This window comes from Acinetobacter sp. GXMZU3951 (assembly GCF_054457875.1).
In genome coordinates, this window is record NZ_JBTLFO010000014.1 from 1 (window position 1) to 43,112 (window position 43,112).

Sequence of the window (43,112 nt, forward strand, 5' to 3'; positions counted from 1 at the left end):
TTCACCACCTCGTCAGTGGCAAATATAACGCAATCAACTCAATAACTAGCACTTCGTGCTTCGTTCATCTCGCTGTATCGCGTCGGGATGCTGCGTATTCTATACAGTTTTATTTGTTGTGCAACCCCTGTTTTGGGTTATTTTGCACAGGTGTTGTTTTTTTCCACAAAATAACGCAAAAAAATGCTTTTTTACTCATTTTTTAAGCATTTTTATAAAGAAATCGCATATTTATTTTCATTTCCTTAGTTTTATATTGGGTCTGAGTCTTCTCCTTTGTGTTTAGCCATCTCTCCTAAATAAGAAAAGCACAACGCTACGTTGTGCTTTTTCTATTTAGCTGGGCTAGATTAAAAGGCGCTTTCGAGTTCTTCTAATTCCATCATCAAGCTCAACATCTCTTCTTCAATCTGTTCTAACTTCGCTTTGAGCTGATTCTGCTCATCCATCAATTTCAACAAATCCTGCTTGCGCTCAGCTTCATATAGGCTGCTATCTCCCAGCAAGGTTTCAATGTCTTGCAAACGTGGCTGTAATTTTTCCATCTGTGCTTCGCATTTTTCAATATTTTTACGAATCGGACGGGTTTGTTCACGGCGTCGGGCTGCTTCTTTACGCTGAGCTTCTTTATCCAGTTTAGAAATCGCGGGTTTGGCTTCGACTTGTGACTGAACTGGGGCAGCAGGTTGTTGCCCACTTTTCATCATTTCGATACGTGCTTGACGGAGCCATTCTGCATAAGCAGTTAAGTCACCGTCAAAGTCACGACAAGTGCCTTTGTGTACCAACAAGAGCTCGTCACAGACGCTAGCAATGAGTTGACGTTCGTGCGACACCAATACCACAGCCCCTTCAAAATCTTGTAGCGCCATGGTCAGGGCATGTCGCATATCCAAATCTAAATGGTTGGTCGGTTCATCTAGAATAAGAACATTCGGGCGTTGCCAGACAATCAATGCCAAGGCTAAACGGGCACGCTCTCCCCCAGAGAAGCTTTCACTCGGTGTATCCATACGCTCGCCACTAAAGCCAAAGCTACCCAAGAACGAACGTAAACTTGCTTCACTGATTTTAGGGTCTGCAATACGGGCCAATTGCAACATTGGGCTAGCATTCCCGTCTAGGGCATCCATCTGGTGCTGAGCGAAATAGCCAATATTCAATAATTCAGAGGCTTTTCGTTGCCCTGCCAATAAAGGCAGGTCACCCACCAAAGATTTAATGAGAGTCGATTTACCGGCACCATTCATGCCCAATAAACCAATTCGACTGGTGGGGGTAATTTGCAGGTTTACATTGGTCACAATCAGTTTGTCACCATAACCAATATCTGCACTTTCAAGTTCTAATAAAGGTGAACTCATTTTTGACGGTTCACGGAAACTAAAAGTAAACGGCGTATCCACATGTGCCGCAGAAAGTTCCTGCATACGTTCTAATTGTTTAATTCGACTTTGTGCTTGTTTGGCTTTGGTGGCTTGCGCTTTAAAGCGGTCGATATATTTTTGCAAATGCGCACGGGTTTCTAATTGCTTTTCATAGGCCTGTTGTTGTTGTGCTAAACGTTCGCTGCGGGTCCGTTCAAAAGTCGAGTAATTGCCTGTATATAAGGTGAGCTCTTGATTTTCAATATGTAAAATATGATCGGTGATAGCATCCAAGAAATCACGGTCATGTGAAATCAGCACCAAAGTGCCTTCATAAGCTTTAAGCCAATCTTCTAACCACAGAATCGCATCTAAATCTAAATGGTTGGTCGGTTCATCCAATAACAATAAATCTGAGCGGCTCATGAGAGTACGTGCCAGATTCAGACGCATCCGCCATCCACCAGAGAAACTTGACACATCGAGCTGGGATTGACGCTCAAAGAAACCTAGACCCGCCATAAGTTGCGACGCTTTAGCAGCTGCCGAATAGCCATGAATTTCATCGAAGCGGCCATATAAATGCGCCAGTTCATCATTGCTTAAGTTTTCAGGATGATCCAGTTTGTGCTGAATTTCCCAATATTCTTCATCACCTGATAAAACAAAATCAATGGCTTTCATATCTAAAGCTTTGATTTCTTGAGCCATATGGGCAACCGTCCACACCGCAGGACGGGTTAGACTCCCTTCATCTGCACCCAATTCCCCTAAAAATGCCGCGAATAAGGTCGACTTCCCGGCGCCATTCACGCCAGTAAGACCAATTTTCCAACCTGGATGTAATTGCATCGAGGCTTTTTGAAAGAGGACACGCCCTCCACGGCGAATGGAAAGTTGGTCTAATTGAATCATGACAAATACTGGCGGATAAAAAATTAACGCTATTCTAAAGGAAGTCGTTTAGAAATGAAAAAAGCAGCGTGAAATAACCGCATATTGAGCTACTGGTCGGAAATAGAGTAATAGCTCTATTTTATCCCCATAAATCATGTTTAGATGAAGCGCTTCCTAAAAAATGAAAATAATGAGGTGAAATAATGAAAAAAGCCTTTTTTATCTTATCCACGGCAACACTCTGTAATTTAACCACTTTGGCTCACGCCAATATTCATGTCTGTGTTTTTGATTTACTGGGCAAATCTGGAGAATCTTATAAATTTCTGGAAGAGTGGGCTTTAGCCAGTAAGAACTGGGGCGCAAATATAGACCTGACAGCTTATCAAGATGAAGCCAAGCTGGATCAAGACTTTAAGGCAGGAACCTGTGATGGTTTTTATATGACCTCCATGCGCGCCCGTAATTATAATAAATTTGCTGGTTCAATTGATGCCCTTGGTGGTGTGCCCAATCATGCGATTGCACAAAAAGCCATTATTTATGTCTTAGATAAAAGAAACAATAAACGTCTGCTCACCAAAATTGGCAATGAAAGTTATGAAGTCGCTGGAATCGGTCAAATTGGTCCCGCTTATTTATTTGTTCGAGATAAGTCTGTTAATAGTGTGGAAAAACTGCATGGGAAAAAAATTGCGGTCATGGAGTTTGATCAAGCCCAGAAAATTATGGTGAAACGCGTCAATGCTGTTCCCGTGATGTCAGAAATTTCCAATTTTGTGAAAAAATTTAATCAGAATGAAGTCGATGTCGTACCTGCTCCCGCATATGCATTTAAGCCTCTGGAAATTTACAAAGGCTTAGGTTCAAACGGCGCAATGCTGAATTTTCCGGTATTAAATGTTACCGCTGACCTCATTATCCGCCCCAGCAAGTTTCCACAAGGCTTTGCACCTCAATCCCGTCAATGGTTTATTCGTCAACTCCCTAAAAGCTTTGCCATGGTACAGCGCCTAGAAGCGACCATTCCAACTAAATATCGCTTGGAACTCGACCGGGATGATAAAGAAAAATATCAAAAACTGTTACGTGATGCTCGTATAGACCTGACCCAACAAGGGATCTATGACCCAACCATGATGACCGTGTTAAAAAAGGCGCGCTGTACCGTGGAGCGCACCAACTTTGAATGTTCTTTGGCTGGAGAATAACCCTGCATCTTTTTTAAGTGCGGTAACAGTGCTTAACCCAATGATTTTTATTTAAACGTTCCAGAGCATTGGACAATTTGACAGCATTTTGTTCAGTACACTGTCATTTTTTTATTTTGAAATGGAGTAAATACTCTATTTATACGTGCAAAACTTGCTTAATATGCTCTACGTGTAAGGACACTAAGAACAAGAATCAATCTGAACAGGATGAATACAATGAAAAAAGTCATGTTGGGTTTCGCTGCGATGACCGCTATCGGACTCTCTACCACGACTCAAGCAGCAAAAGTCGATGTCTGTGTGTTCGACTTACTCGGTAAGTCTGGTGAGTCGTATCAAATGGCACAAGAATGGGCACTGGCAGCCAAAAGCTGGGGAGCCGAAGTCAACCTGATTCCGCGACAAGATGAAGCCGTTGCAGATAATGATTTTAAAGCCGGTAAATGTGACGGCGTGTTTATGACAGCCATGCGGGCTCGTCAGTACAACAAATTTGCAGGCTCGATTGATGCCTTGGGGGGCGTACCCAGCAATGCCATTGCACAAAAAGCCATTAGCTTTGCCTTAGACCAACGGAATGCCAGCAAAATGGTCACGACCCTCGGTGGCAAAAAATATGAAGTTGCAGGCATTGCACCACTCGGCTCTGCCTTTATTTTCGTGCGTGATAAAAACATCAATTCAATCGAAAAAGCCGCAGGTAAAAAGTTCGCGGTTTTAGGCTATGACCAAGCACAGAAAATCATGGTGCAACGTGTCGGTGCACAAGCGGTCATTTCCGATGTTTCTAATTTTGTGGCTAAATTTAATAATGGTCAGGTCGACATGGTCGGTGCACCAGCCTACGCCTACAAACCTCTAGAAATTTACAAGGGTTTAGGCAACAGTGGTGCTATGTTTAATTTCCCTGTACTGCAAGTGACTGCCGACTTTGTGATTCGCCCCGATCAGTTCCCTGCAGGATTTGGACAAAAATCTCGTGATTGGTTCGTTAAAAACCTGCCAAAGAGTTTCTCCATGATTAATCGCCTAGAAGCAGCTATTCCAGCTAAATATCGTATGAACTTGAGTGCCGAAGATAGAGTCAAATACCAAAAAATGCTACGTGATGGTCGTATGGATCTGACCAAGCAAGGTATTTACGATGCCAGTATGATGAGTGTCCTGAAAAAGGCACGTTGTTCTGTTGATAAAGCCAACTTCGAATGTTCAATGGCTGGCGAATAACCCCTGTTCTCAAAAAGCCTAGACTGTTCTAGGCTTTTTTATGTCAGTTTTCCATTCAGGCATCATCCAGCCATCAATCTTTGTGCTTTTTTATTGCAGCTTAGATTCTAGGAAGATGTATACCATTGCCCTGACTGCTTACAACTCAATAAAAATAAAACGATAAGGAAATTCTATAGATGAAAAAATATTCCAGCATGACTCTGTTAGGACTGGGACTGTGCCTAGCAAGCAACTTTGCTCAAGCGAAACAAGTGGTGTGTGTATTTGACTTGGTCGGTAAAAGTGGCGATGTCTACGCGCTCATGAAAGACTATCAACTGGCTGCAAAAAATTGGGGCGCAGATATTGAGCTACGCGTTGCACAAAATGAAGCCGTGATTACCGAAGACTTCAAAGCTGGTAAATGCGATGGCATTAGTGTCACAGGCATGCGGGGACGCCAATTTAATGATTTTACCGGTTCATTAGATGCCATTGGTGCGATCCCGAATTTGAAATTGGCGGTCAAAGTCATGCAAGGTCTGGCAAGCCCAACCTTTAGCAAATATATGGTGAAAGGCAAATATGAAATTGCTGGAGTGATTCCTGTTGGCGATGCATTTCTGATGGTGAATGACCGCAATATCAATACCGTTGCCAAAGCGGCAGGTAAAAAAATTGCGGTACTCGATTATGATCAGGCACAAAAAATTATGGTGCAGCAAGTCGGTGCACAAGCCGTCAGTGCAGACGTCACCAATTTTGGCAGCAAATTTAATAATGGTCAGGTCGATATTATTGGTGCACCTGCGGCTGCATTTAAACCTTTGGAATTGCATAAAGGTTTAGGCAGTAAAGGGGCTATTGTGAACTATCCGATTTTACAGGTCACAGGCAATATTATTATTCGCCCAGAGCGCTTTCCTCACGGTTATGGTCAGCAATCCCGTGAATGGGTCAAATCACAATTGCCCCGTGCATTTGGCATTTTAGGGAAGATGAAAGCCGACATTCCGAGCAAATACTGGATGGACGTCCCTGCAACAGACAAGCCTGGCTATCAAAAAATGATGCGGGAAGCACGGATTAATTTGACTCAACAAGGCGTCTATGACAAGCGCATGATGAAACTGTTATGGCAGTTCCGCTGTAAGGAAGATGCCAAAAACTTCGAATGTGGTTTACAAGATGAAAACTACAAATAATCTTGATAAAATTACTCTGATTTGACTTTTAATCTTCGAATATTGACCATATATTGAGTATGCTATACTAGATATTGGTCTTTTTGATTTTTAAAAGACGCGAAACCGAACAGAGGAATCTATCATGACTGCTCCAGCGCTTGTGTTGACCGACAATGCTGCAAATAAAGTACGCCAATTGCGCGATAGTGAAGGCAACCAAGATTTAATGTTACGTGTCTATGTAACGGGCGGGGGTTGTTCAGGCTTTTCTTATGGCTTTAACTTTGCCGACAATATGAATGAAGATGATGCTGAATTCATTAATGGTGATGTGAAAATGCTGGTCGATTCACTGAGCTACCAATATTTGGTTGGTTCTATCGTGGATTATGTGGAAGGTTTGGAAGGTTCGCGTTTTATTGTACAAAATCCAAATGCGACCACCACTTGTGGCTGTGGCTCATCGTTTTCGATTTAAGTGGCATGCCAAGAAAAAACCTCCGCATAGCGGAGGTTTTTTTATATTTAAACCACAGTGATACTGCCTAAAATACGATAACCCTGTGCCCCTGTGACTGCGGGTAAGTTACCACTGAGCTGTTGCACAAAGCGCATGGCTAACCAAGCAAATGCAGTCGCCTCTACCCACGTTGGGCTTAAGCCTAAATCCGCAGTACTTTGTACAGTCCACTGATGCTTGCGTAAACGCCAGCGCAATTGTTCTAACAGTTGCGAATTATAAGCTCCACCACCACAGACATAGACCTCACCGGTATCCATACCAGAACGATAAATCGCTTTTTTAATCGCACGCGTCGTCAGTTTAAGCAAGGTTGCTTGCACATTCTCAGGCATATCTTCTAATTCATCATAGGCCAGCTCATCATTGCGCCAGTCCATGATCTGATCATCAAGCCAATCTAGATTAAAATCTTCACGCCCTGTACTTTTGGGCGGTTCTTTGCCAAAAAAATCATGGGCCTGTAACCGCTCTAATAAACTGCGAATCGGTTGACCATAAGCGGCCCAGTTGCCATTTTCATCATAGGGCTGCCCCGTATAGCGATGGCACCAGGCATCCATGAGGATATTGGCAGGACCTGTATCAAAACCTAAAACTTGCTCAGGTGCACCTGCAGGCAACAGACTGACATTGGCAATGCCACCCAAGTTCAGAATCACGCGATGAATACTGTCGTGTTGAAAAATATCTTGATGGAAGGCAGGCACTAAAGGTGCGCCCTGCCCACCTGCCGCCATATCACGGCGACGGAAATCCGAAACAACCGGAATTTGGGTAATTTCAGTAATGATATTCGGATCGCCAATCTGTAGGGTAAACCCATGTTCTGGACGATGACGAATGGTCTGCCCATGCGAACCAATCGCTTTAATTTGACTCCGGTCAAGCTGATGTTGCTCAATCAGCGTATTGATACCTTCTCCAATCATGTTTGCCAGAGCCACATCGGCCTTGCCCATACGATCAATTTCATTGTCATCCGGCAAAGTCAGTGCCATGAGTTGATCACGTAAATCAGGGTCAAAAGCTAAGGTGAGCGTGGCATGCAACTGCAATGGATCGAACGAAGCGGCCACAATATCTACCCCATCCATGCTGGTGCCGGTCATTACGCCAATATAGATTGCTGTCATGATTATTCTAAAGCCTGCAATGTGCTGAAAAAGTGTTAGTATATCGCACAAATTGAATAACTGATGTGTTTGGGTTTTGTGATGTCAAATTTCCTGCCAGCTGAAGAACAACTTGCCCTCATTCGACGAGGCACTCATGAAATTATTTCTGAAGAGGATCTGTTAAAGAAACTCAAAGAAAATCGTCCTCTAAAAATTAAAGCAGGTTTCGATCCTACTGCACCTGACTTGCACTTAGGTCATACGGTTTTAATCAATAAATTAAAAACGTTCCAAGACCTCGGTCATGAAGTGTTTTTCTTGATTGGTGACTACACCGCCATGATTGGTGACCCAACGGGGAAAAGCGCGACTCGCCCACCATTATCGCGTGAGCAAGTCTTAGAAAATGCCAAAACCTATCAAGAGCAAGTGTTTAAAATTCTTGATCCGAACAAAACCAAAGTGGTGTTTAACTCGGAATGGTTTGCAACCAAAACCGCGGCTGATTTAATTCAGTTAGCGTCACAGCAAACCGTTGCGCGTATGTTGGAGCGTGATGACTTCACCAAGCGTTATAACAACCAACAACCGATTGCGATTCATGAATTCTTGTATCCATTGGTACAGGGCTATGACTCGGTAGCCTTGCATGCCGATGTCGAGCTGGGCGGAACAGATCAAACCTTTAACTTGCTCATGGGGCGTACCTTACAAGGTCGTTATGATCAAGAAGCTCAAGTCTGCATTACCGTGCCTATTCTTGAAGGTTTAGACGGCGTCAACAAAATGTCTAAATCTTTGGGCAACTACATTGGTGTCTTTGATACCCCAGGGGCCATGTACCAAAAAGTGCTGTCTATGCCTGATGCTTTGATTGAGCGCTATTTTGATCTACTCAGCTTTAAATCGGTTGAAGACATCCAAGTATTACTGAAAGAAATTGAAGAAGGCCGCAACCCACAAGACGTGAAGAAAATTCTTGCACTGGAGTTGGTTGAACGTTTCCACGGTGCGGAAGCCGCTGCCAATGCCCACAAAGGTGCCGGTAACATCATTACCGAAGGTGAACTGCCAGAAGGGACACCTGAAGTGACTATTTCACGTGCTGAGTTTGGCGGTGAAATGTTTATTGCTTCGATTGTTCGTGCTGCAGGCTTAACCAAGAATGCAGCAGCAGCGAAGGATGCTGTTTCACGTGGAGCCGTTAAAGTGGACTGGAATGTGGTCGACGCGAGCTTCTCGGTAAAAGAGAACACCACCTTGATCGTACAGGCGGGTAAAAAAGCCATTGCCAAAGTGACGTTCACCGACTAATCCAAGATCAATCCAAAGCAGGTCTCAGGACCTGCTTTTTTTACGCCATTTTTTGTTCACTCAAAAACTGCAACAAACTTCTTTTTGCAAAAGCGTAATTCCATAATCTGCCAGCTCCCCGCATGATATTGCCAAGTTTCTTGAATGGTTTGAACGGGCCGTAGCAAATGCAGCACAATGCGGCATTGGGTCTGCTCGGGATTAAACTCAAATGCCTCAGTCTGAATCTCTAAGTGCTGTGGCTTCCAAACGCCATTCTGTACAGCATGTTGAATACTGCTATAGCGGCTGAAACTACTTTCAACTTTCCCTTGTGCCTCATAGACAACTTTAAATTCAGCATGCTCACATTGCATCAGAACCGCGACTTGTCCGGTATAAAATGCATTCAGCCAATGATCGCGTTGTTGTTCCAAACTTAAGTCCATGTTCTTCCCTCTCTATGGTTTTTGCTTAGCATGCCAAAACAATAAGACAGTTTGATAACCTTCACAAAAACCAAACAAAGCTGAGGCATAAAAAAAAGCAGCCCTCAGGCTGCTTTTAACATTAGACACGCTTATGCATCGATATCCGCATTTAAGGCATTCTCTTCAATAAAGGCACGACGTGGTTCCACATCATCCCCCATCAAGCAAGAGAACATACGATCAGCTTCAATCGCATCATCAATGGTGACTTGCAACATATTGCGGTTTTCAGGATCCATTGTGGTTTCCCAAAGCTGTTCCGCATTCATCTCACCCAAACCTTTGTAGCGCTGAATCATCATGCCGCGACGCGAGTCTTGTAAAATATGCTGCCATACTTGATGGAAACTATTGACCGTAATTTTACGCTCACCTTTTTGTAAATAAGCCCCAGCTTCGAGCAAACTGAACCAGCTCTTCGAATTCTTGAGTAAACGGACATATTCAGTCGAAGACAGTAAACCAGCATCAAGTACATAACTGTGCGGTAAATTATGCACATATAGAGTAATGCGCGGGAAATACACCACTTCCTTTTGACCATCCGCCAACTCTTTATCGAAGGCTTCCAAAGTCAATTCAGGACGTAAGCTTGGTTGTAACTTTTCAACCGTTGCACGTAACTGCTCACCCCAATGTTGCACATAAGCCAGATCTTGAGAATGATCAAACTTAAACGCGTCGAGGGAAATTAAACCATCCAATAAGCTTGCAGGATAACGCTGAGTTAAACGCTGCAAACTCTTCTGTGAGGTTTGATAATCTGCAATCACTTTCGCCAGTGCTTCACCCCGAATTGCTGGTGCTTCTGCACTGATATGCAAAGCAAGATCATCAATCGCATTCGAAATCAGGAAGGTTTCTAGTGCATCATTATCTTTAATGTATTGCTCATGCTTACCCTTCTTCAACTTATACAGCGGTGGTTGAGCAATATAGATATGCCCACGTTCCACCAACTCCGGCATTTGACGGAAGAAGAAAGTTAATAACAGGGTACGAATATGCGAACCATCGACGTCCGCATCGGTCATGATAATGATTTTGTGATAACGCAGCTTATCAGGATTGTATTCTTCACGCCCAATACCACAGCCTAATGCGGTGATTAGTGTGCCGACCTCCTGTGAAGAAATCATCTTGTCAAAACGCGCACGTTCCACGTTCAGGATTTTACCTTTTAGCGGTAAAATTGCCTGCATTTTACGGTTACGGCCTTGCTTGGCTGAACCACCCGCAGAGTCACCCTCGACCAGATACAATTCAGACATCGCAGGATCTTTTTCCTGACAGTCTGCCAACTTGCCAGGCAAGCCAGCAATATCTAAGGCACTTTTACGACGAGTCATTTCACGGGCTTTTCGCGCTGCATCACGGGCACGTGCTGCATCAATAATTTTGCCAGCAATCGATTTCGCTGCAGCAGGATTCTCTAGCAAGTATTCAGAGAATGCCTTGTTCATCGCCTGTTCGACCGCAGGTTTCACTTCACTTGAAACCAATTTTTCTTTGGTTTGCGAAGAGAACTTTGGATCAGGCACTTTCACAGAAATAATGGCGGTTAAACCTTCACGCGCATCATCCCCGGTCACAGCTACTTTTTCTTTTTTCAGCAGGCTTTCATTTTCCATATAGCTGTTTAAGCCACGGGTCAATGCTGCGCGGAAACCGGCCAAATGGGTTCCGCCGTCTTTTTGCGGAATGTTGTTGGTAAAGCAGCGGACATTTTCCTGATACGAGTCATTCCATTGCAATGCCACTTCAACCCCAATGCCATTTTCAGCTTGAGTAGTGAAGTGAAAAATATCATTCAGGTGGTTTTTGCCCTGATTGATATATCGAACGAACTCAGACAAACCACCTTCATAGTCATAGACATGTTCTAGGTTGATGCGTTCATCTCGAAGCACAATGCGTACACCCGCGTTTAAGAATGACAATTCACGTAAACGGCGTGCCAAAATATCGACATTAAAAATGGTTTGGCTAAAAGTTTCAGCACTTGGCCAGAAACGTACAATGGTTCCTGTTGTTTCAGTATTACCAATCTCTTTGAGTGGATACTGTGGATCACCATGACGATATTCTTGTTGATAAATATGCCCTGCACGATGAATGATTAATTCAAGTTTGCTCGATAAAGCATTTACAACAGAAACACCTACCCCGTGTAAACCACCTGAAACTTTATAGCTATTATCATCAAACTTACCGCCTGCATGCAGAATGGTCAAAATTACTTCTGCTGCAGAAACCCCTTCTTCTGGGTGAATATCGGTTGGAATACCACGCCCGTTATCGGAAACGCTGACTGACTCATCTTCATGAATCGTGACCAAGATTTCATCACAATGACCTGCTAAAGCTTCATCAATGGCGTTATCCACCACCTCGAACACCATGTGATGCAAACCTGTACCATCATCAGTATCGCCAATATACATACCTGGGCGCTTACGAACGGCATCCAAACCACGCAAAACTTTAATGCTGGAGGAATCATAAGCCTTTTCGTTGCTTTGTTCTGTTTGAGTGACAGATTGGTCTTCTGAACTCATGGTTACTCCCTAGTGAAAAATCGGTCTATCCAAAGATGGGAAATCATTGCACAACACATGCAACTCGGCCATTTTCCACGTGGAACAATTGGTGGGAAATAGACAAGTCATGTAAATGTTTTTGCACAGATTCATGCTCTAAAGTGGTAATAAAAACTTGACTACCAAGTTGGCTTAATCGCTCAATTAAACGTTGTTGTGCGGCTAAATCTAATTCTGCTGTCAGATCATCTAATAATACCACAGTTTCCTTATTACAGGCATGTAGCATTGCAATCTGAGAGAGTTTTAGTGCCATGATGAGGAGCTTTTTTTGGCCACGTGATAAAACCACATCCGCCTCTCCCATCGGGGTTTTGAGGCGTAAATCGGCACGGTGCGGACCATATTCGGTATAGCGTCGATCAAGGTCTTTTTGATGATGACTACACAGATCGTGCAGCAGCCCATGTTCAGTATGAAAGCCTGCAACATAATCCACCTCAATGGTTAAATTGGGCAATAACTGTTGCAAATCCTGCTGAAAAAATACGTTCCACTGTTCCACAATCGCTACCCGTTGCGAATGTAAAATTTCGCCATATTCGGCCAGCATTTTATTCCACGGTTCTAAGCTTTGCAGACTTAGATTTCGCTGCGACTTCAGCAAACTGTTACGCTGTTTCAAGGCTCGTGAATAATATTGCCAAGCATGATAAAACTCAGGTTCCACGTGAAACATGAGCCAATCGAGCAGTTGCCGCCGTGGCTTTGCGCCATGATCAATAATGTCGGTACTTTGTGGATCTATATGTTGTAAAGGCAATAATTTTGCCAATTGCCCTTGTGTGGCAATATGATCCCCATTGACTTTCATAACCTGCTCACCGCTCAGATGTTTTTGCATGCCAACTTTTTCACTGGCAGATTGCGCAAAAATCACCGCATTGGAGGCATCATGTTGAATGTAGTGTTTGGGAATGTGGGTTCGAAAAGAACGACCCGTAGCCAGCAAATGTACCGCTTCTAAAATTGAGGTTTTACCTGAACCATTCGCGCCATAAAAGACATTAAACGGCTGCAACTCAGTGAGTGCAACCGTTTCCAAATTACGAACACGTTCGATATTTAAACGCGTAATATGCATAATAAATCTAGATATTACACACGCATTGGCATTACGACATAAGTTTGATCGGTATGTGCTGGATCGTGAACCAATACTGACTGATTGGCTTCCGTCATGGTCATCGAAACATCATCCCCGTCCAAGACACTCAATACCTCCAATAAATATTGGGCATTAAATGACATTTCTAACGGGGCATCGTTATATTGAATGGCTAAATCTTCAATCGCTTCATCTTGTTCTGGGTTATTGGCACGTAACTGCAAAGTATCCGTACTAAAATTCAAAAATACCCCACGCAGTTTTTCATTACTCAAGATCGAAACACGTTGTAAAGATTGCTTGAACACATCATGTGCGATCAGGACATTTTTATCACCACCACGTGGAATCACACGGCGATAATCTGGGAACTTGCCATCAATCAGTTTGGTGGTAAAGCGAACCGTAATGGAACCCTGCTCTTTATCACGACTTGGGGTATTGATGGTGACATTCAATAATTCTCGACCAATCAATAACGACAACTGCTCATCTTCAATACTGAGTAGACGCTGTAATTCACCCACAGCTTTACGTGGCACAATTGCTTGAATCAATTGCTGCGCATTTGATGAAGCTAATGTCTCGCACAGTGCCAAACGATGACCATCCGTTGTTACTGCACGCAATTGATTTTCATCAATTTCTAACAAGGTACCAGTCAAGTAAAAACGAACGTCTTGAACCGCCATAGCAAAAGCAGTTTTTTCAAATAAACGCTTTAATTCACGTTGAGTTACAGCAACTTGTGTGCCCTGCGTGTTTTCAGTATTCAGCAATGGATAGTCTTCTGCAGGTAATGTCCCTAAAACAAAACGACTGTTGCCAGATTTAAGAATACAACGCTGGTCTTCGGTAATTTGAATATCGATTAATGCCGCACTTGGTAGAGACTTACAAATATCCATCAGTTTACGCGCAGGAACCGTAGTCTCACCAGCTTGTAAGCACGCACCTTCGCTTAAATTGGTGCTCGCCACCAATTCAACTTCTAAATCCGAACCTGTAATCGCCAAAGCATTTTGACTCACTTGTACTTTAACATTCGATAAAATGTTTAAGGTGTGGCGACGTTCCACCGCTCCTACCACATGTGAAAGAACATTAAGTAAACTTTCTTTGGCGATTTTTAAACGCACGATACATTCCTCGAAAAAACTGAAGATGAAAAATAAATGAATTAATTTTTTAGCAGTGTACTATGCGGCAGAATATACCGCATTGCAAGAATAGAATTTGATCAGTTTAGATTAACTTTGCAGCAAGCGTTGCAAGTTTTTGTAATCCTCATTAAAGATCGGATCACCTTCTCTTAGGCTTTGCACTTTTTCGCAGGCATGCATGACTGTACTATGATCACGACCACCAAATGCCATGCCAATTTCAGGAAAACTATCTCCCGTGAGTTCACGTGCCAGCCCCATCGCCAATTGACGTGGACGCGCATAAATTCGAGTTCGTTTTGGACCAATCAACTCTTTGAGCGGAATACGGAAATACTCACTCACTACACGCTGAATATTTTCTGTACTGATGGTCCGTGCACGAATCGCCAACACATCTTTTAACGATTCTCGTACCACATCCAAATCAATCGATGTTCCTTTGAAACGTGAAATCGCAACCACCTTATTCAAGGCACCTTCTAATTCACGCACATTGGCCACGACTTGTTGTGCAATAAACAAAGCACAGTTACGCGGTAAATCTACCCCACTGCTCTGCGCTTTCTTCAATAAAATTTCAATCCGAGTTTCAATATCGGGTGGTTCTACCCCAACCGATAATCCCCAAGAGAAGCGCGAAACTAAACGCGCGTCCAACTCGGTCAATTCTTTTGGATATCGGTCAGAAGTTAAAATAATCTGTTTAGATTCATCTAATAACGCATTAAAAGTATAGAAAAACTCCACCAAACTGGCTTCTTTGCCTGCCAGTAAGTGAATATCATCAACCAAGAGCAGATCTAATGAACGACAGTTTTTCTTAAACTCTTCCACTTTGCCTTGTTGTAAAGAGCTAACAAAATCCTGAACAAAACTCTCGGCGGTCATATACATCACACGTGCATTCGGTTTTGCCTGTAATAAGGCATTACCCACGGCTTGCATTAAGTGAGTTTTACCCAAACCGGTCGGACCATATAAAAACAATGGGTTATGTTGCGATGCACCCAATTGAGTTAATACTTTACGGCAAGTTTCGGCCGCCATTTGGTTGGAACGACCTTCAACAAATAAAGAAAAAGTAAATAACGGATTTAACAAGCGTTTTTTGTTCTTTAATGGTGAATCGTCTTTTTCTTTCTTCATTTTTGCCACAGGAGACGGCGGAGCCGATTCCAATGCAGCCGTTGTTGTCGCAGGTTGTTCATGTGGAGACAAAATCGCGCCTGGACGAGAATCGACCATAATCTCGACGTGACGAATGCGACCTTCAGACAACTGCTCTGCCAAAATCGTAATGAGTTCTAAATGATGTTCCTGGATATAGCGCGTCCAATACGGATTAGGCGCATATAGTCGCAAAGTGTCATCTAACTCTTCAGCAACTAAAGGGCGAATCCACATTGTAAAAACATTTCCAGAGAGCTCTTGTCGCAAGCGAGTTAAGCAGTCTGTCCAAAGCATGTGAAACCCCTATTCATCCATTTTTAAATTTAAAAACACCAGTGTCCGCCAAAGCGGGTCGCCATTCTAACCAAGTTATCCACATCTGTCATGAAGAATTCTGCAGAAATTGCTCAAAAAAGAAATAAACAATCTAAATTTAAATTCAAAACCTGGTGTGGATAAAAATACTCACAGACTGTGGATAAAAATAACACCCAAGTTATCCACAATTCGTTAAAATCTTAAAAACATAGATATCCACAATATTAACTCTTGTTTTTATAGGGTAAAAAGTGGTTTTCCACAGAAAAACAGCTCCCTAATAAGAATAAATTTAAATTTTAAAATTTGAATTTATTTATAAGGATTGCTTTTGATGTGGATAACTTCGATTGCGAATAAATTTAAATTTAAAACTGAATCTTGTTTATAGCTATGTGGATAAATTTGTGCATAATATTGTTTATAACTTATTTTCCATTATTTAACAAGTTATTATGGTGTGAATAAATAGAGACGGTCTAAAAACGTGAATAACATGCTTACCGTCTAGTTTTTATTTATTCAAAGTTTATTTGGTCTGAAACCGTGTTTTTGATTGACAGCTCAAGCAATGAACACTAAAATCGCGGACCTTTATAGAAAGATCAATTTTTGGAGTTTCGATATGAAACGTACATTCCAACCATCTGAATTAAAGCGTAAGCGCGTTCATGGTTTCCGTGCTCGTATGGCTACTAAAGCTGGTCGTCAAGTATTAGCTCGCCGTCGTGCAAAAGGTCGTCACAGCTTAACTGTTTAATCTGTTAATGCTTAAACGATTTTGGGTGTTATGACACTTTATGACTTCGGCGCAGAGCGGCGTCTTCGCTGTGCTGCCGATTATAAAGTCGTGTTTGATGGTGCGCTTTTTAAAGTGCACCAACCCCACTTCTTGTTTCTTGCAACACATTCCAAACAACCTCATAGTCGTTTGGGAATTGTTGTTGCCAAGAAAAAAGTGCGCCGTGCGCATGAAAGGAATCGAGTAAAACGACTTGCTCGCGAAAGTTTTCGCCTGCATCAAATGCATTTGGATGCCTTGGATATTGTTGTTATGCCTAAAGTAGGTATAGAAGCAGTGCCCAATTCTGAATTGCATCAGCAATTACAATTTGCTTGGCAAAAGCTGCAACGCATTGTCAAAAAGCATTCAAAAATAGCTCCCTCCCCACAGAAGTAGAGAAAGCCAATGGTACGTGTGCTGCATTGGTTCATTCGATTCTATCAGATCGCGATCAGTCCTTTATTGGGGCCGCGCTGTCGTTATATACCTACATGTTCTCAATATTCATTGGAAGCAATCCATACGCATGGAGCTGTACGGGGTGTGTGGTTGGCTGCAAATCGTATTTGTCGGTGTCATCCATGGGGAGGCTCGGGTTATGATCCTGTTCCCTTAAAAGCAATTCGTTTTATTTCATTTCAGCAAATCGATTCTCAAACGCATCACGTTGCTGTACCCTTTCGTAGATGTTTATGGAATCAAAATCACTCTAACTTTTTGGGGTAATAGATATGCAACAATGGGCCAGGATTGCAATTCTAGGAGCCATGTTTGTCGTCGCATATTTGCTTATTTTGGCATGGCAAAAGGATTACGGTCATCAGGAAACAGCACCGCAGCCACAAACTGCAGCAGTTGTTTCACATGAAGTTTCTGCCGACCTGCCAAATGGACATACAGCAGTAGCTGCTTCAGATGTGCCACAAGCAAATATTGCCGCTCAGCAAACGACAGAATCGACTGCGGCAGCAAGTCAACAGCTTATTTCAGTTCAAACTGACCTTTATCATCTTTGGATTAATCCTAAAGGTGGTGATATTGTTCGTGTTGAATTACTCAATCATGATAAAAACAAAGATAGCGATGAACCGTTTGTTATGCTGGAAAGCGATGCCAAACGTACGTATGTTGCTCAATCTGGTTTAATTGGTCTGAATGGACCTGACAGTGGTCGTAATGGTCGCCCTGTCTATGAAATTGAGAAATCTGCTTATACTTTGGCTGATGCAAAAGCAGCGAAAGATAAAGACGGCAAGTCAGTTCAAGTGCTTTCTGTTCCAATGGTCTTTAAAACGGCTGATGGCGTAGAAATCATTAAAACCTTTACCTTCACACAAGGTGAATACCCAGTTGTCGTGAACCACAAAGTGGTGAACCGCAGTGGTCAAAACTGGCAAGGCCAGATGTTTGGTCAATTAAAGCGTGACAATTCAGAAGATCCAGGTAAATCGGATCAAGGGATTTTCACCTTGGGTACCTTCTTGGGTGGCGCATGGGGAACACCTGAAGAGCACTACAATAAGCTTAAATTTGCCAACTTTAACGATGAAAAGTTAAGTGTTGAAGCAAAAGGTGGCTGGATTGCGATGGTGCAGCATTACTTTGTGAGCGCATGGATTCCTGGCGAGTTGAAGTTGACCCAAGCCAATGGTCAAACTTATAGCGCCAAATTGGAATCGCGTAAATCAAGTGATGATATGAACATCCTGAGTTTTACTTCTCCAACCATCAATGTGCCTGCGGGGACAGTGGCGGAAGTTGATGCGACGTTCTATTCAGGTCCTAAAATTCAGTCTGAATTGAAAGATTTGGCTGTAGGTCTGAATCAGACTGTGGACTATGGTTGGTTATGGCCAATCGCAAAATTATTGTTCTTAGGTCTTCAATTCTTCCATAACTTGGTGGGGAACTGGGGCTGGTCAATCATTTTGCTGACAGTATTGGTGAAACTGATCTTGTGGCCATTGTCGTCGAAGAGCTATCGCTCAATGGCGAAAATGCGTGTGATTGCACCAGAAATGCAGCGCATGAAAGAAGAGTTCGGTGAAGACCGTATGCGCTTCTCTCAAGAAATGATGGCATTGTACAAGCGTGAGCAAGTCAATCCACTTTCAGGCTGTTTACCATTATTACTGCAAATGCCGATCTTCTTGGCTTTGTATTGGGTCTTAATGGAAAGTGTGGAACTGCGCCACGCACCTTGGATTCTTTGGATTCAAGATCTGTCAGCCATGGATCCTTGGTTTATCTTGCCGTTGTTGATGGGTGTGACCATGTTCATTCAGCAAATGTTGAACCCGCAACCTGCCGATCCAATGCAGGCAAAAGTGTTCAAGATTATGCCAATCATGTTCACGGTATTTATGTTGTTCTTCCCAGCAGGCTTGGTACTGTACTGGATTGTGAACAACACGATTACCATTACACAACAATGGTTTATTAATAAATCGGTTGAAAAGGCACGTAGCTCGAAAGAAGGTGCATAAGCAGCTTCTCACAGCAACTAGCTGATTAAATCCGCTTAAGATGGTAATCTTAGGCGGATTTTTCTTTGGGTTCGATTCGGGCTAAACGTTAGGTGAATTTTATGCAACATCAAACCACTATTGCAGCGATTGCTACTCCGCCAGGTCGTGGTGGTGTGGGTGTAATTCGTCTTTCAGGCCCTCAAGCCTACGGAATTGCGGAAAAACTCACGCAAAAAAAATTACCGCAAGCGCGTATGGCTGGATTCCGTCAGTTTTGGGATGCCGCAGAAGAAGTTTTGGATGAAGGTTTAGTGATCTGCTTTCCAAATCCGCACTCGTTTACTGGCGAAGATGTGGTTGAGCTGCAGGGACATGGTGGACCTGTGATTCAAAATGCCCTGCTGTCACGTTGCTTGGAATTAGGTGCAACCGCAGCCAAAGCAGGTGAGTTTTCCATGCGTGCCTTTGAAAATGGCAAGCTGGATCTGGTGCAAGCAGAAGCGATTGCCGATTTAATTGATGCCACTTCGCAAGCGGCTGCACGTTCAGCTGTGCGCTCTTTGCAGGGGGCTTTTTCGCTTAAAGTCAACACAGTTCTGGAAAAGTTGATTCACTTGCGTTTGCATGTGGAAGCCGCGATTGATTTCCCTGAAGAAGAAATTGATTTTTTGGCGGATGGCAAGATTTTGGCGTTGTTGGAAGAGGTGCAGCACTCAGTTGCCGCAGTCCAGCAATCTGCACGCCAAGGACAATTGCTGCGTGAAGGTTTACAGGTAGTGATTGCGGGCAAACCGAATGCGGGTAAATCTTCCTTGTTAAATACTCTGGCGGGCATTGAGCGTGCCATTGTGACCGATATTGCCGGGACAACTCGTGATGTTTTGCATGAGAAGATCAGTCTGAATGGTTTGCCGATCACCCTGACAGATACTGCAGGCTTGCGTGAAACAGGTGATGTGGTTGAAAAAGAAGGGATTCGTCGCGCCATTAAAGAGATTGAACAGGCCGATTTATTGTTATTGGTGTATGACTTAAGCCAAGGTGAAGATCCGTTACAATTGGCCCGTGAATATTTTGAGCATCATTTGGAACCGAAACGTTTAATGTTGATTGGTAACAAATGTGATTTGACTGCAACAGCGGCACAAATTTCTGATTTTCAGGGTTTTAGACATATTACTGTCTCAGCGAAGCAAGAAACAGGCGTTCAGTCGCTCATAGATGCGATTACAGCGCATGCAGGCTTCCAGCCAGAAGAAGATACCTTTATTGCTCGAACACGTCATTTAGACGCAATGAAGCGTACACAGCACTATCTTGCAGAAGCGCACGAGCAGCTGGTGGTGTTTCATGCGGGTGAGCTGGTCGCAGAATCATTACGTCTGGCGCAAAATGCCTTGGGTGAAATCACTGGGGAATTCAGTGCGGATGATTTGCTTGGGAAAATCTTTGGTTCATTCTGTATTGGCAAGTAATGGGCTGCATATAACACGGTTGTTCTTTGAAGGCAGCATTAGAAAGGCTTTATTCCATGAGGAGTAAAGCCTTTTGTTGGCGATGCCAAAAAAACAAGCTGCCGCAGAGCAGCGCCATGCCTATGCCAAACCCCATGACGGCCAGATTTAAACCCCACACATCCGCACAGTAGCCTACGGCGACAATCGGTACAATGGTTCCTAAATATCCCATGAACAGATACGTGGAAATCACAGCCGCTCGATTCTGGCTATTGGTCATCTGATGAATCAGCCCAAAAGACCCCATAATGCCCAGACCATGCCCTAAACCTACCCCGATATCACTGATCACAAACAGCAGGCTCCACTGCGTATACATGCACAGCGCCAGCAACAGGCAGCTCACCAGCATGAAGATTAAGCCATAGTTTAAGCTGCGCACAGCAGAAAGCGATTTGGCGCTAAATTGCACCGCAGCAGAAATAAATAAAATACTGGAGATGGCGAGACCACTGACCAAGGGGCCATGCCAAGGAATCAGATCTTTGACAAAGGAGGCTGACAGTGAGGCAAATAAGCTAAAGGCACCAAAGGCGGAAAATGCGGTCAAACCCGCGATAAAAAAATGGGTATGTGCAGCCGCTACAGGCAATTCTAAATGCGGGGCAATTGAGAAAGGCTGTGCTTCAATCACTGGCGTTTTTAAATACAACAATGCCATGAAACACAAGATAGCACCGGCAATAATCGGTAGGTAGGGTGTCAGTAACGGCGCAGAAGAAAATTGAGCAATAGCCCCGCCAATAAATGGGCCAAGACTAAAACCTATGACCGTGATGATGGAGCTGAGCTGTGGAGCATGGGCTTTATGGCTGGCTGGAATGGTGTGCATTAAGCCCAACATGGCCGAGGTACTGATCAGTCCTGAAGCAATACCAATAATAAAACGCCCGACACCTAGCCATAAGGCATGACTGGCCAAGGCAGAGAGGAGCAAGCCTGCAGTTACAAAGATCAAACCCACTTGCAGGGTGCGTAAAAAACCGAAGCTATTGCTGGCGCGTCCCAAGAATAACAACGTGGCTAAACAGCCAAACATATAGGCGACAAAAATATAGGTAATTTGGCTCGGCAGCAAATGCCACAACTCTTGGTAGAGCGGATACAGTGGGCTCGCGAGTGCTGTGCCAATCGTACCCATGCATAAGGCCAAGCTGATGATGGCAAAAGGTCGCCACGCGTGTTGAACCATCATAAAGCATCACAAAAAGCGGTCAAAAATTAGACCTGTAGGAATGAAAGAATTTTGACAGCTTATGCTGAAAGTAGCGCTTTAACAATGATCAACCATAACGTTTTAATAATTTTAAAAATTCTGCAAGTTCAGCTTCATCCAGCTCACTATGCTGTTTCAATACATGGTGCCGCAGATGTGCTTCAACCAGCTCATTCATCAGGCCATTCACGGCCCCCCTCACCGCTGCAACTTGTTGCAGCACATCAATACATGAACTGTCAGGTTGCATCAGCGCCTGATCGACTGCCTGAATCTGTCCTTGCAGACGTTTGACTCGATTCTTAATTTTTTTATCTTCATATAAATGGCCCACACTTTCCTCCAAAAAATAAATATACTACTGGGGAGTATATTGGTGAGAACATTATGCAACATTCCGCAATGCCCAGACGCCATAGTCATCAATTTGATACTGGCAATCCTCTCGCACAAAAACGAATCTTAATCGCGACTATTTTAACGGCAGTGATGATGTTATTAGAAGTGATTGGCGGTTGGTTTTTTAACTCCATGGCATTACTGGCGGATGGCTGGCATATGAGTTCGCATATGTTGGCGCTGGGCTTGGCGTATTTTGCTTATCGGGCAGCGCGGCATTATGCACAGGATCAGCGCTTTAGTTTTGGGACGTGGAAAATTGAAATTTTAGCGGGTTATAGCAGTGCGATTTTACTGTTGGTGGTTGCTGTGTTTATGGCGGTGCATTCACTACAGCGTCTGATTAATCCTGTTGATATTCAATATAATCAGGCGATTCCAATTGCGATTTTAGGCTTGTTGGTGAACTTGATTTGTGCGTGGCTTTTGCATGATGGTCACCATCACCATCACCATCACCATCACCATCACCATCACCATCACCATCATGAGGCATCTACACATTCGTATGAGCAAGATCTCAATCAAAAAGCCGCATTTTTACATGTGCTGGCGGATGCGGTGACTTCAGTATTTGCCATTATGGCCTTGTTTGCAGGAAAATATATGGGGTGGTCATTTCTGGATGCGCTGTTAGGGATTGTCGGGGCAATCTTGGTGGCACGCTGGGCTGTAGCGCTGATGCAGGAAACGGCAAAAACTTTGTTGGATGCAGAGATGAACCATCCTGTAGTGAATGAGATTTGGGAAGTGGTTGCAGATTTGGGTGTTGCGGTGGAAGTGACCGATTTACATGTCTGGAAAGTGGCCAAAGGCAAATTTGCCTGCATATTGGCCCTGAGTAGTGATGCAACTTTAACGGCAGATCAAGTGCGCGAGGCCTTGGCTGTGCATGATGAAATTGTGCATATTTCAGTTGAGATTAATCCATTATCGGTTTGAGTTCTGCTGGTTCCACGTGAAACCTTTAGGTCTTTGCTTTACCAAATACCTGATAAAAACTTTCAATCAGCATAATAATTATGATTAAACTGAGGTACTTTGATAACTTACGTGAACGAGCCGAATTCATGTTGAAAAAAACCATGGTCGCTGTAGTGGCCGCTTTAGCATCTTGGTCGAGTTTTGCAGGTGTCGAGCAGGTCAAAACCAATCTTGCCAAACAACATCCAGAGTTGAAAATACAGAATATTCAAGCCACAGAAATGCCGGGCATTTACAGTGGGTCTATGGATGGTCAGGTGGTGTATTTAGGGGAAAATGCACAGCATATGCTGGTCGGGTCGATGATCCGACTCAAGGATCAGCAGAACTTGACCAAAGACTTGATCCTAAAACAAAATTCAGTTGATTGGAAAAAACTCCCGTTACAGGATGCGGTGAAAACTGTACGAGGTACTGGTAAACGTCAGTTGGCCATCTTTTCTGACCCAAATTGCCCGTATTGCAAACAACTTGAGGCTGAACTAAAGAAACTGGATAACGTGACCATTTATACTTTCATCTATCCAATTAAGCCGCAGTCTGTTGCACCTTCTAAAGCCGTCTATTGTGCAAAAGATCAGAGTTATGCATGGGAAAACTTGATTGCCAAAGGGATTGCTCCTGCGGGCAACAAGAGCTGTGCTAATCCAATCGAGCGGAATTTAAAGCTCGGACAAGCCTTAGGGGTGAAAGGTACACCAACCATTATTTTCTCAAATGGGTTTAAAACCTCAGGTGGCTTCCCTGCGGAGCAAATTGAGTTGATCTGGAAGGAATTCGGTTTGTAATTAACACAGGCAACAAAAAGCCTTTTCAGCTCAGGCTGAAAAGGCTTTTTTTATGCATTAAGCTGATGATTTTTTGCTGAACAGATTGTAGATAAACAAAATAATCATCGCACCAAGGACCGAAGCGAAGAATCCTGCTGCGGCATGATCGGCGTAAAGTCCGAGCATACGTCCGCCATAAGTTGCTAATAACGAACCCGCAATCCCCAATAAGGTGGTAAACAAAAAGCCAGCTTTGTCGTCACCGGGATGGATGGCACGCGCAATTAGACCCGCAATAAAACCGACAAAAATGGCAACTATCAGTGACCACATAGAGTTCTCCTTGTTGTTATCATTGCATGAAGCATTAAGTGATCTTTATGATTTTGAAGAATATGCTGGTGCGACCCAACAGTAAAAATGCAACCGAGTGTCGTGTTTTTGTGTGGTGGACATTTTAACTGCAGCAGAAAAAAAGCCTTTTAAACACGATGAATCACCGCTTTAAAAGGCTTTTAAGAATGGAACGGGTCTAAGACTTAGAGACCAATTTCACCAATAAATGGAATGTGGCGATATTTTTGATCGTAGTCGAGACCATAGCCCACAATAAACTTATCTTCGACTTCAAAACCGAGGAATTTGACATCTAAATCAATTTCACGACGTGACGGTTTGCTAACTAAAGTACACAGCTCGATGGAGTTCGGTTCGCGAGTTTGTAAGATTTCCAGGACTTTGCTTAAGGTATGCCCTGAGTCAATAATGTCTTCAACCACAAGGACATCTTTACCACGAATCTCGCCGTCTAAATCTTTCAAAATTTTCACGTCACGGCTCGACACCGTGGATTTGCCATAGCTCGAAACCGTCATAAAATCGAGTTCATGCGGTTTTTCAATTGTTCGGCATAAATCAGCCATAAAAATAACGGAACCACGTAATAAGCCAATCAAGACAAGTTCTTTATCGCTTTGGGCATAGTGGGCATTAATTTTAGCACCAAGCTCTTGCACTTTCGCTTGGATCTCTTCAGCTGAAATCATTACGCTCATTTGAACGGTCATGGGCAGATACCTAAAAATCAAAAAATAAAAAAGGTGTTGACCTGCAACACCTCAAAATATGCCTCTATTTTAATACAAGTTAAAATCAGATGCATCCTTTGTTGTCTATTTTTTATCCTTTTTGCGTGTATCCGCGCGGAGCACAACACTGCAGCCCAGCAAGAGCAGACATAGCGAGAATGTGCAGCGTGACTTAGTGCTGGGTTGATTCGGCTTGGACATAAGCAGCTTGACCATACACATAAGTGGCATGAATATTACGATCATCCCCCATCGTCATCAGCGCGAACAAGGCATCTTCAATCCCTTTGGCACGTTGCTGTCTTAAGCTTTGCAGTGCTGTGGCATGTAAATCTAACACAACAAAATCGGCTTCTTTACCAACCTTAAAATTACCCAGTTGATGCTCTAGGCTGAGGGCTTTGGCACCGCCTAAAGTGGCGTGATATAGCGACTCAAAGGCAGACAGTTTATCCCCTTGTAACTGCTGGACTTTATAGGCTTCATTTAGCGTTTGTAGCTGATTGAACGACGTGCCCGCCCCAATATCGGTGCCCAAACCGACTTTGACTTGTTTTTCCCACGTTTTCTTTAAGGGAAATAAACCGCTGCCAAGGAACAGATTGGAGGTTGGACAAAATGCAATTGCAGAATCCGTGGCATGCATACATTCCCATTCACTGTCTTCCAAATGCACACAGTGGGCAAAAACAGAACGTGAACCGGTAAGTCCATAGTGGTGGTAAACATCTAAATAGCCTTGCTGTGCTGGGAAGAGTTCTTTGACCCAGGCAATTTCATTTTTATTTTCACTGAGATGAGTATGCACATACACATCGGGATATTCGGCTTTGAGTTGTCCAGCCAGCTGTAATTGTTCAGGGGTCGATGTTGGGGCAAAACGCGGGGTGATGGCATACAGTGCCCGCCCCTTGCCATGCCATTTTTCAATCAGAGCTTTGGAGTCGCTATATGCACGTTCTGGCGTGTCACACAAAGCATCAGGCGCATGACGATCCATCATCACCTTACCTGCAATCAGACGCATCTGCTGGCGCTGTGCTGCTTCAAACAAGGCATCCACCGATTCAGGATGCACGGTACAGAACACCAAGGCTGTCGTCGTACCATTTTTTAACAGTTCGTGCACAAAGAATTCGGCAATTTGAGCTGCATAGGCAGGATCGGCAAATTGCATTTCTGTTGGAAAAGTATAGGTATTTAGCCATTCCAACAGTTGTTCGCCGTAAGCACCGACCATTTCGGTTTGTGGGAAATGAATATGAGTATCAATAAAGCCCGGGACAATCAGTTTTTCGGGATAATGCTGAATTGCAATTCCTTCTGGCAGATGGGCAGCTGCATCTTGCCACGGGCCAAACCATTTAATTTTTCCAGCTTCACTGATGAGGACGCCATCTTCTAAATAGCGGACTTGATCTGCGATATCCGCAGCTTGAGCAACTAAATTTTGAATATCTAAGAAACGACCACGAACCACGGTGGTCTGCAACAATGAAGACATGGAAAACCTACAACTTTTATTTTTTCGATTGATTGTACCTGAAAATGTCTGACTAAACTGTATAACGTTGACTCAGTCCCCACTCTGCCAAAATACGGCGATAGGTGGTGGAAGAACGGTCTGCTTCAAAATGGGCTTCCATCATTAAATCCAGCGGCAGTTCTTCCGGTTTCTGTGATTCCACCATGTCTTGGTCTTCGGCAAAAATTTGTGCATTGAAAGCATAAACCGATTCTAAATCACCTGTTTGATCAAAATTACGGGTTAAGGGCACAAATAAGCGGGTTTGATTGTGTGATACCGGACAGCAAGCATTCAGAATCTTTAAGATGCCGCCGTTGGGAAAGTCAATGCTGAGAATGGCTGAAAAAGGCGGATAGACGTCAAAAGTGCGAACCCATACAAAGTTGTCAGGAGCCAAGTGCTGTAAGCCATGCGGGTAGTTGCTGACATTACTGATATACACCGTTTTTAAACCATATGCGGTGCGTTCGGTCTGGTATTTTGGTACTACGGGATTGTCTCGGTCTGCAAACGCTTGATGATGAACCCATGCGAAATGGGCAACATCAATAAATCCTTCGAGTTGCCGACCACTGGAGCCAGCAATATCGACCAAGGGCGGTAAAATGGATTGATGCTCTGACTGTTCCCAAGTTTCTAATACTGGGATATTGGTTTGAGAGATATCTCGGGCATGCAAACTGGTCCAGACCAAGCCATAACGCAGAATTACGGGAAATGGTGTCAGGTTAAACCGTGAGGAAATATTGTTTAAATTAGGCTGAGCCGGAATTTTGGTACATTGACCTTGGGTGTTGTAATGCAGTCCGTGATAAGGGCAAATGATCTCCTCGCCTTTCACCCAGCCTTTGGACAAGGGTACGCCACGATGCGGACATAGATCCCGAACCAGATGAATTTCACCCGCTTCGGTTTGATAAAGTGCCATGTGAACATCCAGTAAGGTTACGCGTTGCGGTTGTATCGAAACGTCTTGAATACGGGCTACGGGATACCAAAATTGGGCCAAAATCTCCCAGTCACTCGGTTCAAATTGGCTTTGACAAGGCATCGAGATGGGATTGAGGGTCGGAATCGCATTCATAAGGTTTGACTCATCTGGATTATTGTCTTGAATCAAGCAAGTTTTTTGCCAAATGCATGAATGTTTGATGGGAAGAGAGGAAATTCGAACTTTTGTTTTAAACTGAAGTTGAACAGATTAATCTTGAGCAAAAAAAAACAGATTCAGCGAACTGAATCTGTTTGATCAAGCCGTGTGAATATTCGGCTTATGCAGATGGTGGTAATTGCTTGTTATTGTGACGAACCGATAGCCATGCAGTGATACTCAGCACAATCACAATAAAGCCTAGAGAAATCCAGATCGGCATATGGAATACATCGAGCATTAACATCTTAAAGCCGATGAATAACAGGATAATGCCCAGACCATAAGGTAAGTAATGCATCTTCGAAGCAGCACCAGACAGCAAGAAGAACATGGCACGTAGACCCAAAATTGCCATCAGGTTTGCCGTTAAGACAATGAATGGATCGCTAGTCACCGCAAATATTGCAGGAATAGAGTCGACGGCGAAAATCACGTCCGAAGCTTCAACCAAAACCAACACTAAAAACAGCGGTGTAAACCACAGCACGCCATTTTGGCGAACCATGAATTTATCCCCTTGCAATGTCGGAGTAATGCGTAAATGTTTACGTAACCACTTCAATAATGGCATGTTTTCAATGTCTGGATCATCGTCCTGCCCTTTCAGGAACTTAAAGCCTGTGTAGACCAAGAACGCGCCGAACAGGTATAAAATCCAAGAGAATTCTTGAACAAACCATGCCCCGATGAAAATAAAGATGGTCCGCAGGACAATGGCGCCCAGTACGCCGTAGAGTAAGATTTTACGTTGTAGTGCAGGTGGAATGGCAAAGGCTGCGAAAATCATTAACCAGACAAAGACGTTGTCAATCGCCAACGATTTTTCCAGCAAATAACCCGCCAAATATTCCATGGTTTTTTGGTTGGCGATGGTTACCCCAACCGTTTGTTGTAAATAGAACCAGAGTCCGCCTGCAAAGAGCATGGCAACACTGACCCAAGCAACACTCCAGTAAGCTGCCGTTTTAATGGCAACGGGTTGTCCTTGCTTTTGTTTAAACCCAAGAAAGTCGATCAACAGCATGATAATCACAATGCCGAAGAAGACCAAATACAGCCATAAATTGCCGATAGATTCCATAAAAAATCCTCTGCATCTGGCAATTGGTCACAAAAAAACCTTGACCTGTTGCCAGATGATAAAAACATCTGTGTCAACATGATCAAGGTCTTGCCTACATTACCTTAGGTAATGCTCAGATACCGACTTTTTGCAAAGTGTAATGACGATATTCTGACACGTCTGCACACCATATGGTGATCGACGTTTGGAGGAGGCTACTCCCCTTGTTCAAATTCTGTATTGGACTGAATCCAAAATATGTGGCAAGAATCGCATATTTTGAGCCGAAGTGCAAATATAAAACAATAGCGTCAAGCCCCTTCCCGTTGTCATTGGTTTTGGGTCAGTAAAAAGTTTGAGTCTGATTGTTAGAGTTTTAACGGAACTGGGCTGTCATATTGCGCTAGTATTTTCGCTAATAATGAACCACAGAGCATTAAAACAAAATAAATGAACATGTCGCTGCTCCTGTGCGTGCTACATGTTAAGCATAGAAACAAATTGGTTAGGCTTCATCCCTTAAAATGGTGATTTCTTGATGAAGGTGTAACCAGATTTTAAACTTTGGTCGAGGCATAAAAATACCGGGTGTTTTTTCTGCAGTGTTTGTGGCATGTTAACTGCAATTTCTCCGTATAAAGGAAAGCTGATAATGCAGTTTCAACATCAAAATAATGCGCAAAAAGGTGAATTTTTTCTGAATGATGCTGCAGGTCAGCGCATTGCTGAAATTAGCTATGTATGGCGCGATGCGACGACGATTGTGGCTGATCATACTTGGGTGGATGACAGTTTGCGGGGGCAAGGTATGGCACGTCAGTTATTGGATGTGTTGGTGGAATATGCTCGTGAACAACAGCTCAAAATTGTCCCCGTGTGTTCTTATGTCGATGTGATGTTTAAACGTGACCAAAGCCTGTTGGATGTTGCTGCGTAATCTTTAATACAAGATTGAAAAAAATAAAAAAGCCCGCTGAAAGCGGGCTTTTGAATCAGTTCAGGCTTTATTGTGTTTCTAAGGCGTGAATCAATTTCTGATGTAAGCCACCAAAACCACCATTCGACATAATCACCACGGCATCGCCCTGCCCCGCTTCAGTCACCACGGTGTGAATAATATCTTCCAGAGAACGGGCAACCACGGCTTTATTCGGTGCTGCATCCACGACAGGTTGTAAGTCCCAGTCCAAACCTTCGGGTTGATACCAAATTACTTCATCGGCCAAACGCGCTGAATGTGCCAAGCCATCTTTATGACTGCCCATACGCATGGTATTGGAGCGAGGTTCAATAATCGCCCATAGTTTACGCTCGCCTAAACGCTTACGTGCACCGTCCAATGTTGTTTCGATTGCAGTAGGATGATGGGCAAAGTCATCATAAACCTCAATGCCTTGAATGGTCCCTAACAGTTCCATGCGACGTTTCACACCACCAAAATTGGATAAGGCTTCGCAAGCGGTTTCAATCGCTACGCCGACGTGTTCTGCCGCAGCAATAGTCGCTAAGGCATTCGCAACCGAATGTTGCCCAGTCATGTTCCATTTCACTTCGCCTTTGACCACGCCGTGCTGTAAGACTTTAAAGTGTGAGCCATCTGCGGAAAGCTGTTCCGCAGAGAGTGCGGCATCAGCATGGGCTTCTAAAGAGGTCCGCAGCACAGGAGTCCAGCAACCCATGTCTAAGACTTCGTCAATATGGGTTTCGGTAATCGGGGCAATAATGCGCCCTTCGCTTGGAATGGTGCGTACCAGATGATGGAATTGTTTTTGAATCGCAGCCAAATCATCAAAAATGTCCGCATGGTCAAATTCAAGGTTATTGAGAATGGCTGTTTTGGGATGGTAATGCACGAACTTGGAACGTTTATCGAAGAATGCTGAGTCATACTCATCCGCTTCGACACAGAAGTATTTGCCAGCGCCTAAACGTGCACTTTCAGAAAAACCGAGTGGTACGCCACCGATTAAAAAGCCCGGTTCTAAACCCGCTTGATCAAGCACCCAAGCCAGCATGGTGGTGGTGGTGGTTTTGCCATGCGTACCTGCAACACCGAGCACATGTTTGCCTTGCAAGACATGATCGGCTAGGAATTGTGGACCGGAAATATACGGGAGTCCTTCATTCAGCATATATTCAACTGCATCAATGCCACGTTTCATGGCATTACCAACAATAACCAAGTCAGGATGTGGTTGTAAGTGGCTACGGTCATAGCCTTGCATTAAGGTAATGCCTGCATTTTCTAGTTGGGTGGACATGGGCGGATAAACATTCAGGTCTGAACCGGTCACCTGATGTCCTAAATCTCGTGCAAGTAACGCCAATGAACCCATAAAGGTGCCGCAAATACCCAAAATATGCAGATGCATCTATTTTTAACTCCACTGCTTTTGACACAGCACTTCATCATTGGTGTTGTTGTCAGAATTGATTCAATTTGACAGCAACGATAGCAAGGCTCTTCGGGAAAAGATAGTTTTTCTTGTATCAATTTAGACGGCCAATTTAACCAAAACTTTTCTAGGATTAAAGTCGATAAAATCCCCTAAAATGGGTACTTTGGCGTATACTTTTCAGCCCATTCTTGGTCTTGATTGTGAATGTAGCGTAATGATACATACCATGCTAACCCCTTTTGCATTGTTGGTGATTTCCAATTGTTTTATGACCTTGGCTTGGTATGGGCATCTCAAGTTTTTGCATGGTGCACCGTTGTGGCAAGCGATTCTGTTTGGCTGGTTGATTGCGTTGCTTGAATATACTTTTATGATTCCTGCCACACGCTTATTGGCTCAAGATGGCTGGTCTTTGGGGCAAATGAAAATTACCCAAGAAGTCATGACCTTATTGGTTTTCGTGCCTTTTATGATGTATATGTTTAAGCAACCTTTTAAGCTCGACTATATTTGGGCGGGTTTATGTTTATTGGGTTGCGTATATTTTGTATTTAGAAGCCAGTAAATGTGCAAGGGTTTGGGCTGTGTTTGAATTGCCCCTCTACTCTGCTGGCTCGCCGACCAAGCTGTATGATCATTTTTGCCTGTGCTGCTAGACGCTCTGCCTATAGCATGGCTTTTTTCATTCGGATCAGCATTTAGCGACTTTTAGTTAAAAAAACTAAAAAATATTTCACAACAGCCCTGCTTAAATTTTGGTGAGATGAAAAATCAGTCTATAATATTCGGCTTCTGAACCATTTAAAGCTTGGCTATCGTCGAGATTTAACCTCTTTCACTCTAGTCTCTGGAACATTAGCAATGAATGCGGCCGCAGCACAAGACGCTCAACCCCTTGTCGGAATTATTATGGGTTCTCAATCTGATTGGGCGACTCTCGAACACACTGCCAATATGCTTAAGCAACTTGGTGTCCCATTTGAAGCTGAAGTTGTTTCTGCACACCGTACCCCAGATCGCTTATTTGAATATGCAGAAACTGCACGTGAGCGCGGTATTCAAGTGATTATTGCTGGTGCAGGTGGCGCAGCACATTTACCAGGTATGTGTGCAGCAAAAACTGACTTACCTGTGTTAGGTGTACCAGTTAAATCTTCTATTTTAAATGGTGTTGATTCACTGCTTTCAATTGTACAAATGCCAGCAGGTATTGCGGTCGGTACATTGGCAATTGGTCCTGCGGGTGCAACCAATGCAGCGATTATGGCGGCTCAAATTTTAGGTTTAACTCGCCCAGAGATTGCGGCCAATGTCGCAAATTTCCGCGCTGCTCAAACCGAAAAAGTGGCAAGCAATAACATTCCGGGTCAAGCTTAAACGGGACACAGGTTATGAACAAAACCATCGGTATTTTTGGTGGTGGTCAATTGGGTCGTATGATGGCGCAGGCTGCCTTGCCACTGAATATTCAATGTACCTTCTTTGAAGCAGATACAGACTGCCCTTCTGCGGCTTTGGGCCCGGTGATTTCGAGCCGAACCGAACAAGGCTTGCACCAGTTTATTCAAAGCGCAGACGTTTTTAGTCTAGAGTTTGAAAATACCCCGCTTGCGGATGTGGATCTTTTAACTCAAAGTAAAATGATTCACCCACCGCGCCAAGCCCTTGCGACAGCACAAAATCGTTTAATGGAAAAAGCCTTATTCGATCAATTACAGATTCCTGTCGCGCCGTATCAAGCAGTAGATTCTTTAGCGAGTTTACAACAAGCCGTTGCTGTGCTGGGTTTACCACTGGTGTTGAAAACAGCGACAGGTGGTTATGACGGCAAAGGTCAGTTTGTCCTGCGTAGCGAAGAGCAAATTGAACAGGCTTGGGCTGAACTTGGTCCTGCCAAGAGCTTGATTGCAGAAAGTTTTGTGACGTTCTCGCGTGAAGTGTCGATTATCGCAGTCCGTGGTCAAGATGGTGAAGTCAAAACTTGGCCCTTGGCGGAAAATCATCACCATAACGGGATTTTGTCGCATTCGATTGTTCCTGCACCAAACAGTGCAGATTTACAGCCAGTTGCACAAGACTATATTACGCGTTTGTTGAATCACTTGAATTATGTGGGTGTGCTCACCTTAGAATTGTTTGTGACAGAACAAGGTCTATTTGCCAATGAAATGGCACCACGTGTGCACAACTCAGGACATTGGTCAATTGAAGGTTCAGTCTGTTCACAATTTGAAAATCATATTCGTGCAGTTGCAGGCTTACCTTTGGGTTCAACGGAAGTCGTGCGCCCGACTGTGATGATTAATATCATTGGACAATATCCAAAATCTGAACAGGTTTTGGCTTTGAATGGTGCACATCTGCATTTGTATAACAAAACAGAACGTGCAGGTCGCAAGATTGGACACATCACACTCATGCCGAATGACAGCAGTCAATTGACCAGTTTATGCCGTCAATTGGCAAAAATTTTGCCAGTGCCTTTAGCATTAAGCGAAGATATGACCATTTAAATCCTGAACTGTTTAGCAAAAAAGCGATCACTCTGTGGATCGCTTTTTTTATGCCTTGAACTCAGGCATGCTACGCGACCCTAAGCTCAGAGGTTGCCTTTTATCGTAAATTTGAGCTTTTTATTGTGGGTTGAAAGAATGAAAAATAAGCTATACAGCATGTTTTTTTGTTGATTAAGAATAAAAAAACAGAAATTAAACTTTGAATTTAAAACTGGATTTGGATGGAAAGTTTAAATTTAAAAGAAGCGTGGATCATCAATTGTGGATAAAATAGTTTGAATTCAAAAAAGAATGCAGCTTTAAATTCATTTTTTTGAATTTAAAAACGGGTGTTTATGAATTTAAAATGAGAATTTTGAATTCAAATATTGATCCTAAACCAGATAATTCGCATGAAATCTTCTGAAGTTTGGGGTTGTTGGCTTTGAATTTAAAAATACGGCTGTGGATAACCTGTTTTAAATTCAAATCTTGGGTTTTGAATTTAAAAAGCTGCTTTTGAATTTAAATTAAAGCTGAATATGGGGTGTGGATAAGATATTTTTAAATTTAAAAGCAAATTATGAATTTAAAACCAAGGAAATGAATTCAAAGTTACGTTTCTTATCTGTCAATTTTGTGTTGGAGTGTTAAGGTAAACGCATAATTTGAATTTAAAACCTTAGTGATGATGAAACGAGTCAATTATTTTATTTTTGGATCCATTTTTTGGGTTGCAACACCATCCCAAGCAGAGCTGATTATTAATGGGCAACCAGCTACTGTTTCCACTTATAACAATAACTTAACAAAGCAGAGTTATAGTTCGCAGCAAAATTTTCAAGGCTGCTTATCAAATTTGCGTAGCCAAGCACTTGCTGCAGGTGTCAGTGCTTCTACCTATGATCGTTATACCCAGAATTTGACGCCAGATTATAGCGTCATTGACAAGTTGAACTATCAGCCAGAATTTTCAACTCCTATCTGGGATTATCTCTCAGGTTTGGTGGATAAAGAACGGGTTGAGATGGGACAACAAAAACTTGCCCAACATCAGAATGTCTTAAATCGGGTTGCCCAAGCCTATGGCGTACCTGCCGAAACTGTGGTTGCGGTATGGGGTGTCGAGAGTAATTTTGGTAATATTTCAGGGAGTTATCCTTTATTACAGGCTTTAGGTACACTCAGCTGTGAAGGGCGTCGGCAAAGTTACTTCCGTGGCGAGTTTTTTGCCACCATGCGTATTTTACAGCGCGGTGATCTGAGCGTAGATCAACTGTATGGCTCTTGGGCGGGTGCATTTGGACATACCCAGTTTATGCCTTTGACCTATGAAGAACTGGCGGTAGATTTTGATGGAGATGGCCGCCGTGATTTGGTGTCGAGTACCTCCGATGCGTTAGCTTCCACTGCCAACTTTCTGAGCAAACGTGGTTGGCAAACTGGTATGCCATGGGGCTTTGAGGTGACTACACCAGTGAGTCTCTCGATTTCTGGTGAAGGGCGTCGCAATAAGAAAAGTTTATCCTATTGGATGAATCAAGGCGTGACGCGTGCGGATGGCAGTGCCTTAATTCAAGGTAATTTATCAGCCAGTACGCCTGCAGGATTAATGGCACCAGCAGGTGAAAATGGTCCGAAATTCTTGGTGTTTAAAAATTTTGATGCCATTTATAGTTATAATGCGGCTGAAAGCTATGCTCTAGCAATTGCCCATTTATCCGATCGTTTACAAGGCAAAGGTCAGTTTCAACAAAGTTGGCCAACCAATGATGCAGGGACATCACGTGCAGAACGCCGTGAAATCCAGCAATATTTACTCAATCGTGGCTATGACATTGGCAAAGTAGATGGTTTGATTGGTGATAAAACCCGACAAGCCATTCGTGATGAGCAGATGCGTTTGGGTTTAAATCCGACAGGACGAGCTGGTCAGCAAACTTTAACAGCATTTCGTCATGAAAATGCCAAGCTGATGATGCAGTAGAAAATACTAAAATATGACGGTGTATCTGCACCGTCATTGCATTTAAGGTGCTTTATTCGATTTCGATCGGATCAAGTTTTACCGCTTCTAGAATATCAAAAATCACAGTAGTGACATCCTGACTTAAATCACGGTTATTAAAAATTTCATGTGCGGTAATGGTGACATCTGTATCGCTTGGTAAGAGTCGTTGTTCTTCTTCAATCAGGTGTTGAATTGGCAGCAAAGTCTGCTTGATTTCTAAATGCAAGATATCCTGAAATTCAATATTTTCATCTTCCAGTTCAATTTCTTGCTCATTGAAATATGGCAGGAGAATAGAGTAGAGATAAGGCTGAATTTCAATAATATCAAACAATTCTAAATCACGAGTTTGTTCAATAGTGCTGATATGATCATTCACTTCAATGAGAATATGATAGTAACTCACATTGTTCTCCGCTCAGTTTGCTGTGTGGATGGTTCTATCACAATAGCATGAAACTGGATCTTTTGCTGTGCAAATCGACCGAATGCCTTATAAAACCTATGGGTATTTGAAGGTGCTGGCCTAGCGTGCCAAAAACAGTTGTAAATCAGTCGGCTTCAGTTGAAAATGCACTAGATTTTGTTCCCCTAAAATCGGATACATTAGGGCTTGTGGATCATCGTGATGCATCAGTCCTAAGGCGTGGCCCAATTCATGCGCAAGCGTCAGTCTGAGATCATCCGGCCCATCAAACTGATAAATTTCTATTTTATTGCCCATAAACACGCCTTTGTGAAATTCCCGAGCGGGAAAACGCTGCTGGGCGTGCACAATCTGTTGATTGTACTGCTGGATATTCAGATTGTGTTGATCCACCTGCTGATTAAAAGAATGATTTTGTTGCTGATAGTAAGAGACTTCTTGTTCAAACTGCTGGATTTTTAGGTGTAGTTGCTGCTGTTGGTCTTGTAAATATTGCTGCTGTTGCCGAGACTGAGCTGTCGCACGTTGAGCCTGTAACTGCTGGTATTCGGTTTCGAGTAACTGTTTTTGCTGTTCTAAACGATGTTGAGTCAATTCAAGTTGACTACGAGTGTGTTCAATATTGTCCGAAGAGCGTTGATTTTGATGGTTGTGCTGATCCAGATGGTTTTGAGTGGTTTTAAAATCATTGGCATCTTGCTGACGTTGATCATAAATCAGATCAATACTGAGTTTGGCATTGGGATCGTAAACAAAAAGCGTTTGCTGTGTACCTTGCTGCCAGATGTCAACTGCTTCCTGAGTCAGTTCAATCACTTGTGCTTGGGTTAAGCCGAAGCGGGGATCAACATCGCCCACCTTAAAGCGCAGGCGTTGGTCAAAAGGATGTAGCAGACGATCTGACCAGGCGTTATAGCGGAGTTGATAGTGCGCATGAGTTTGATAGCTCAACCAAAGTAAAGCCAAGAAGAGAAGAATTAGCCCAAGTCGATGCATACATTATTTTTTCTTTTGCGTTTGTGCTTAATGTAACGAAAAGTCAGTCTGCTGCAAATATACCGCAGTTAAAAATAAAAAAACCGCGCTGACGCGCGGTTTTTTCAATCTGATAAATTATTTTTTGTCGTCTTTAACTTCAGTGAACTCAGCATCTACAACACCGTCGTCCGCTTTTTGTTGTTGACCCGCATCACCACCTTGGAATGCATTTGGATCAAAACCTTGCGCACCACCTGCTTGTTGAGCTTGCTCATAAGCACGTTGGGTAATCGGCATCAAGATGTTTTGTAACGCTTCAGTTTTCGCTTTGATGTCTTCAACATCATTTTCTTTCGTTGAAGCTTCAAGTTCAGACACTGCTGTTTCAACCGCTGTTTTTTCATCAGCCGTTACTTGTTCGCCAAGATCTTTGACTGCTTTTTGTGAGCTTGAAATTAATGCATCAGCTTCGTTACGTGCTTTTGCCAATTCTTCAAACTTACGGTCTTCTTCAGCATTCGCTTCAGCATCTTTAATCATGGCTTCGATTTCAGCATCAGACAAACCTGAGTTTGCTTTAATCTGGATCGATTGCTCTTTACCAGTGCTCTTATCTTTCGCAGAAACTTTCAAGATACCATCTGCGTTGATGTCGAACGATACTTCAATTTGTGGCACACCACGTGGCGCAGGTGGAATGTCACCTAACTGGAAGTTACCCAACAATTTGTTTTGTTGAGCCATCTTACGCTCACCTTGGTAAACCGAAATGTCTACTGCAGGCTGGTTGTCAGCAGCGGTAGAGAACACTTGTGATTTCTTCGCAGGAATCGTAGTGTTTTTCTCAATGATCGGAGTCAATACACCGCCCATTGTTTCAATACCTAAAGTTAATGGTGTAACATCAAGTAAAAGTACGTCAGTTTTGTCACCCGCCAATACCGCACCTTGAATCGCAGCACCAATTGCGACTGCTTCGTCAGGGTTCACGTCTTTACGTGGCTCTTTACCGAAGAATTCTTGAACTTTCTGTTGAACCATTGGCATACGTGATTGACCACCCACCAAGATTACGTCAGAGATGTCAGAAGTCGAAAGACCCGCATCTTTAAGCGCAATACGGCAAGGCTCAATGGTACGAGCAACCAAGTCAGCCACTAAACCTTCAAGTTTTGCACGGGTTACGTTGATCACTAAGTGTTTAGGACCCGTCGCATCAGCCGTGATGTATGGAAGGTTGATTTCAGTTGCGTTAGAAGAAGAAAGCTCGATTTTTGCTTTTTCAGCTGCTTCTTTCAAACGTTGTAACGCAAGTGGATCATTTTTCAAGTTAACGCTTTGCTCTTTCTTGAACTCTTCAACCAAGAACTCGATTAAAGCGTTATCAAAGTCTTCACCACCAAGGAAAGTATCACCGTTGGTAGATAACACTTCGATTTGTTGGTCGCCATCAAGGTCTGCAATTTCAATGATAGATACGTCAAAAGTACCACCACCTAAGTCGTAAACCGCAATTTTACGATCGCCTTCTTTTTTGTCCATGCCGAACGCAAGTGCCGCAGCCGTTGGTTCGTTGATGATACGTTTAACATCAAGACCTGCAATTTTACCCGCATCTTTAGTCGCTTGACGTTGCGCATCGTTAAAGTAAGCAGGAACAGTAATCACTGCTTCAGTCACTGTTTCACCCAAGTAATCTTCTGCAGTTTTCTTCATCTTTTTCAAGATTTCAGCAGAGATTTGTTGTGGTGCAAGTTTCTTGTCGTTGACTTCAACCCAAGCATCACCATTGTCAGCTTTGATGATTTTGTAAGGTACAAGACCGATATCTTTTTGTACCGCTTGGTCTTCATAACGACGACCGATCAAACGTTTGATCGCGAATAATGTGTTTTTCGGGTTAGTCACTGCTTGACGTTTTGCAGATTGACCCACCAAGATTTCGCCATCTTTATACGCAATAATCGATGGAGTTGTACGAGCGCCTTCAGCGTTCTCGATTACTTTAACTTTGTCGCCTTCAAGTACAGCAACACATGAGTTTGTAGTACCTAAGTCAATACCAATGATTTTAGCCATTAGATCTGTTCCTCAAAAATTCTTGTGCAATGTTTTCGCTTGTTATCCGATATGAGAGCCGTTCAAAATTTTTCAAGTTGATTTTCTGAAAATATTTCACAAACTCTCGTTTTTATAGCGCTTATTGACCAACCATCACCATCGCAGGGCGAAGTAAACGGCCATTTAGGGTGTAACCTTTCTGTAAAACTGTGCCAATTTCATTGGCTTTGGCATTTGGATCAATACCCACCGCTTGGTGCAAGTCGGCATTGAAGCCATTTTGCGTATCGGCTTCGACCACACCAAATTTCTCAAGTGTCGTCAGCAATGATTTTAAAGTCAGCTTGACACCTTCCAGTACAGGCGTTTCTTCTGCACCAGCGGCTTGAATGGCACGTTCTAAATTGTCAACAGAGTCGAGTAATTCTTTGGCAAATTTTTCCAGTACAGTGTCTTTATGCTTTTCAGATTCACGTTGAATACGTTCAACACTTTTCTGAGCTTCATAAACTGCATTCGCTGTACGGGCTTTTTCCAATTTTAGACTTTCTTCAAGCTTGCCAATTTGTGCTTGTAAATCTTCAACTGAAACGTCTGCTTGCTCGGTTTCAGCTTGAGTTTGCGCTGTTTGTTGATCCGCTGGCTCTTGTTGAAGGTCTTGAGCTTGTTCGTTTTGCTCAGTTGTCATTGATTTACTCCGTTTAAAAGGGTTTTTAAACATGTACAGTCCTTTGGCGTTAGTGCTAAGGGGTGAATTCTGAACTGCCATGTATAGTGGAATTCATGATTACTAAAGAGGTCGGGGCAGGCATAGAAAATTCAAGTTGAAGGCTTGATTAAATTTGCAAATTTTTACTTTTTCAGGTCATTGATACTTAGACCAAATCATTTTGCGGAGAAATCTTAGAAAAAATGATTTGGTGAATTGCATATGATGCGGTGGCAAAACGGAACAGATCGAATAGTGGATTAAGAGCAAAAAACGATCATGGTAAACGGAATTAAATATTTCACATTTATTCCAGCATTTTTTAATATGGTCTACAGCAATCGTTGCTGTAGTTTCTGATTGATATTTTCAGAATGTATTTTCTAAGCTTATTCAACCTCCGAATAAGCTTTTTTTTTGTGAAATTGCTGAGAATTGCTACTTTTTATAGCAAAAAAAGGCTCACTACGTTGTGATTTGGCTGTTGTGTTGATACTTGGCAAGAATCATAAGCAGTTTGATCTCAATTTTTTGTTCTCGATCTATGGATTATTAGATTGCCTATCATCGCTTAATACAAATAATTTGATGAAAAATAAGTGTTTGTCTGAATTTTTTGACCGCTTTTAAGATTAATCATGGTAAAAAATCGCTTAATAAAATTTTGCAGAAAGCAACCAACAGATAAAAAACCTTAACTATAGATGTGCGCAAGCCTGATCAAAAGCATGAATCATGGCTCTGGCAAAGCTGGAGCAAGGCTTTGTGTTTTTTTAGTTAAAAGGAACAAGGTATGAAAAAAATCAGTTTATTTTCTATTTCTATGTTAGCTATTTCAGTGCTTGCAGTGGGTTGTGCTTCTAAAGACCCTGTACAAGCGACTGAAGCAGCTCAAATGTCGACAGGGGCTGAAGTTGGCGCACAAGGACAAGTGGGCATTGCAGCGCAGGTGGATGGATCTGCCAATATCAATGCTCCACAGGCAAACATGGAACAGATCCCTAATCAGCCCAGCGCCATGCCGCAGTAAATTTTAGCCATGGAATAAGACCTTAAAGTCTGAAAATAGAGTCAAGACAGTACTTGAATGAGGTGTGCTGTCTTTCATGAGGCTATTGATCATTTCAGTTGTCGTGTTGGGTATGGTATTGATGATTCTGACTTGAACTTATTGCAACAGTGTTAATGACAAGCACTTCAAAGCCGATTAGCTTTTATGCTAAAAACCGTAATACAACGTTGGTTTTAGCGAGTGAATGCTCAATTGCAACATAAAACAACAAGGATTAAGTCGTTTATGGGCGTATCAATACATGAACTGATCGAGAAAAATCAAAGTACAGCAGCACGACTGATGGATAAGCTGCCTAATTTTGTCCAAGAAAATATTGTGAAGGCACTGTCTTATCCCTATCACTATCCTGAGTTAGATTCTTTTATTAAGTGCATTTTGGCAGTTCAGCATAAGCAGAACAAAACAGGATTTATTTCTACCGATGCACAACACTCCCGTAAAGCCTTTGAATTACAGAGCCAACTGATTACAGGAAAAGCCACCCGCATTAAACAGGTTGAAGATTTACGCCTACCGTTACAAAGCGGCACGATCTTTGCGCGGCATTATCATCCTGCACCGAATAAAAAGTTGCCGCTGGTGGTTTTTTACCATGGTGGGGGCTTTGTGGTGGGTAGTATGGATAGCTATGATGAAGTCTGTCGTGTATTGGCACTGCATGCCAATGTACAGGTCTTAAGTATCGATTATCCCTTAGCACCCGAAGCATCGCCTTATCAGGTTGTACAAAGTTGTGAAGATGCCTTGGCCTGGGCTTATCAAAACCGTAAACAATTAAAAGTTCTAAAAAACCGTATAGCCGTTGCTGGAGATAGTGCCGGTGGCAATCTAAGTGCGGTCGTGGCTCAACGCAGTGCGGGGAAGGCTTATGCACCTCAAGTCCAGTTTTTGATTTACCCGGCTCTAGATTTTAAAAGCCGTCATCCTTCATTTTTTGCCTATAAAGATGGTCTCATCTTAACAGGCGATGATGTGGATACGGTGACGGCTCACTATGCCACTCAGCATCAGGTTGCACTGGATGATCCGCTTATTTCACCTACATATGGCAATTTGAAAAAATTAGCTTCGGCCTTTGTTGTCACTGCAGGACATGATGTTTTACATGATGAAGCAAAAATCTATGCTTATAAGTTACGTCATCAAGGGGTTGCAGTGGCTTATCAGGATTACCCAGCAATGACACATGGCTTTATTAATATGACAGGCTTATCGCAAGCTGCGAAAAAGAACTATATTGAAATGGCAAAAAAATTTAGAAGATTTTGGAATAAACAGAGTTAAGGATTAGGTACACAGGAAAAGGTACCTCAATGAGTCTTGTCTTGTATGTCGAGCATGACCTTGATTCAGAATCGGAGAACCGTTTTAAACTTGCAGCCTGCAGAGTAGCGTTGCGCAACAACGCATAAAAATAGCTGAATTGATCCGGTTGTGTTAAATATAAGCAATGAGATACCACCACAATAGGAAGCCATTACATGTTCAAGCAAAGCCTCGCGTTATTGACTGCAACGACATTCAGTCTGGGTGCATATGCAGCCAATACACTGGTGGAAATGAAAACATCAATGGGAAATATTGAAATTGAACTCTTTAATGATAAAGCACCAATTTCGGCTAAAAACTTTGAAGACTATGCCAAAGCCAACTTCTACAATGGCACCATTTTCCATCGAGTCATCCCTGGGTTTATGATTCAGGGTGGGGGGATGGATGCCAACATGGTAGAAAAACAAACCAAAGCACCGATTCAAAATGAATCATCCAATGGCTTGAAGAATAGTCGTGGCACATTAGCGATGGCACGTACCAATAATCCTAATTCCGCGACTAGCCAATTTTTTATTAATGTTGCAGACAATGATTTCTTGAATAAAGGAGCGATGAATGCTGGCTATGCTGTATTTGGCAAAGTGACGAAAGGCATGGATGTCGTGGATAAAATCGTCAAAGTACCAACTGGGAGCTATGGTATGCACCAAGATGTACCGAAACAACTTGTAAAAATTCTGAGTGTGAGCATTAAACAGGCGAATAAATCAAAATAAGAAAAAAATACAGTAGAAATATTTTATTCATATTTCTACTGTATAATTAAATACTTATGTCTTAATTAGTGCACAAATGAACCAAAATAGTGCATAAAAATACAACACATGATAAAACAGCGAGTTAAAAGCACTTGCATGGGAATTTATTTCCCCTATAATGCACTCATCCCGACGCGATACAGCGAGATGAACGAAGCACGAAGTGCTAGTTATTGAGTTGATTGCGTTATATTTGCCACTGACGAGGTGGTGAATAGATCATTAAGAGATTATGA

39 protein-coding genes are annotated in these 43,112 nt (G+C 42.9%); 20 read left to right on the forward strand and 19 right to left on the reverse strand.

Annotation, left to right across the window (positions count from 1 at the left end; genetic code table 11):
* Positions 1-350 precede the first annotated feature (350 nt).
* Positions 351-2,282, reverse strand: coding sequence for an ATP-binding cassette domain-containing protein (locus ACX17N_RS15700; RefSeq protein ID WP_458893503.1), 1,932 nt, complete (start codon positions 2,280-2,282; stop codon positions 351-353).
* A gap of 185 nt (positions 2,283-2,467) precedes the next feature.
* On the opposite strand from ACX17N_RS15700, the gene ACX17N_RS15705 reads away from it, so the two are divergent.
* From ACX17N_RS15705 to erpA, 4 genes are all read left to right on the forward strand, one after another.
* Positions 2,468-3,475 (forward strand): putative solute-binding protein, encoded by a 1,008-nt coding sequence (locus ACX17N_RS15705; protein WP_458893504.1) that lies wholly within the window; start codon positions 2,468-2,470, stop codon positions 3,473-3,475.
* 219 nt (positions 3,476-3,694) lie between these two features.
* Positions 3,695-4,705 carry a putative solute-binding protein gene (locus tag ACX17N_RS15710; protein WP_458893505.1) on the forward strand — a complete coding sequence of 337 codons (1,011 nt, stop codon included), beginning with the start codon at positions 3,695-3,697 and terminating at the stop codon, positions 4,703-4,705.
* Between the two features lie 197 nt (positions 4,706-4,902).
* The gene (locus tag ACX17N_RS15715; protein ID WP_458893543.1) at positions 4,903-5,892 is read left to right on the forward strand and encodes a putative solute-binding protein; all 990 of its coding nucleotides are present in this window, start codon (positions 4,903-4,905) and stop codon (positions 5,890-5,892) included.
* A gap of 124 nt (positions 5,893-6,016) precedes the next feature.
* Complete coding sequence (gene erpA / locus ACX17N_RS15720) at positions 6,017-6,352, forward strand: iron-sulfur cluster insertion protein ErpA (protein WP_458893506.1); 336 nt, start codon at positions 6,017-6,019, stop codon at positions 6,350-6,352.
* A gap of 47 nt (positions 6,353-6,399) precedes the next feature.
* Here the strand turns inward: erpA and ACX17N_RS15725 are convergent, their stop codons facing one another.
* Complete coding sequence (locus ACX17N_RS15725; protein WP_458893507.1) at positions 6,400-7,530, reverse strand: anhydro-N-acetylmuramic acid kinase; 1,131 nt, start codon at positions 7,528-7,530, stop codon at positions 6,400-6,402.
* Between the two features lie 63 nt (positions 7,531-7,593).
* Here ACX17N_RS15725 and tyrS point away from each other — a divergent pair, with 63 nt between their 5' ends.
* Complete coding sequence (tyrS, locus tag ACX17N_RS15730) at positions 7,594-8,826, forward strand: tyrosine--tRNA ligase (RefSeq protein WP_458893508.1); 1,233 nt, start codon at positions 7,594-7,596, stop codon at positions 8,824-8,826.
* A gap of 56 nt (positions 8,827-8,882) precedes the next feature.
* Here tyrS and ACX17N_RS15735 read toward each other — a convergent pair whose 3' ends face one another.
* The 5 genes from ACX17N_RS15735 to dnaA all read right to left on the reverse strand — a co-directional run bounded on the left by ACX17N_RS15735 (position 8,883) and on the right by dnaA (position 15,634).
* Complete coding sequence (locus tag ACX17N_RS15735) at positions 8,883-9,254, reverse strand: hypothetical protein (RefSeq protein WP_458893509.1); 372 nt, start codon at positions 9,252-9,254, stop codon at positions 8,883-8,885.
* Positions 9,255-9,385: 131 nt separating this feature from the next.
* Entirely contained in the window at positions 9,386-11,854 is a 2,469-nt protein-coding gene (gene gyrB, locus ACX17N_RS15740; RefSeq protein ID WP_458893510.1) for a DNA topoisomerase (ATP-hydrolyzing) subunit B, read from the reverse strand.
* Positions 11,855-11,897: 43 nt separating this feature from the next.
* Positions 11,898-12,980, reverse strand: a complete 1,083-nt coding sequence (gene recF, locus ACX17N_RS15745) for a DNA replication/repair protein RecF (protein WP_458893511.1) — start codon at positions 12,978-12,980, stop codon at positions 11,898-11,900.
* Positions 12,981-12,994: 14 nt separating this feature from the next.
* On the reverse strand, positions 12,995-14,143 hold the full coding sequence (gene dnaN / locus ACX17N_RS15750) for a DNA polymerase III subunit beta (RefSeq protein ID WP_458893512.1): 1,149 nt from the start codon (positions 14,141-14,143) through the stop codon (positions 12,995-12,997).
* Between the two features lie 111 nt (positions 14,144-14,254).
* On the reverse strand, positions 14,255-15,634 hold the full coding sequence (gene dnaA, locus ACX17N_RS15755; protein WP_458893513.1) for a chromosomal replication initiator protein DnaA: 1,380 nt from the start codon (positions 15,632-15,634) through the stop codon (positions 14,255-14,257).
* Positions 15,635-16,283: 649 nt separating this feature from the next.
* Here dnaA and rpmH point away from each other — a divergent pair.
* The 5 genes from rpmH (at position 16,284) to mnmE (ending at position 20,385) form a co-directional block, all read left to right on the forward strand.
* The gene (gene rpmH, locus ACX17N_RS15760; protein ID WP_000831329.1) at positions 16,284-16,418 is read left to right on the forward strand and encodes a 50S ribosomal protein L34; all 135 of its coding nucleotides are present in this window, start codon (positions 16,284-16,286) and stop codon (positions 16,416-16,418) included.
* Positions 16,419-16,448: 30 nt separating this feature from the next.
* Positions 16,449-16,838, forward strand: coding sequence for a ribonuclease P protein component (gene rnpA / locus ACX17N_RS15765; RefSeq protein WP_458893514.1), 390 nt, complete (start codon positions 16,449-16,451; stop codon positions 16,836-16,838).
* A 9-nt stretch (positions 16,839-16,847) separates the two neighbouring features.
* Entirely contained in the window at positions 16,848-17,168 is a 321-nt protein-coding gene (gene yidD / locus ACX17N_RS15770) for a membrane protein insertion efficiency factor YidD (protein WP_458893515.1), read from the forward strand.
* Between the two features lie 5 nt (positions 17,169-17,173).
* Positions 17,174-18,928, forward strand: a complete 1,755-nt coding sequence (gene yidC / locus ACX17N_RS15775) for a membrane protein insertase YidC (protein WP_458893516.1) — start codon at positions 17,174-17,176, stop codon at positions 18,926-18,928.
* A gap of 101 nt (positions 18,929-19,029) precedes the next feature.
* Entirely contained in the window at positions 19,030-20,385 is a 1,356-nt protein-coding gene (mnmE, locus tag ACX17N_RS15780) for a tRNA uridine-5-carboxymethylaminomethyl(34) synthesis GTPase MnmE (RefSeq protein ID WP_458893518.1), read from the forward strand.
* Positions 20,386-20,434: 49 nt separating this feature from the next.
* Here mnmE and ACX17N_RS15785 read toward each other — a convergent pair whose 3' ends face one another.
* Positions 20,435-21,619, reverse strand: coding sequence for an MFS transporter (locus tag ACX17N_RS15785; protein ID WP_458893544.1), 1,185 nt, complete (start codon positions 21,617-21,619; stop codon positions 20,435-20,437).
* A 91-nt stretch (positions 21,620-21,710) separates the two neighbouring features.
* Positions 21,711-21,977 carry a metal/formaldehyde-sensitive transcriptional repressor gene (locus ACX17N_RS15790; RefSeq protein WP_458893519.1) on the reverse strand — a complete coding sequence of 89 codons (267 nt, stop codon included), beginning with the start codon at positions 21,975-21,977 and terminating at the stop codon, positions 21,711-21,713.
* Between the two features lie 53 nt (positions 21,978-22,030).
* On the opposite strand from ACX17N_RS15790, the gene dmeF reads away from it, so the two are divergent.
* Together dmeF and ACX17N_RS15800 are read left to right on the forward strand one after the other, a co-directional pair.
* Complete coding sequence (gene dmeF, locus ACX17N_RS15795; RefSeq protein WP_458893520.1) at positions 22,031-22,984, forward strand: CDF family Co(II)/Ni(II) efflux transporter DmeF; 954 nt, start codon at positions 22,031-22,033, stop codon at positions 22,982-22,984.
* A 128-nt stretch (positions 22,985-23,112) separates the two neighbouring features.
* Positions 23,113-23,814, forward strand: a complete 702-nt coding sequence (locus ACX17N_RS15800; protein ID WP_458893521.1) for a DsbC family protein — start codon at positions 23,113-23,115, stop codon at positions 23,812-23,814.
* A gap of 57 nt (positions 23,815-23,871) precedes the next feature.
* Here ACX17N_RS15800 and ACX17N_RS15805 read toward each other — a convergent pair whose 3' ends face one another.
* From ACX17N_RS15805 to ACX17N_RS15825, 5 genes are all read right to left on the reverse strand, one after another.
* Positions 23,872-24,129 carry a GlsB/YeaQ/YmgE family stress response membrane protein gene (locus ACX17N_RS15805; RefSeq protein ID WP_458893523.1) on the reverse strand — a complete coding sequence of 86 codons (258 nt, stop codon included), beginning with the start codon at positions 24,127-24,129 and terminating at the stop codon, positions 23,872-23,874.
* Between the two features lie 206 nt (positions 24,130-24,335).
* On the reverse strand, positions 24,336-24,863 hold the full coding sequence (gene hpt / locus ACX17N_RS15810) for a hypoxanthine phosphoribosyltransferase (protein WP_458893525.1): 528 nt from the start codon (positions 24,861-24,863) through the stop codon (positions 24,336-24,338).
* A gap of 193 nt (positions 24,864-25,056) precedes the next feature.
* Entirely contained in the window at positions 25,057-26,388 is a 1,332-nt protein-coding gene (gene guaD, locus ACX17N_RS15815; protein ID WP_458893526.1) for a guanine deaminase, read from the reverse strand.
* A 52-nt stretch (positions 26,389-26,440) separates the two neighbouring features.
* The gene (locus ACX17N_RS15820) at positions 26,441-27,496 is read right to left on the reverse strand and encodes a Rieske 2Fe-2S domain-containing protein (RefSeq protein ID WP_458893527.1); all 1,056 of its coding nucleotides are present in this window, start codon (positions 27,494-27,496) and stop codon (positions 26,441-26,443) included.
* Positions 27,497-27,683: 187 nt separating this feature from the next.
* A complete protein-coding gene (locus ACX17N_RS15825) occupies positions 27,684-28,646 on the reverse strand; it encodes a TerC family protein (RefSeq protein WP_458893528.1) in 963 nt (320 codons plus the stop codon).
* A 634-nt stretch (positions 28,647-29,280) separates the two neighbouring features.
* Between ACX17N_RS15825 and ACX17N_RS15830 the strand changes: the two genes are divergently transcribed.
* Positions 29,281-29,565 carry a GNAT family N-acetyltransferase gene (locus ACX17N_RS15830; protein ID WP_458893529.1) on the forward strand — a complete coding sequence of 95 codons (285 nt, stop codon included), beginning with the start codon at positions 29,281-29,283 and terminating at the stop codon, positions 29,563-29,565.
* Positions 29,566-29,632: 67 nt separating this feature from the next.
* Here ACX17N_RS15830 and mpl read toward each other — a convergent pair whose 3' ends face one another.
* On the reverse strand, positions 29,633-31,000 hold the full coding sequence (gene mpl, locus ACX17N_RS15835) for a UDP-N-acetylmuramate:L-alanyl-gamma-D-glutamyl-meso-diaminopimelate ligase (protein WP_458893530.1): 1,368 nt from the start codon (positions 30,998-31,000) through the stop codon (positions 29,633-29,635).
* A 253-nt stretch (positions 31,001-31,253) separates the two neighbouring features.
* Between mpl and ACX17N_RS15840 the strand changes: the two genes are divergently transcribed.
* From ACX17N_RS15840 to ACX17N_RS15855, 4 genes are all read left to right on the forward strand, one after another.
* A complete protein-coding gene (locus ACX17N_RS15840; RefSeq protein WP_458893531.1) occupies positions 31,254-31,592 on the forward strand; it encodes a DMT family protein in 339 nt (112 codons plus the stop codon).
* A 296-nt stretch (positions 31,593-31,888) separates the two neighbouring features.
* Positions 31,889-32,404 carry a 5-(carboxyamino)imidazole ribonucleotide mutase gene (gene purE / locus ACX17N_RS15845; RefSeq protein ID WP_458893533.1) on the forward strand — a complete coding sequence of 172 codons (516 nt, stop codon included), beginning with the start codon at positions 31,889-31,891 and terminating at the stop codon, positions 32,402-32,404.
* Between the two features lie 14 nt (positions 32,405-32,418).
* Complete coding sequence (locus ACX17N_RS15850; RefSeq protein WP_458893534.1) at positions 32,419-33,540, forward strand: 5-(carboxyamino)imidazole ribonucleotide synthase; 1,122 nt, start codon at positions 32,419-32,421, stop codon at positions 33,538-33,540.
* Between the two features lie 673 nt (positions 33,541-34,213).
* Positions 34,214-35,509 (forward strand): lytic murein transglycosylase, encoded by a 1,296-nt coding sequence (locus ACX17N_RS15855; RefSeq protein ID WP_458893545.1) that lies wholly within the window; start codon positions 34,214-34,216, stop codon positions 35,507-35,509.
* A gap of 52 nt (positions 35,510-35,561) precedes the next feature.
* On the opposite strand, the gene ACX17N_RS15860 is transcribed toward ACX17N_RS15855, so the two are convergent.
* From ACX17N_RS15860 to grpE, 4 genes are all read right to left on the reverse strand, one after another.
* Positions 35,562-35,939, reverse strand: a complete 378-nt coding sequence (locus ACX17N_RS15860) for a hypothetical protein (RefSeq protein WP_458893535.1) — start codon at positions 35,937-35,939, stop codon at positions 35,562-35,564.
* A 120-nt stretch (positions 35,940-36,059) separates the two neighbouring features.
* Positions 36,060-36,956: a matrixin family metalloprotease gene (locus tag ACX17N_RS15865; RefSeq protein ID WP_458893536.1), complete on the reverse strand. Its 897-nt coding sequence runs from the start codon at positions 36,954-36,956 to the stop codon at positions 36,060-36,062.
* A 117-nt stretch (positions 36,957-37,073) separates the two neighbouring features.
* Positions 37,074-39,017, reverse strand: coding sequence for a molecular chaperone DnaK (gene dnaK, locus ACX17N_RS15870; RefSeq protein WP_458893537.1), 1,944 nt, complete (start codon positions 39,015-39,017; stop codon positions 37,074-37,076).
* 121 nt (positions 39,018-39,138) lie between these two features.
* On the reverse strand, positions 39,139-39,687 hold the full coding sequence (gene grpE / locus ACX17N_RS15875; protein ID WP_458893538.1) for a nucleotide exchange factor GrpE: 549 nt from the start codon (positions 39,685-39,687) through the stop codon (positions 39,139-39,141).
* An 814-nt stretch (positions 39,688-40,501) separates the two neighbouring features.
* On the opposite strand from grpE, the gene ACX17N_RS15880 reads away from it, so the two are divergent.
* From ACX17N_RS15880 to ACX17N_RS15890, 3 genes are all read left to right on the forward strand, one after another.
* Positions 40,502-40,738 (forward strand): hypothetical protein, encoded by a 237-nt coding sequence (locus tag ACX17N_RS15880; RefSeq protein WP_458893540.1) that lies wholly within the window; start codon positions 40,502-40,504, stop codon positions 40,736-40,738.
* Positions 40,739-41,005: 267 nt separating this feature from the next.
* Positions 41,006-42,067, forward strand: a complete 1,062-nt coding sequence (locus tag ACX17N_RS15885; protein WP_458893541.1) for an alpha/beta hydrolase — start codon at positions 41,006-41,008, stop codon at positions 42,065-42,067.
* Between the two features lie 197 nt (positions 42,068-42,264).
* Positions 42,265-42,834, forward strand: coding sequence for a peptidylprolyl isomerase (locus tag ACX17N_RS15890; RefSeq protein WP_458893542.1), 570 nt, complete (start codon positions 42,265-42,267; stop codon positions 42,832-42,834).
* Positions 42,835-43,112 lie beyond the last annotated feature (278 nt).

What these genes read in the sequence shown, in the direction of transcription:
- ACX17N_RS15850 (WP_458893534.1), top strand. Translation starts at nt 32,419, where the DNA reads ATGAACAAAACCATCGGTATTTTTGGTGGTGGTCAATTGGGTCGTATG.
- dnaK (WP_458893537.1), bottom strand. Translation starts at nt 39,017, where the DNA reads ATGGCTAAAATCATTGGTATTGACTTAGGTACTACAAACTCATGTGTT.
- ACX17N_RS15840 (WP_458893531.1), top strand. Translation starts at nt 31,254, where the DNA reads ATGCTAACCCCTTTTGCATTGTTGGTGATTTCCAATTGTTTTATGACC.
- mnmE (WP_458893518.1), top strand. Translation starts at nt 19,030, where the DNA reads ATGCAACATCAAACCACTATTGCAGCGATTGCTACTCCGCCAGGTCGT.
- ACX17N_RS15705 (WP_458893504.1), top strand. Translation starts at nt 2,468, where the DNA reads ATGAAAAAAGCCTTTTTTATCTTATCCACGGCAACACTCTGTAATTTA.
- rnpA (WP_458893514.1), top strand. Translation starts at nt 16,449, where the DNA reads ATGACACTTTATGACTTCGGCGCAGAGCGGCGTCTTCGCTGTGCTGCC.
- ACX17N_RS15885 (WP_458893541.1), top strand. Translation starts at nt 41,006, where the DNA reads ATGGGCGTATCAATACATGAACTGATCGAGAAAAATCAAAGTACAGCA.
- ACX17N_RS15880 (WP_458893540.1), top strand. Translation starts at nt 40,502, where the DNA reads ATGAAAAAAATCAGTTTATTTTCTATTTCTATGTTAGCTATTTCAGTG.
- rpmH (WP_000831329.1), top strand. Translation starts at nt 16,284, where the DNA reads ATGAAACGTACATTCCAACCATCTGAATTAAAGCGTAAGCGCGTTCAT.
- guaD (WP_458893526.1), bottom strand. Translation starts at nt 26,388, where the DNA reads ATGTCTTCATTGTTGCAGACCACCGTGGTTCGTGGTCGTTTCTTAGAT.
- ACX17N_RS15735 (WP_458893509.1), bottom strand. Translation starts at nt 9,254, where the DNA reads ATGGACTTAAGTTTGGAACAACAACGCGATCATTGGCTGAATGCATTT.
- hpt (WP_458893525.1), bottom strand. Translation starts at nt 24,863, where the DNA reads ATGACCGTTCAAATGAGCGTAATGATTTCAGCTGAAGAGATCCAAGCG.
- yidD (WP_458893515.1), top strand. Translation starts at nt 16,848, where the DNA reads ATGGTACGTGTGCTGCATTGGTTCATTCGATTCTATCAGATCGCGATC.
- recF (WP_458893511.1), bottom strand. Translation starts at nt 12,980, where the DNA reads ATGCATATTACGCGTTTAAATATCGAACGTGTTCGTAATTTGGAAACG.
- ACX17N_RS15700 (WP_458893503.1), bottom strand. Translation starts at nt 2,282, where the DNA reads ATGATTCAATTAGACCAACTTTCCATTCGCCGTGGAGGGCGTGTCCTC.
- ACX17N_RS15725 (WP_458893507.1), bottom strand. Translation starts at nt 7,530, where the DNA reads ATGACAGCAATCTATATTGGCGTAATGACCGGCACCAGCATGGATGGG.
- dnaA (WP_458893513.1), bottom strand. Translation starts at nt 15,634, where the DNA reads ATGCTTTGGACAGACTGCTTAACTCGCTTGCGACAAGAGCTCTCTGGA.
- ACX17N_RS15825 (WP_458893528.1), bottom strand. Translation starts at nt 28,646, where the DNA reads ATGGAATCTATCGGCAATTTATGGCTGTATTTGGTCTTCTTCGGCATT.
- ACX17N_RS15800 (WP_458893521.1), top strand. Translation starts at nt 23,113, where the DNA reads ATGTTGAAAAAAACCATGGTCGCTGTAGTGGCCGCTTTAGCATCTTGG.
- ACX17N_RS15715 (WP_458893543.1), top strand. Translation starts at nt 4,903, where the DNA reads ATGACTCTGTTAGGACTGGGACTGTGCCTAGCAAGCAACTTTGCTCAA.
- tyrS (WP_458893508.1), top strand. Translation starts at nt 7,594, where the DNA reads ATGTGTTTGGGTTTTGTGATGTCAAATTTCCTGCCAGCTGAAGAACAA.
- ACX17N_RS15890 (WP_458893542.1), top strand. Translation starts at nt 42,265, where the DNA reads ATGTTCAAGCAAAGCCTCGCGTTATTGACTGCAACGACATTCAGTCTG.
- mpl (WP_458893530.1), bottom strand. Translation starts at nt 31,000, where the DNA reads ATGCATCTGCATATTTTGGGTATTTGCGGCACCTTTATGGGTTCATTG.
- yidC (WP_458893516.1), top strand. Translation starts at nt 17,174, where the DNA reads ATGCAACAATGGGCCAGGATTGCAATTCTAGGAGCCATGTTTGTCGTC.
- ACX17N_RS15830 (WP_458893529.1), top strand. Translation starts at nt 29,281, where the DNA reads ATGCAGTTTCAACATCAAAATAATGCGCAAAAAGGTGAATTTTTTCTG.
- purE (WP_458893533.1), top strand. Translation starts at nt 31,889, where the DNA reads ATGAATGCGGCCGCAGCACAAGACGCTCAACCCCTTGTCGGAATTATT.
- ACX17N_RS15855 (WP_458893545.1), top strand. Translation starts at nt 34,214, where the DNA reads ATGAAACGAGTCAATTATTTTATTTTTGGATCCATTTTTTGGGTTGCA.
- ACX17N_RS15710 (WP_458893505.1), top strand. Translation starts at nt 3,695, where the DNA reads ATGAAAAAAGTCATGTTGGGTTTCGCTGCGATGACCGCTATCGGACTC.
- grpE (WP_458893538.1), bottom strand. Translation starts at nt 39,687, where the DNA reads ATGACAACTGAGCAAAACGAACAAGCTCAAGACCTTCAACAAGAGCCA.
- gyrB (WP_458893510.1), bottom strand. Translation starts at nt 11,854, where the DNA reads ATGAGTTCAGAAGACCAATCTGTCACTCAAACAGAACAAAGCAACGAA.
- dmeF (WP_458893520.1), top strand. Translation starts at nt 22,031, where the DNA reads ATGCAACATTCCGCAATGCCCAGACGCCATAGTCATCAATTTGATACT.
- ACX17N_RS15785 (WP_458893544.1), bottom strand. Translation starts at nt 21,619, where the DNA reads ATGGTTCAACACGCGTGGCGACCTTTTGCCATCATCAGCTTGGCCTTA.
- erpA (WP_458893506.1), top strand. Translation starts at nt 6,017, where the DNA reads ATGACTGCTCCAGCGCTTGTGTTGACCGACAATGCTGCAAATAAAGTA.
- ACX17N_RS15820 (WP_458893527.1), bottom strand. Translation starts at nt 27,496, where the DNA reads ATGAATGCGATTCCGACCCTCAATCCCATCTCGATGCCTTGTCAAAGC.
- ACX17N_RS15865 (WP_458893536.1), bottom strand. Translation starts at nt 36,956, where the DNA reads ATGCATCGACTTGGGCTAATTCTTCTCTTCTTGGCTTTACTTTGGTTG.
- ACX17N_RS15805 (WP_458893523.1), bottom strand. Translation starts at nt 24,129, where the DNA reads ATGTGGTCACTGATAGTTGCCATTTTTGTCGGTTTTATTGCGGGTCTA.